This window comes from Microbulbifer maximicatervae (SeqCode), from assembly GCF_052467385.1.
Genome location: NZ_CP174311.1, coordinates 1,267,501 through 1,325,171 on the forward strand (window position 1 = coordinate 1,267,501; position 57,671 = coordinate 1,325,171).

The 57,671-nt window shown below is 49.3% G+C and carries 44 protein-coding genes, 1 tRNA gene, 2 rRNA genes and 1 riboswitch (2 of these 48 only partly in view); of the genes, 24 read left to right on the forward strand and 23 right to left on the reverse strand.

All coding sequences use genetic code 11. The features are described from left to right. Positions 1 to 2,444, forward strand: a 23S ribosomal RNA gene (locus tag ACJJIR_RS05575); it begins 438 nt to the left of the window's first position. A 203-nt stretch (positions 2,445 to 2,647) separates the two neighbouring features. After that, a 5S ribosomal RNA gene (gene rrf, locus ACJJIR_RS05580) occupies positions 2,648 to 2,763 on the forward strand. A gap of 862 nt (positions 2,764 to 3,625) precedes the next feature. On the opposite strand, the gene ACJJIR_RS05585 is transcribed toward rrf, so the two are convergent. Continuing rightward, positions 3,626 to 4,741 carry a DUF3419 family protein gene (locus ACJJIR_RS05585; protein WP_444907597.1) on the reverse strand — a complete coding sequence of 372 codons (1,116 nt, stop codon included), beginning with the start codon at positions 4,739 to 4,741 and terminating at the stop codon, positions 3,626 to 3,628. A gap of 26 nt (positions 4,742 to 4,767) precedes the next feature. Continuing rightward, a complete protein-coding gene (locus ACJJIR_RS05590) occupies positions 4,768 to 5,910 on the reverse strand; it encodes an SDR family oxidoreductase (RefSeq protein WP_444907598.1) in 1,143 nt (380 codons plus the stop codon). A gap of 775 nt (positions 5,911 to 6,685) precedes the next feature. Here ACJJIR_RS05590 and ACJJIR_RS05595 point away from each other — a divergent pair. Then, positions 6,686 to 8,230 carry a thioredoxin domain-containing protein gene (locus tag ACJJIR_RS05595; protein WP_444907599.1) on the forward strand — a complete coding sequence of 515 codons (1,545 nt, stop codon included), beginning with the start codon at positions 6,686 to 6,688 and terminating at the stop codon, positions 8,228 to 8,230. 61 nt (positions 8,231 to 8,291) lie between these two features. Here the strand turns inward: ACJJIR_RS05595 and ACJJIR_RS05600 are convergent, their stop codons facing one another. Continuing rightward, a complete protein-coding gene (locus ACJJIR_RS05600; protein WP_444907600.1) occupies positions 8,292 to 9,218 on the reverse strand; it encodes an SGNH/GDSL hydrolase family protein in 927 nt (308 codons plus the stop codon). A 262-nt stretch (positions 9,219 to 9,480) separates the two neighbouring features. Then, positions 9,481 to 9,579: riboswitch (TPP riboswitch) on the forward strand. An 85-nt stretch (positions 9,580 to 9,664) separates the two neighbouring features. On the opposite strand from ACJJIR_RS05600, the gene thiC reads away from it, so the two are divergent. The 7 genes from thiC to ACJJIR_RS05635 all read left to right on the forward strand — a co-directional run bounded on the left by thiC (position 9,665) and on the right by ACJJIR_RS05635 (position 16,804). Further along, entirely contained in the window at positions 9,665 to 11,575 is a 1,911-nt protein-coding gene (thiC, locus tag ACJJIR_RS05605) for a phosphomethylpyrimidine synthase ThiC (protein ID WP_444907601.1), read from the forward strand. 111 nt (positions 11,576 to 11,686) lie between these two features. After that, the gene (gene thiO / locus ACJJIR_RS05610) at positions 11,687 to 12,769 is read left to right on the forward strand and encodes a glycine oxidase ThiO (RefSeq protein WP_444907602.1); all 1,083 of its coding nucleotides are present in this window, start codon (positions 11,687 to 11,689) and stop codon (positions 12,767 to 12,769) included. Continuing rightward, positions 12,769 to 12,969, forward strand: coding sequence for a sulfur carrier protein ThiS (gene thiS / locus ACJJIR_RS05615; protein WP_444907603.1), 201 nt, complete (start codon positions 12,769 to 12,771; stop codon positions 12,967 to 12,969). The genes thiO and thiS overlap by 1 nt, the downstream gene beginning before the upstream one ends. A 2-nt stretch (positions 12,970 to 12,971) precedes the next feature. Beyond that, positions 12,972 to 13,778, forward strand: a complete 807-nt coding sequence (locus ACJJIR_RS05620) for a thiazole synthase (RefSeq protein ID WP_108734076.1) — start codon at positions 12,972 to 12,974, stop codon at positions 13,776 to 13,778. 7 nt (positions 13,779 to 13,785) lie between these two features. Further along, positions 13,786 to 15,339, forward strand: a complete 1,554-nt coding sequence (gene thiE / locus ACJJIR_RS05625) for a thiamine phosphate synthase (protein WP_444907604.1) — start codon at positions 13,786 to 13,788, stop codon at positions 15,337 to 15,339. Continuing rightward, positions 15,333 to 16,082 carry a HesA/MoeB/ThiF family protein gene (locus tag ACJJIR_RS05630; protein ID WP_444896494.1) on the forward strand — a complete coding sequence of 250 codons (750 nt, stop codon included), beginning with the start codon at positions 15,333 to 15,335 and terminating at the stop codon, positions 16,080 to 16,082. The genes thiE and ACJJIR_RS05630 overlap by 7 nt, the downstream gene beginning before the upstream one ends. 248 nt (positions 16,083 to 16,330) lie before the next feature. Further along, positions 16,331 to 16,804 (forward strand): Dps family protein, encoded by a 474-nt coding sequence (locus ACJJIR_RS05635; protein ID WP_108734073.1) that lies wholly within the window; start codon positions 16,331 to 16,333, stop codon positions 16,802 to 16,804. A gap of 33 nt (positions 16,805 to 16,837) precedes the next feature. Here ACJJIR_RS05635 and ACJJIR_RS05640 read toward each other — a convergent pair whose 3' ends face one another. Next, positions 16,838 to 17,716 (reverse strand): LysR family transcriptional regulator, encoded by an 879-nt coding sequence (locus ACJJIR_RS05640; RefSeq protein WP_444907605.1) that lies wholly within the window; start codon positions 17,714 to 17,716, stop codon positions 16,838 to 16,840. 166 nt (positions 17,717 to 17,882) lie between these two features. Between ACJJIR_RS05640 and ACJJIR_RS05645 the strand changes: the two genes are divergently transcribed. The 4 genes from ACJJIR_RS05645 (at position 17,883) to ACJJIR_RS05660 (ending at position 26,473) form a co-directional block, all read left to right on the forward strand. Beyond that, positions 17,883 to 19,862 carry an acetoacetate--CoA ligase gene (locus tag ACJJIR_RS05645; protein ID WP_444907606.1) on the forward strand — a complete coding sequence of 660 codons (1,980 nt, stop codon included), beginning with the start codon at positions 17,883 to 17,885 and terminating at the stop codon, positions 19,860 to 19,862. A gap of 279 nt (positions 19,863 to 20,141) precedes the next feature. After that, positions 20,142 to 20,516, forward strand: a complete 375-nt coding sequence (locus tag ACJJIR_RS05650; RefSeq protein WP_108734070.1) for a hypothetical protein — start codon at positions 20,142 to 20,144, stop codon at positions 20,514 to 20,516. A gap of 150 nt (positions 20,517 to 20,666) precedes the next feature. Further along, positions 20,667 to 22,466, forward strand: coding sequence for an autotransporter assembly complex protein TamA (locus ACJJIR_RS05655; protein ID WP_444907607.1), 1,800 nt, complete (start codon positions 20,667 to 20,669; stop codon positions 22,464 to 22,466). Continuing rightward, positions 22,466 to 26,473, forward strand: a complete 4,008-nt coding sequence (locus tag ACJJIR_RS05660; RefSeq protein WP_444907608.1) for a translocation/assembly module TamB domain-containing protein — start codon at positions 22,466 to 22,468, stop codon at positions 26,471 to 26,473. Before ACJJIR_RS05655 ends, ACJJIR_RS05660 begins: the two co-directional genes overlap by 1 nt. A 40-nt stretch (positions 26,474 to 26,513) precedes the next feature. Here ACJJIR_RS05660 and ACJJIR_RS05665 read toward each other — a convergent pair whose 3' ends face one another. The 8 genes from ACJJIR_RS05665 to ACJJIR_RS05700 form a co-directional block, all read right to left on the reverse strand. Beyond that, complete coding sequence (locus ACJJIR_RS05665; protein WP_444907609.1) at positions 26,514 to 27,170, reverse strand: hypothetical protein; 657 nt, start codon at positions 27,168 to 27,170, stop codon at positions 26,514 to 26,516. A 283-nt stretch (positions 27,171 to 27,453) separates the two neighbouring features. Then, positions 27,454 to 27,927: a hypothetical protein gene (locus ACJJIR_RS05670; protein ID WP_444896500.1), complete on the reverse strand. Its 474-nt coding sequence runs from the start codon at positions 27,925 to 27,927 to the stop codon at positions 27,454 to 27,456. Between the two features lie 88 nt (positions 27,928 to 28,015). Beyond that, on the reverse strand, positions 28,016 to 29,095 hold the full coding sequence (locus ACJJIR_RS05675; RefSeq protein WP_413662865.1) for an acetyltransferase domain-containing protein: 1,080 nt from the start codon (positions 29,093 to 29,095) through the stop codon (positions 28,016 to 28,018). Between the two features lie 525 nt (positions 29,096 to 29,620). After that, positions 29,621 to 29,950, reverse strand: coding sequence for a YceK/YidQ family lipoprotein (locus ACJJIR_RS05680; protein WP_413662864.1), 330 nt, complete (start codon positions 29,948 to 29,950; stop codon positions 29,621 to 29,623). Positions 29,951 to 30,210: 260 nt separating this feature from the next. After that, the gene (locus ACJJIR_RS05685; RefSeq protein ID WP_444896502.1) at positions 30,211 to 30,696 is read right to left on the reverse strand and encodes a DUF6892 domain-containing protein; all 486 of its coding nucleotides are present in this window, start codon (positions 30,694 to 30,696) and stop codon (positions 30,211 to 30,213) included. A 141-nt stretch (positions 30,697 to 30,837) separates the two neighbouring features. Then, the gene (locus ACJJIR_RS05690; protein WP_413662862.1) at positions 30,838 to 31,566 is read right to left on the reverse strand and encodes a thiaminase II/PqqC family protein; all 729 of its coding nucleotides are present in this window, start codon (positions 31,564 to 31,566) and stop codon (positions 30,838 to 30,840) included. Between the two features lie 102 nt (positions 31,567 to 31,668). Further along, complete coding sequence (locus ACJJIR_RS05695) at positions 31,669 to 32,517, reverse strand: M90 family metallopeptidase (protein WP_413662861.1); 849 nt, start codon at positions 32,515 to 32,517, stop codon at positions 31,669 to 31,671. Further along, a complete protein-coding gene (locus tag ACJJIR_RS05700; protein ID WP_444907610.1) occupies positions 32,514 to 32,936 on the reverse strand; it encodes a nuclear transport factor 2 family protein in 423 nt (140 codons plus the stop codon). The genes ACJJIR_RS05695 and ACJJIR_RS05700 overlap by 4 nt, the downstream gene beginning before the upstream one ends. 184 nt (positions 32,937 to 33,120) lie before the next feature. Here ACJJIR_RS05700 and ACJJIR_RS05705 point away from each other — a divergent pair, with 184 nt between their 5' ends. Then, entirely contained in the window at positions 33,121 to 33,879 is a 759-nt protein-coding gene (locus tag ACJJIR_RS05705) for a substrate-binding periplasmic protein (protein WP_444907611.1), read from the forward strand. Between the two features lie 179 nt (positions 33,880 to 34,058). Here the strand turns inward: ACJJIR_RS05705 and ACJJIR_RS05710 are convergent, their stop codons facing one another. Continuing rightward, positions 34,059 to 34,961, reverse strand: a complete 903-nt coding sequence (locus ACJJIR_RS05710; protein ID WP_444907612.1) for a LysR family transcriptional regulator — start codon at positions 34,959 to 34,961, stop codon at positions 34,059 to 34,061. 152 nt (positions 34,962 to 35,113) lie between these two features. On the opposite strand from ACJJIR_RS05710, the gene ACJJIR_RS05715 reads away from it, so the two are divergent. Genes ACJJIR_RS05715 through ACJJIR_RS05730 form a run of 4 tightly spaced genes read left to right on the forward strand, consistent with a single transcriptional unit; the run spans position 35,114 to position 38,551 of the window. After that, positions 35,114 to 36,091: a DUF1852 domain-containing protein gene (locus ACJJIR_RS05715; protein ID WP_444907613.1), complete on the forward strand. Its 978-nt coding sequence runs from the start codon at positions 35,114 to 35,116 to the stop codon at positions 36,089 to 36,091. Positions 36,092 to 36,119: 28 nt separating this feature from the next. After that, on the forward strand, positions 36,120 to 37,148 hold the full coding sequence (locus tag ACJJIR_RS05720; RefSeq protein ID WP_444907614.1) for a methionine synthase: 1,029 nt from the start codon (positions 36,120 to 36,122) through the stop codon (positions 37,146 to 37,148). Positions 37,149 to 37,173: 25 nt separating this feature from the next. After that, complete coding sequence (locus ACJJIR_RS05725; RefSeq protein ID WP_444907615.1) at positions 37,174 to 37,686, forward strand: flavin reductase family protein; 513 nt, start codon at positions 37,174 to 37,176, stop codon at positions 37,684 to 37,686. 25 nt (positions 37,687 to 37,711) lie between these two features. Continuing rightward, complete coding sequence (locus ACJJIR_RS05730) at positions 37,712 to 38,551, forward strand: sulfite exporter TauE/SafE family protein (RefSeq protein ID WP_444907616.1); 840 nt, start codon at positions 37,712 to 37,714, stop codon at positions 38,549 to 38,551. A gap of 446 nt (positions 38,552 to 38,997) precedes the next feature. On the opposite strand, the gene ACJJIR_RS05735 is transcribed toward ACJJIR_RS05730, so the two are convergent. Then, positions 38,998 to 39,074: transfer RNA gene (locus ACJJIR_RS05735), tRNA-Arg, on the reverse strand. A 365-nt stretch (positions 39,075 to 39,439) separates the two neighbouring features. On the opposite strand from ACJJIR_RS05735, the gene ftsH reads away from it, so the two are divergent. The 3 genes from ftsH (at position 39,440) to ACJJIR_RS05750 (ending at position 45,481) form a co-directional block, all read left to right on the forward strand. Next, positions 39,440 to 41,413, forward strand: coding sequence for an ATP-dependent zinc metalloprotease FtsH (gene ftsH / locus ACJJIR_RS05740; RefSeq protein WP_444907617.1), 1,974 nt, complete (start codon positions 39,440 to 39,442; stop codon positions 41,411 to 41,413). A gap of 588 nt (positions 41,414 to 42,001) precedes the next feature. Continuing rightward, complete coding sequence (locus ACJJIR_RS05745; protein ID WP_444907618.1) at positions 42,002 to 44,299, forward strand: TonB-dependent receptor; 2,298 nt, start codon at positions 42,002 to 42,004, stop codon at positions 44,297 to 44,299. A 204-nt stretch (positions 44,300 to 44,503) separates the two neighbouring features. Continuing rightward, positions 44,504 to 45,481 (forward strand): NAD(P)H-quinone oxidoreductase, encoded by a 978-nt coding sequence (locus ACJJIR_RS05750; protein WP_444907619.1) that lies wholly within the window; start codon positions 44,504 to 44,506, stop codon positions 45,479 to 45,481. A gap of 14 nt (positions 45,482 to 45,495) precedes the next feature. Here ACJJIR_RS05750 and ACJJIR_RS05755 read toward each other — a convergent pair whose 3' ends face one another. Continuing rightward, positions 45,496 to 47,796, reverse strand: coding sequence for a transporter substrate-binding domain-containing protein (locus ACJJIR_RS05755; protein ID WP_444907620.1), 2,301 nt, complete (start codon positions 47,794 to 47,796; stop codon positions 45,496 to 45,498). Between the two features lie 73 nt (positions 47,797 to 47,869). After that, positions 47,870 to 49,222, reverse strand: coding sequence for an exodeoxyribonuclease VII large subunit (gene xseA, locus ACJJIR_RS05760; protein ID WP_444907621.1), 1,353 nt, complete (start codon positions 49,220 to 49,222; stop codon positions 47,870 to 47,872). 174 nt (positions 49,223 to 49,396) lie between these two features. Here xseA and guaB point away from each other — a divergent pair, with 174 nt between their 5' ends. Next, on the forward strand, positions 49,397 to 50,884 hold the full coding sequence (gene guaB / locus ACJJIR_RS05765) for an IMP dehydrogenase (protein ID WP_108734048.1): 1,488 nt from the start codon (positions 49,397 to 49,399) through the stop codon (positions 50,882 to 50,884). A 100-nt stretch (positions 50,885 to 50,984) separates the two neighbouring features. Beyond that, entirely contained in the window at positions 50,985 to 52,562 is a 1,578-nt protein-coding gene (gene guaA, locus ACJJIR_RS05770; protein ID WP_444907622.1) for a glutamine-hydrolyzing GMP synthase, read from the forward strand. A 357-nt stretch (positions 52,563 to 52,919) separates the two neighbouring features. On the opposite strand, the gene rlmB is transcribed toward guaA, so the two are convergent. The 7 genes from rlmB to ACJJIR_RS05805 form a co-directional block, all read right to left on the reverse strand. Next, positions 52,920 to 53,702 carry a 23S rRNA (guanosine(2251)-2'-O)-methyltransferase RlmB gene (gene rlmB, locus ACJJIR_RS05775; RefSeq protein ID WP_444907623.1) on the reverse strand — a complete coding sequence of 261 codons (783 nt, stop codon included), beginning with the start codon at positions 53,700 to 53,702 and terminating at the stop codon, positions 52,920 to 52,922. After that, positions 53,699 to 54,568 carry a Rossmann-like and DUF2520 domain-containing protein gene (locus ACJJIR_RS05780; protein WP_444907624.1) on the reverse strand — a complete coding sequence of 290 codons (870 nt, stop codon included), beginning with the start codon at positions 54,566 to 54,568 and terminating at the stop codon, positions 53,699 to 53,701. Before ACJJIR_RS05780 ends, rlmB begins: the two co-directional genes overlap by 4 nt. Continuing rightward, positions 54,568 to 55,326, reverse strand: a complete 759-nt coding sequence (locus ACJJIR_RS05785; RefSeq protein WP_444907625.1) for a pyridoxine 5'-phosphate synthase — start codon at positions 55,324 to 55,326, stop codon at positions 54,568 to 54,570. The genes ACJJIR_RS05780 and ACJJIR_RS05785 overlap by 1 nt, the downstream gene beginning before the upstream one ends. A 3-nt stretch (positions 55,327 to 55,329) precedes the next feature. Beyond that, positions 55,330 to 55,923: a peptidylprolyl isomerase gene (locus ACJJIR_RS05790; RefSeq protein WP_444907626.1), complete on the reverse strand. Its 594-nt coding sequence runs from the start codon at positions 55,921 to 55,923 to the stop codon at positions 55,330 to 55,332. Positions 55,924 to 56,077: 154 nt separating this feature from the next. After that, entirely contained in the window at positions 56,078 to 56,758 is a 681-nt protein-coding gene (locus tag ACJJIR_RS05795) for a TIGR04211 family SH3 domain-containing protein (protein ID WP_282933705.1), read from the reverse strand. A gap of 30 nt (positions 56,759 to 56,788) precedes the next feature. Beyond that, positions 56,789 to 57,088, reverse strand: a complete 300-nt coding sequence (locus ACJJIR_RS05800; RefSeq protein ID WP_108734042.1) for a YciI family protein — start codon at positions 57,086 to 57,088, stop codon at positions 56,789 to 56,791. A gap of 34 nt (positions 57,089 to 57,122) precedes the next feature. Then, positions 57,123 to 57,671, reverse strand: the 3' portion of a protein-coding gene (locus ACJJIR_RS05805; protein ID WP_282933704.1) for a VC0807 family protein. The gene runs 171 nt beyond the window's last position; the window shows 549 of its 720 coding nt (coding positions 172-720); the start codon falls outside the window, past its right edge — the gene reads right to left on this strand; the stop codon is at positions 57,123 to 57,125.

Consider the following 57,671-nt stretch of genomic DNA (forward strand, 5'->3'; position numbering starts at 1 on the left):
TGAACCAGTACCGTGAGGGAAAGGCGAAAAGAACCCCGGAGAGGGGAGTGAAATAGAACCTGAAACCGTATACGTACAAGCAGTAGGAGCCCTTCGGGGTGACTGCGTACCTTTTGTATAATGGGTCAGCGACTTATTGTCTGTAGCAAGGTTAACCGCTTAGGGGAGCCGTAGAGAAATCGAGTCTTAATAGGGCGTTTAGTTGCAGGCAATAGACCCGAAACCCGGCGATCTATCCATGGGCAGGTTGAAGGTTGAGTAACATCAACTGGAGGACCGAACCCACTAATGTTGAAAAATTAGGGGATGACCTGTGGATCGGAGTGAAAGGCTAATCAAGCCGGGAGATAGCTGGTTCTCCTCGAAAGCTATTTAGGTAGCGCCTCGCGTCTCACCCTCGGGGGTAGAGCACTGTTTGGGCTAGGGGGTCATCCCGACTTACCAACCCCATGCAAACTCCGAATACCGAGGAGTGCAATCGCGGGAGACACACGGCGGGTGCTAACGTCCGTCGTGGAAAGGGAAACAACCCAGACCGCCAGCTAAGGTCCCAAATATCAGTTAAGTGGGAAACGATGTGGGAAGGCCCAGACAGCTAGGAGGTTGGCTTAGAAGCAGCCATCCTTTAAAGAAAGCGTAATAGCTCACTAGTCGAGTCGGCCTGCGCGGAAGATATACCGGGGCTCAAACTGATAACCGAAGCTGCGGATGCTCTTAGGAGCATGGTAGAGGAGCGTTGTGTAAGCCGTTGAAGGTGGATCGGGAGGTCTGCTGGAGGTATCACAAGTGCGAATGCTGACATGAGTAACGATAAGGGAGGTGAAAAACCTCCCCGCCGGAAGACCAAGGGTTCCTGTCCAACGCTAATCGGGACAGGGTTAGTCGACCCCTAAGGCGAGGGCGAAAGCCGTAGTCGATGGGAAACAGGTTAATATTCCTGTACTCGCTATTACTGCGACGGAGTGACGGAGAAGGCTAGGCCAGCATGGCGATTGGTTGTCCATGTTTAAGGTTGTAGGCTGGGGACTTAGGCAAATCCGGGTCCCTAAGGCTGAGAACTGATGACGAAGCCCACTTAGTGGGTGAAGTGGTTGATGCCCTGCTTCCAGGAAAAACTTCTAAGCTTCAGGTAATAGTGAATCGTACTCTAAACCGACACAGGTGGTCAGGTAGAGAATACCAAGGCGCTTGAGAGAACTCTGGTGAAGGAACTAGGCAAAATGGTACCGTAACTTCGGGAGAAGGTACGCCGGTTTTGGTGATGGGACTTGCTCCCTAAGCTGAGGCCGGTCGAAGTGACCAGGTGGCTGCGACTGTTTATTAAAAACATAGCACTCTGCAAACTCGTAAGAGGACGTATAGGGTGTGACGCCTGCCCGGTGCCGGAAGGTTAATTGATGGGGTTAGCTTCGGCGAAGCTCTTGATCGAAGCCCCGGTAAACGGCGGCCGTAACTATAACGGTCCTAAGGTAGCGAAATTCCTTGTCGGGTAAGTTCCGACCTGCACGAATGGCGTAACGATGGCCACGCTGTCTCCACCAGAGACTCAGTGAAATTGAAATCGCTGTTAAGATGCAGTGTACCCGCGGCTAGACGGAAAGACCCCGTGAACCTTTACTACAGCTTTGCACTGAACTTTGAGCCTATTTGTGTAGGATAGGTGGGAGGCTTTGAAGCAGCGACGCTAGTTGTTGTGGAGCCGTCCTTGAAATACCACCCTGGTATGTTTGAGGTTCTAACTCTGGTCCGTTATCCGGATCGAGGACAGTGTATGGTGGGTAGTTTGACTGGGGCGGTCTCCTCCCAAAGAGTAACGGAGGAGTACGAAGGTGCACTCAGCATGGTCGGAAATCATGCAATGAGCATAATGGTATAAGTGCGCTTGACTGCGAGACAGACATGTCGAGCAGGTACGAAAGTAGGTCATAGTGATCCGGTGGTTCTGTATGGAAGGGCCATCGCTCAACGGATAAAAGGTACTCCGGGGATAACAGGCTGATACCGCCCAAGAGTTCACATCGACGGCGGTGTTTGGCACCTCGATGTCGGCTCATCACATCCTGGGGCTGAAGCCGGTCCCAAGGGTATGGCTGTTCGCCATTTAAAGTGGTACGCGAGCTGGGTTTAGAACGTCGTGAGACAGTTCGGTCCCTATCTGCCGTGGGCGTTGGAGATTTGAGAAGAGTTGCTCCTAGTACGAGAGGACCGGAGTGAACGAACCTCTGGTGTTCCGGTTGTCACGCCAGTGGCATTGCCGGGTAGCTATGTTCGGACGGGATAACCGCTGAAAGCATCTAAGCGGGAAGCCTCCTTCAAGATAAGATCTCCCTGAGGCCTTGAGCCTCCTGAAGGGCCGTGGAAGACTACCACGTTGATAGGCTGGGTGTGGAAGCGTTGTGAGGCGTTGAGCTAACCAGTACTAATTGCCCGTGCGGCTTGACCATACAACAGAGATGGTTACTAACGACTAGCTAAGCTAGCGGATTGTGAGTTAGAGACATACGATCGCTTGCGGTGTATTACTACAGATTGTTTTACCGACTTATTTGGGGTTATCGCCGGTCAATAATATGACCGAGGCAAACAGCGATAACGCGGCAGGCCAAGCACTTTGCTTATAAGACCAACGCCAACCCAAGCCAGTTTGCCTGACGACAATAGAGTTGTGGAACCACCTGATCCCTTGCCGAACTCAGAAGTGAAACGCAACATCGCCGATGGTAGTGTGGGGCTTCCCCATGTGAGAGTAGGTCATCGTCAGGCTTCTAATCCGAAAAGGGCCACCCAATAGGGTGGCCCTTTTTTTTATAGCTGAAAAAATATTTAAAAAAACAAAAATAAAAACAAAAAATAGGAATGAGAAAGCAGAAAATACTTAGTAGAAATTAAATAGAAAAAATAAAAATAGCTCTGAAAAATTTTAATGCTCAACTTTCTATTTAAAAAATCAGTCAGTAATTAAAAAAAGAAAAACCTAAAACTACCTGAGCACCTTAAACAGACGCTCTCCTAAAAAGCCTATAAAAATGGGTCTTTACCGATCTTCTCTCCAAATGCCTTTACACTCACTCAAAAAATAATCCAACAAAAATAACTCGCGTAAAACTCAGAAAAGTACCCATACCACTCCCGCCAAAAATTAAATTTAGCCGGTAAAAATATCGGTGATTTTTTAGTCTCTGCAGTAATCCCCTGTAACCACGGGGCCTGCAGCCCGTTTATTAAAGTTATGCACAACTCTATCCAGACTTTCTGTTAGTAACTCCAGACTGTGGAAATCCGCGTAAAACAAAACCCCTGCAAGTTTCCCTGTTGTTTGGATAGGGTGAAATACTTTTACTACCGGGCAGCACCTGCGCTGCCATGTGAGTCGTGCGCGATCCCGGAGCCGTGCCAGCTTGGAACACTGGAGGCGCCCATAGGGTAGTGTGGGACAGCCCTACCGGTGGTCTAAACCGGTATAGTGGTTTATCAGGCTTCTAATTCGAAAAAGGGCAGTCTAATAGGGCGGCCCTTTTTAGTGCCTGGGCTTGTACTCTAGCTTAGCTGGCGAGTCTTCTATTAGGAATTCCTAAAGGTAGCTGTCATTTAAATTACTGTAACAGCTATACATTGGTGAGGTAATTTAGTGTCCTCTTTTCACTCCAACATTAAAGCTATAAACAAACGATATATCGCTATTATTGAGCTCTTCCTCAAGAACTGGGTTAAAAGAAAATTTATTTTTTATAGAGTCAGGAATTATTCTTTTGGTAATAAAATGGCGCATGCAGAGGATGCTGTTTTCGCTAGCTGCTGAGTATATTGCGTTTAGTAGGGAAACAAAGCTCTTTTCATCAAGATAAGCTGAGACGTCAGAAATGGAGAATTTATCAATTTTATTTTCACAGTTGTATAAATATTGTTCTATCGGTGAGGTTACTATTTCTATGGCTGTTTTATCTAGTGCTCCCTTAATTACTGGGTAGTTATTTTTTTCCAAATATAAAGGCATTCCATATTCGGGGTTGTATTTTCCAGTTAGCAGGAATGTCATAAAGAAATTGTCGAGAACCAGGTGGTTCATTAGAGAGTGGTCCATTCTGCCTAATAAATACTCAGAGATTGACACTTCTTGTGGGATGTGTTCGTAGAACCCAGGATCTTTAAGGAAAGTTCTGAAGAAATATTTATTGGTAAGGAAATGCAAAAATGTTTTCCAGGTTGGGGTATTCCATTTGTTTTTAACAAACTCACGCTGTTCTTCAATGCTTTTTAGGTGAGTTAGAGTTTTTATTTTGCTGGGTCGAATAACTTTAATGATCATACTGATTAACTTGAAGTGCTTTTCGAAAGCGCCTTCATAAATAAACCCTTTTTCAATGATATTTATGTTGTTTGACCAAAATAACTCCGCCTTTTTTGATAAAGAGGATTTTATGTTGTCATAGATGTTTAATCTCTTTTTGCATGGGAGTATTCCTGAGAACCTTAAAAATTCCTCATAATTTAATTTCTGGATGCCAATTTTTTTTAGTTCCAAGAGATAGTTTTGGCTGGGATTCAAGTCAATGGCGGTTATTTTTTTGGGATTACCCAGTAGAAGGCTTAATACGCGATCTCCACCGCCAGTAACACATAAAATACTATCATTTTCATTGATATTTAGAGCTTTAAGCTCTGATCTTGAATCTTCATTTGGCCCTGAGTAACTGATTCTGTTTGCATAATGGGAAAGTGATATGTCACTAGGTTTGTTCATGGCATACCTGATCGGGCTGAATTTAGTTACGCTTGATTTAAAAAATAGTCCACCACTTTGGTCAGATAACTCTTGCTATTACGCCATTGATTCTGAACAGGGTGACCTAAGACTCTTTGGCTATTTGCGCTGCAAAACCTGAAGTCACTGTTTAAAAATGGTCCATTTTGCATTCTATTAATAATCTTAAGTATCCGCCTTTCTTTTTCTGGTAGGCTACTTAACAATACGTGGCTGTCTTGAATTTGCCTTAAATCTAGCTCAAAGTAATCGCGATTAAACTTAACGAATTCGTCGATTGTCATTGGGTTAGAGTCGGCAATATTAAAGTATTGGTTTTTTGTGAGTTCATGGTTGTTTGAAATCTTTAATATTGCATCACAGCAAGTGTCAACCGGAATGACATTGATAAGGCAGTTTGGAAGATATTTTAGGTGAATGGGGGTCTGTACATTCTGTTCTTTTAGTCTATTTAGCAGTTTTACATATTCATAGTAACCGAACTGAGAGTTTGTGTAGCCAGTCACCGAGTCTCCTAGGACAATAGTTGGCCTATAGATGGTGTATTCCAGGTTTTTGGACTTTGCGATTAAGTTCTCTGCTGCATTTTTGGTGTAATCATAAGCATTAAAAAATTCTTTAGGTTGATAGAGTTTTTCCTTTATGGTTACTCCGCTGGCATGATCTTTACCGGCAATAAAACTGGTTGATATTTGGTTGAACCGACATTTTGCTGCTACAGCAACCTCTATTAATCGTTCCACACCGATAACATTTGTATTAATGCTTTGTTGTAGGTTGCTATAGCTATAGCGCATGTCAGCTGCACAATTCCAAATTGAACCAATGTGTAGAGAGAGTAGTTGTCTGTAAGACCTAGAACTTAAGCTGAGCTTTGGCCTGTTCAAGTCTCCTGAAATGATTATAAGTCGGTCGAAATCATTTTTCGAAAGTTTGTAAATAGGATTGGCAAAACTATTTCTTTGTTTTAGTTGCTCGAATCGATCATGAATATCATTTCGCGCAATTAAAACTACTTTAAAACCTTTTCGTAATAATCCCCATGTTAAGTACTGGCCTATAAAGCCAAGACCACCAACAACCAGTTGTATTCTTTTCAGGTCTTGTATTTCTGAAAATTTTTCAAAGGTATGCTGGCTTTCTTTCATTGATCCATACGAACCAGTCATAGTGGTGAATTAGATGTGTGTTTCTTTAGCCCAAAAGAATTATTCTCCTTGAGAGTTACTTTTACTTTTTTACTGTGGAATATAAAAATTTGGTCTGGTGTCGGGTGTATCTTGAGGGTGCTTATGATTAACACAACTAAGCTATCCATCTATTTAACAAGGTCTATAGGCTCGCTGTGAAGTCAAACGATGGTAATAAGTGGTAGTCGTATCATGGTGATGTTATCCATTGCGAAAGTTGTACCAATAACTCGAGCTATGAATTTTCAGTAGAGTACCGTTGAGTAATTGTAGTACATCTGAGTATTTGGCCGTAGATTGACTGTAGATTCTCTATTTTTACTGTCCCCGTCATAAACGGATCTGGCATCACTGTAGGAGACTTGAATTTATTCTTCCGCTAAAGCGTCTTCTTATAGACGATTTGGAGTTTCCTGCAATCGATACTTTTGGCTATAGCTCTTATTGGATACTTCGATATGATCTATTGCTTGTTTTGGTTTCAAGATTTTCCCATGTAGTTTTAAAAGCGATTTCATATGGGGGGCAGTGATCTAAGGATCGAATAGGCTCGCGAAATTACTCAGGGTTAGTTTGTTGGATATTCCCTCTACTGGAGAGACGTTAGCTTAGATGCCAAAAAGCTTGCCTGGTTCTCATTTTTTGAACACGTTCTGAATAAAGCTTGCTGTAAGCGGCTGAAATGAGAATTGGTGAGTAAGATTGGTCAAAACCGGTAAAAGGAGAATTACCAGTGAATCGACTAAGGAATGTTATAGCAAAGTTAATGGCGTTGGGTATTTTGAGCCTAATGGGGGGGTGTTCAAAGGATGCGGAAATAACAGTAGGAACTAAAGTACTTGATCAACAACATATAGCTGCACGGATTGATGGCCAGGAGGTCAGCGTGGAGGCCTTGGATAAGGAGCTCCAGCTTGTGTTGTATGATATTGCTGAAATGGAGCATAAATTACGTCTCAACAAGCTGCATGAAATGATTGCCAAAACAGCAAAAGATGGTCAAGAAATAGAAGTTATGCTTCCCGTTCCAGAGCCACCACGGATAGATCTTGATTATGGCGGGCGCGCCGCTCGAGGAAATCCCGAAGCGCCTATAACAATTGCTGTGTTCTGCTCCTTTCAATCTCCCCACTGTAAATCCTTTCAGCCAACCTTGAGGCGTTTGTTGAGTGACTATTCTGGTTGGGTTCGCCAGGTAAATTTTGATTTTCCCCTTAAGTTCCATCGGGAGGGTATCAAAGCTGCTATTTCGGCTAAGTGCGCTGGTGAGCACAATATTTTTTGGGAATATCACGACGCCTTATACGCAAAAACTCCAAACCTTGGTGAGAAATCTTACTCCCAGACCGCAAGCAGTTTACTGATCGATGACAAGCAATTTAAAACCTGTATTGGAGATATGAATTATAAAGAAGTTGTTCTTGGGGATCAGGAAATTGCTTTAGGGCTTGGCCTTACAAATGTGCCGGTTGTTTTTATAAACGGTTTGTATCTAAAGGGCGCACGATCATTTGAGCAATATTCTTACTGGATAGAAAAGGAACTAATCAGGCTTGATATAGATCCTCAGCAAAAATATACATGGAAACAACAAAAAGATACTGAAAATCAATTACCTGTTACGGATCTACCTCTTGCCCTGGTAGGAGTTAGTGAATCGAGTATAGAGAATAAGTCCAAAGCTTTAATAGAAGTAAATGGGCAGAAGGCACAGAATTTTTCACTGGGGCAGTCTGTTCTTAAAGATGTCTTTCTGAAGCGTTTGAAAGGGCACTATGCCGTTATTGATAATCAGGGCTCCCTGGAGCGTCTGCTATTGCAAGGTGAAGAAGGTAATATTATCCCTTTAACTTTGTCCCATCAGCACGATGAGGATCTGCGCAAACGTATTGAACAGCCTCAGGGAGAAAACGGTAAAAAACTAATCGAGCCGGCTGGTGTCTTGACTCTTGGGCAAGAGTGGTTGGCGAAGCAACTCGAACAACGAGAATTCTTGGAGGCTAAATTTATTGAGGCGGAGCTGGAAGTTGAGGGCCACCATTTGATGCGCTTGGAGGGTGTGGCTAACAATGAGTTCTTTACTGCACTTGGGTTCGAGGAAAACGATGTGCTGTTGAGAGTCAATGACAGTTGGGTCCACAGTGGTCAGAATGAGCTGTGGAATGCTCTTACCAGTGGAAAAGTAATTGATGTCGCCTTTATGAGAAAAGGTTTGCCGCATAGATTGCAGTATGTGGTTGAAGAGAATGGTTACTTTGATGAGGATTTAGGTAAGTGAATTGATTAGGGCCCGCAGTATATTATTGCGGGCCCTGAATTTACCGAGCAGTAAAAGTTACTTATTTATCCGGATTTCCTTGCCACAGTAGATCAGCAACAATATTTTGTCCTTGAATGCTTGGGTGGAAACAGTCCCCACCATCAATATCATCTTTATTAAACTGAAAAGTCCCGGCATTTAACTCATCCTCACCGGTATATTCAGCAACAACTTCTACCCCATTCATACCGTTGTAACTTTCTGCTTCCTCAACAAGGATTTCATTATAACGTTGTTGGGCTGCGGCTATTCCGTTATAACGAGTAGCAAAGCTCTCTCCATTCATCGAGCCGCCATTTGTTGCAATTCGGCAAATTCCGAAAGTCGACCAGACACTCTCGCAATCTACGCGGGAATTACCGCTTTGCTTATCCAGACCAGCTGCCCGGAGATCGTGTACTCGTGGTACTGAGCCGAGTACTATCGTTGATCCGTTAGGGAGTCCATCGACTAATTTGTCCAGTCCAGCTTGAACTGCCGAGCGCCACTCGCTATCGGTGTAGAGTGGATCGTTACAGTTGGCTGGATCGACGCAATCCCGGTTACAGATGTCATTACCGCCCAATACTACCTCGACATGATCAGGTAAATTACTTTGGGATAGAATCCGATCGGCTTGAGTGGAGAAATTGTCGCCTCCACTACGCATCTCAGCACCGGATTCTGCTGCGCTTTTATTGGCAGCCATATTGGGGTAGTTAACTTTATATTTATCGTGAACACTCTCCACTGAATTGTCGTCACCATCAAACCAGGAATGCTCGGGTTGGTCCCCGCCGAGAAGACAAAATAGGTCCCAGAAATACTTATTGCGGGTACAGTCTGCACCGAATGCCATGGTAATACTGTCACCCGCAGCAACAGACTTGGAGGGGGCTGCCATTGCTGGCTGTATCGATAAGATGCTCAAACAGAGCGTTACTAGAACTCCATATTTATTCAACATTGTATTTTCTCCCACACCGACTTTCGCCGTAAGTTGTTATCGTTTTATTCACTGCTCCGGTAAACGAGAAGGAGTGTAGGACGCACTCAGATATTGTGAGTGGTGAATGCTTGAGACCCTTTGGTCAGTTATCAATAAATTGAAGTCTGTTGGAGTTTTGTCGCCGAGAGCATTGATTACTTTATTGGCGTTTCAAAGCTTTAGTTTTTCTGGAGCAGTTTTATGCCATCTGTTCTTCTTCTGGTGCTTCCACTATACTGCGCTCTACTTGTCGGAGTGCCTGTGGGCTGAGATCGCTGTTGCGAGATCCGTTGAACCTGATCGGGGTAACCCCCGCGTAGGGAACAAGATCTGAAGTCGCCTGTTTTGTTACAGTTTGGCGTCTTTTCTCTTTGTATGTGCCCTGGATGCTGCGACCTTTAAATTCCCAAGTTTTAAGGTTACGCATGTCTGAGATCATTGAACAATCCGGTAAAGCCGGAAAGTCCTCCCGCGCTGCCAGTCGCGATTCCGCTAAAGAATTTCTTGAGAATCTCACGGTTCAGTCTTTCCCTAACTCGAGCAAGGTGTATTTGCCCGGTGAAACTGCCGACATCCAGGTTGGTGCTCGTCAGATCTGTCTGGGAGATAGTTTGGTAGGGGGGGATGCAGAGAATCCGGTGTTTGAACCCAATGAGCCCCTCACCATTTACGACACTTCGGGCCCCTATTCCGAGCCCAAATTTAAAGTGGATGTACGGGAAGGGCTGCCCAAATTGCGCCAGGGCTGGATAGAGGCCCGTAGAGATACTGAACTGCTGGATTCTCGCCAGGCGGCCTACAGCCAGAAGCGTATGGCGGACCAGGGGCTGGATCATATCCGCTTTGAAAACCTTCCCAGCCCTCGCCGGGCCAAACCGGGACAGAATGTATCTCAGATGCACTATGCCCGCCGCGGCATTATTACCCCAGAGATGGAATTTATCGCTGTGCGCGAAAATATGGGGCGAGCCAAGTTGGCAGCGGAAATGAGTGAAAGTGAATACCAGAAGGCACGTGATGGTATTTACATCCCCGAGCAAATCACGCCGGAATTTGTGCGCCGGGAAGTTGCAGAAGGGCGGGCAATTATCCCGGCGAATATTAATCACCCGGAAGTGGAGCCGATGATTATCGGGCGCAACTTCCTGTGCAAGGTGAATGCAAATATTGGTAATTCAGCTGTGACTTCTTCCATTGAAGAGGAAGTGGAGAAACTGGTTTGGTCTACCAAGTGGGGCGCGGACACGGTGATGGATCTGTCTACCGGTGCCAATATCCACGAAACCCGCGAGTGGATTCTGCGCAACTCGCCAGTGCCCATCGGTACTGTGCCGATTTACCAGGCGCTGGAGAAAGTAAACGGAATTGCTGAAGATCTTAACTGGGATGTGTTCCGCGACACCTTGATTGAGCAGGCGGAGCAGGGGGTGGATTACTTCACTATTCATGCTGGCGTGCTTTTGCGCTATGTGCCGCTCACTGCCAAACGTATGACCGGGATTGTCTCTCGCGGTGGTTCCATTATGGCCAAATGGTGTCTCGCCCATCACCAAGAGAATTTCCTCTACACCCACTTCGAGGAAATCTGTGAGATTATGAAGGCTTACGATGTGAGCTTTAGTCTCGGTGATGGCCTGCGCCCGGGCTCCATTGCGGATGCTAACGATGAAGCCCAGTTTGGCGAGCTGCACACGCTTGGCGAGCTGACTGAAATTGCCTGGAAGCACGATGTTCAGACGATGATCGAAGGCCCCGGTCATGTGGCTATCCATAAGATCAAAGAAAATATGGATGAGCAGCTGAAGCACTGCCACGGCGCACCTTTCTACACTCTAGGTCCATTGACCACCGATATTGCTCCCGGCTACGACCACATTACTTCCGGCATCGGCGCTGCACTTATCGGCACTTACGGTTGCGCCATGCTCTGCTATGTGACCCCCAAAGAGCACCTGGGCCTACCCAATAAAGAGGATGTTAAAGAGGGCCTTATGGCCTATAAGATTGCGGCTCATGCCGCAGACTTGGCCAAAGGGCATCCGCGGGCACAGAAGCGCGATGACGCCCTGTCAAAAGCCCGCTTTGAATTCCGTTGGGAAGACCAGTTCAATCTCGGCTTGGACCCGGAGCGGGCACGCACCTATCACGATGAAACCTTGCCAAAGGAATCCGGCAAGGTAGCTCACTTCTGCTCCATGTGCGGCCCGAAATTCTGCTCCATGAAAATTACCCAGGATGTGCGCGATTATGCGGCCAAGCAGGAAGCGGCACAGGGCATGGAGGAAATGTCGATTAAATTTAAGGACATGGGTAGCGAGATTTATCACAAAGGCTGATGAGTATTTTGGGGGAGAGTCCTCTCCCCCAAGAATCGGATAGCAAAAGTACGGCGAGTGCGTAGAGCATATTGCTGAGTGTCGATTTGGATTTGCGAAGATAGGTGGTCTGTGACAAGCGAAACCAAAGCCAAAGCCAAAGTAGCTATTGCCGGTGGTGGCCTGTTAGGTCGCTTGCTCGCCTGGCGGCTCTGCCAACGGGAACTGGATATTACCCTGTTTGAAGCGGGTGATCTGTCGGCGCCAGTCGGGGGAGCCTGCTGGACGGCAGCGGGAATGATCTCACCACTATCGGAATTGGTGCACAGCGATAAACAGATTTACAACCTGGGGCTGAAAAGCCTTGAGCTTTGGTCTGAGTGGGCCCGGCAGCTGGAGGAGCGGAGTGGGCAGGACGTGGAATACCGCAGGGCGGGCTCAGTGCTGGTTGCTCACGGCAAGGATAAAAGTGAGCTGCTGCAATTCCTGCGGGAGTTACAGGGCAAGTTGGGTGAATCTGCCAGGAAGCAGGTGCAGCCACTCGATAGTAATACTTTAGCGAAATTAGAGCCCTCCTTACACGGCTTTGAACAGGGGCTTTACCTGCGGGGTGAGGCGGATATCAATAATCACCGCTTATTGCCTGCGTTACTCAGAGTATTGCGCCGAGGAGCTGTCACTCTGCGAGAGCACAGCAAGGTAAATTGCGAAGTCGGGTATATCTCTGTGAACTCGGAGCGCGAACAATTTGATTGCGTGATCGACTGCCGTGGTCTCGGTGCCAAGGGGCAGATTGAAGGCTTACGCGGTGTCCGTGGTGAGGTGATGGTGGTGGAATCCCGGGAAGTGGTTTTGCAGCGTCCAGTGCGTCTGCTCCACCCGCGCTATAAGCTCTATGCTGTACCACGCAGCGATGGACGCACAGTAATTGGCGCCACGGAAATTGAGAGTGAAGACCAGTCGCCCATTTCCGTGCGCTCCAGTATGGAATTGTCTTCCGCGCTTTACTCCCTCAACCCGGCTTTTGCCGAGGCTCGTATTGTTGAGACCCGCGTAAATTGTCGCCCCGCCACTATGGATAATATGCCTTATATCCACAGCGAGGACGGGCTGATTAGGGTGAATGGCCTTTACCGTCACGGTTATCTTTTAGCGCCGGCAGTAGTGGAGCAAGTGGAGAATCAAGTGGCACAACAACTGTTACAGGTGGTTTGATGCAGGTACTAATTAATGGGGAAACACAGAGCCTTGAATCCCCGCTAAAACTCTCTGCGCTTTTACAGCAGCTCGGCTATCGCGGAGAAACGTTTGCCGTTGCGGTCAACGGTGGATTTATTCCCCGTACGGAATATAGCAATACTGAGATAAATAACGACGATAGCCTGGATATTGTTGCTCCGGTAGTGGGGGGGTAAAGGTGAGCGATCTATTAACACTTTACGGAAAAACATTTAACAGCCGGCTTTTGGTGGGCACCGCCCTGTATCCCTCCCCAGCGATTATGCGCGAATCCGTGCAAGCCTCAGCTTCGGAAATTATTACTTTGTCTCTACGCCGGCAAAATCCGGCACAGCAGCAAGACAATCGATTTTGGGATTATATTCGCGAGTCCGGTTGTCAGTTGTTGCCCAATACCGCCGGTTGTAAATCGCCGCGAGAAGCGGTGGAGCTGGCAAAAATGTCCCAGGAAATTTTCCAGACCGATTGGCTCAAGCTGGAAGTGATTGGTGATGATTACAATTTGCAGCCAGACCCCTTTGGTCTGGTAGAAGCTGCACGGGAATTAATTCAGTTAGGCTTCAAGGTTTTGCCTTATTGCACAGATGACCTGGTGCTGTGTCGAAAACTTTTGGATGTGGGCTGCGAGGTATTAATGCCCTGGGGGGCTCCCATCGGTACCGGACAGGGGCTGCTCAATAAATATAACCTACAAACACTGCGCGAGCGTCTGAGTGATGTACCGCTTATTATTGACGCCGGAATCGGTGCGCCATCACAGGCGGCAGAAGCACTGGAGATGGGCTTTGATGCGGTGTTATTGAATACCGCGATTGCAAAAGCCCAGGATCCGGTACTGATGGCTAATGCTTTTAAACTGGCTGTGGAATCCGGGCGCGCCGCCTTTAATGCCGGCTTGATGCTCAGGCGTCAAACTGCCAGCCCCAGCACCCCCACCCTGGATATGCCTTTCTGGCAGCAGGCAGAGAGCATATTGCAGGATTAGTATTTTTATGCGCGATCAACTCCAATTGAAAAAGCCAATTGTCTGGACCATTGCCGGCAGTGACTCCGGCGGTGGCGCCGGCATTCAGGCGGACCTGCTGACTTTTGCCGACCTCGGCTGCCATGGTTGTAGTGCTATCACGGCCAATACTGCACAGAATACGGTGGAAGTTACTGCAATTAATGCAGTTTCCCTAGAGGTCTTGGGTTCTCAGTTACAGGCTTTACAGCGGGATCTATTTCCTGCCGCAATTAAAATCGGTCTGCTAGCGAATGCTGAACAAGTTGTTGCGGTGGCAGATTTCCTGCGCCAGCTGAAAGCGGTGCAACCGGTTCCGGTTATTTACGACCCGGTTGCTGTTGCTACCAACGGAGCCGGGCTCACCGAAGGGAATATTACCGCAACGGTGTTGGCTCAGTTGATGCCACAGTGTGATCTGGTTACTCCCAATTTACATGAATTGGAATGGCTTACCGGAGCCAGTGTCACGGGTGCGGAATCTATTGTGCAAGCTGCGCGTCAGTTGCACGCCCACGGCGGTACTGCAATTTTAGTTACCGGCGGCCATACGCAATTGCGTGCGGGAGAAGTTTCCGACTTACTGTGGGATGGTGAAAAGGCCGATTGGTTTATTGGTCGGGAAGTGTCCAGTGCAGGCACACATGGCACTGGCTGCACTCTGTCCTCCGCTATTACCGCTTGTCGCGCTTTGGGCTACCCGTTGCGAGATGCCTGCGTTGTGGGTAAAGCCTATGTACAGCGGGGCTTGCGCCGGGGAAATAATGCACATATCGGCGCTGGTGCTGGACCTGTAGGCCACTGTGGCTGGCCCCTGGATTTAATCGACTTCCCGGAGATTTTAGTGCCGGGAGAAGAGCGTGCGCTGGATTATGGTTTTGGTGCGGCCCAGCCTCTTGTTCAAGGGTTTGCCCAAACAGACTCTCAAGCATTGGGTTTATATCCGGTAGTGGGTACAGTGGAGTGGTTGCAGCGCCTGGCTGAGCTGGGGGTGCGTACTTTACAACTGCGAATAAAGAATCCGGGTGGGGACCTGCGCGCACAGATTGAGCGTGCAGTGGCTATTGGCAGGACGTATAACCTGCGCCTGTTTATCAATGACTACTGGCAGTTGGCGATTGAGTGCGGTGCCTACGGCGTGCATTTGGGCCAGGAGGATTTGCAGTCTGCTGATCTCAGAGCAATTCAAGCGGCAGGATTGAAGCTGGGTATCAGTACCCACGGCTTCTATGAATTACTATTGGCCTACCGTTATCGCCCCAGCTACTTGGCGATTGGTGCAATTTATGCGACCAACACCAAGGATATGTCGGATCAGTTGCAGGGCGTGCAGAAACTTGCACGAATGGCGGCACTATTGCCCGATTATCCACTCGTGGCAATTGGTGGTATTAATATGCAGCGGGCCAGTGAGGTTGTCGCTAGTGGCGTTGGCAGTATCGCCGTGGTCAGCGCTATTACTAAAGCAAAAGATTACAAGCAGGCGGTTGCCGATTTTAATGTCCTGTTGAAAGGTAAGCATGCGGAAGTAGAGCCATGTTAAGTAGTAAGGAATTACAGCGTTACAGTCGCCAAATAATGTTGCCCCAGGTGGGTGAAGAAGGGCAGAAAAAACTGTCTTCTGCTCGAATTATGATTGTTGGTTTAGGTGGGCTCGGCAGCCCGGCAGCGATGTATCTGGCCGCAGCCGGTATTGGAGAGCTGCACCTGGTGGATGGTGATCATATCGATCTCTCCAATTTACAGCGCCAGGTTTTGTATAAAACCAATCACCAGGGAAAATCCAAAGCCATGGTGGCTGCACAACAATTGGCTGCAGCCAATCCAACTATTCGCATTCACCCCCACAGCCAAATGGCGAATGAATCCTGGCTGCGCGAGCAGGTAAAACAGGTGGATCTGGTGTTGGACTGCACCGATAACCTGGAAATCCGCCATACGATCAACCGGGTTTGTTATCAGGCCGGGTGTCCGGTGGTAATGGCATCGGTGCAGGGTTTTTCCGGCCAGCTGATTAGTTTTGATTTTTCTGAAGGAAAAGGTCCCTGTTATGCCTGCCTGTTTCCGCCCCAGGAGCAGGCTGAAGTCCAGAACTGCTCTACAGCAGGTGTGATCGGCCCTGCGCTGGGGGTAGTTGGTAGCATGCAGGCTCTGGAGGCCATGAAATACCTGATGGATTTGCCGGTATCGAGCTTGAATAAATTGCACTTAATCGAGACGGAAACCTTAGCTCTGCAAACTTTGCAGCTGCCGAGCCATAGTAATTGCCCGGTTTGTAGTGCCTGACTTCTTGTGTTTTCAGCGGGGGTCTCGATAAATAGTTTTATTTGGATAGTCCCTTATTGGCAATGTCTTGTCGCAAAATTTTCTTCCAATAGCCGGGTTAAAATTCACGCCATTTTTGTACCTTATAAATCTTACTTGTCTATATAAATAAGCTATTGGCTCGATAGCTTGTGAGAAGTGAATAAAGGTACCAAAATGGCCTTATAACCATTTCGGTGACAACAGTTTTTGGAAGAGGGATTTGTATTATGAAAAAAATCGATATTGGTATCAGTGAAAAGGATCGGGAAAAGATTGCTGCCGGTTTGAAACATTTGTTGGCAGATAGCTACACCCTTTACCTGCAAACCCACAACTTCCACTGGAATGTTACTGGGCCTCTGTTCCGCGAATTACACCTGATGTTTGAAGAGCATTACACCGAGCTGGCCACTGCAGTAGATGATATTGCCGAGCGCATTCGTACCCTCGGGGTTTCCGCTCCCGGTACTTACCAGGCTTTTGCTCAACTCAGCTCCATCAAAGAAGTTGTTGAGGTACCACCGGCGGAAGAAATGGTAAAAATTCTCACTAAAGGGCATGAGCAAGTGATCAAAACTTGTCGTGAAGTTTTAAAAGATGCCCAGGCGGGAGAAGATGAATCTACAGTTGCCCTGGTATCTGATCGTATGAGAGTTCACGAGAAAACGGCTTGGATGCTGCGCGCAACCAGCAGTCACTAGTCGCTCAAATAAGTAGAGGTGCTTTGATAGACCTCAACCAGTAATCGCGGATAAAAACGCGGTTGCTGGTGCCGACAAGGTGCCACGGCTCTTTAATAACACCCCCACCTCCTGACTCACTACTGGCGCCGATAGCGGCAGGCATTCCAGTCCATATTCCCGAACCTGTGTTTCACACAAGCTCGGTACTGCACTAATCCCCATTCCCGCACGTATTAACTGGCCGATTGTGCTTAATTGATTAGCTTCGCAGATATAGTGAACGCCTTTGCCACTTTGCCCGAAGGCCTCATCGGTCCAGCGCCTCACCGCTGAGCCGCGGTTCATAGCAATAAAAGGAAAACTGGCCAGGTCACTCCAGCGCACTTTTCCTTTTTCGCTGAGGGGGTGCTGGGGTGGTATGACTGCGATAAAACGATCCCGGTGTAGGGGCACAAACTCAAGCCCACCTAAATCCTCGGGGTGAAAACTGATGCCCAGCTCTGCCCGGCCATCCTGCACCGCTTGGGTTACTCGTTCCATCACCACATCTTCCAACAGGATATTGATTTGTGGGTATTGGCGGTGAAACTTGGCTAATAATTGGGGGAGTTGGTTGAGCGCATAGGCGGGAATTACTGCCAAGCGCAACTGCCCACGCTCCAGGCGAAAGGCCTGCTGTACCGCATCCAGGGATTGATCCCAGTTGTGCAGTAGTTGTTCGGCGCGAGAGAGAAATTCCTCACCCTCTGGGGTGAGAGTGAGTTGGCGGGCTTCTCGACTGAAAAGCGGACCGCCAGTCGCATCCTCCAGATTGCGGATGGCAATGGACAGGGCTGGCTGGGAAGTGTGCAATTGAGCGCTGGCCTGGGCCAAGCTGCGGCTGCGGGCCACTGTGACAAAGGCGCGTAGTTGTTTGATTGTGGCACTCACGGCGGCAGATCCCTGGGGAGTTGATAGATTTGGTTATGTTAACTTTTATTTAATAAATCTAAAAAAGATTAAAATAGTTTTAAGTGGTGGGGCAGGGCATGATTGCTCCCCTTGTGCCCGAGAGGGCGATTCGAAAACACAATAATGAGCCACAAGGTCTGTTGAAATGAAGGACAACTCCCAACCGCTCTGGCAACCCAGCGCAGAGGCTATTGCCGCCACCCAGATGGATGAGTTTCGTCGCAGGGTCAACCAGCAATACCAGCTGGATCTCAATGATTACGAGGCCTTATATCAGTGGTCAGTAGATAATCGCGAAGCTTTCTGGCGGGAGTTGTGGGATTACACCGGAGTTATTGCTGCAGATAAGGGTGATGAGACACTCAGTAACGATTCCATGCCCGGTGCGCAGTGGTTTCCACAGGCACGCCTGAACTTTGCTGAGAACCTGCTGCGTTTTCGCGATGACAAGGCTGCCCTGGTCGAGCGCCTGGAGAGCGGTAGCCGCCGTGAGCTGAGCTACAAGGAGCTGTACGATCGGGTGGAGCGCCTGTCAGCGGCCCTCGTTGCCCAGGGCGTTGTTGAGGGGGATCGGGTAGCGGGCTTTATGCCCAATGTGATTGATACCGTAGTGGCCATGTTGGCCACCACCAGCCTCGGTGCTATCTGGACCTCCTGCTCACCAGACTTTGGTATCAATGGAGTATTTGACCGCTTTGGCCAGGTGCAGCCGAAAGTACTATTTGCTTGTGAAGGATACTTCTATAACGGCAAGGTTATTGATTCACTGCCGCGTCTGCGTGAGATCATGCAGCGAATCGAATCCATAGAAACTTTGGTAGTGGTACCGGTTGCGCGCTCAGAAGAGGAAACTGCTCAGGTACTAGCGGCAGAGCCGCTGGGTAAGTCGGTACTACTGCAAGCTTTTGAAGCAGCGGCGCCCGCTCGCGCACTCTCCTTTGTACAAACCGAATTTAATCACCCCCTGTACATCATGTACTCCTCAGGTACTACTGGTGTACCCAAGTGCATCGTCCACGGAGTGGGGGGCACTTTGCTCCAACATCTGAAGGAGCATCGCTTGCACGGCGATCTGCGCCGTGAGGATACACTTTTCTACTTCACCACCTGTGGCTGGATGATGTGGAACTGGCTGGTGAGTGGCCTGGCTTGTGGGGCGACTCTAGTACTGTTTGATGGCTCACCTTTCTACCCTTCATCCCAAAGTCTATGGGATATGACCGATGAAGAGGGAATCAGTGTGTTTGGCACCAGTGCCAAATATATTGCTGCGCTGGAGAAGAGTGGCTGCAAACCCCGGGAGACCCACAAACTGGAGAAATTGCGTGCGGTGCTCTCCACAGGCTCTCCGCTGGCCCACGAAGGCTTCCGTTACGTCTACAGAGATATAAAAGCAGATCTCTGCTTATCCTCTATTTCCGGCGGCACCGATATTGTGTCTTGCTTTGCCCTTGGCAACCCAACTTTACCGGTCTATGCCGGTGAATTGCAGTGTCGCGGCTTGGGTATGGCGGTGGAAGTCTGGAATGATACGGGCAGTCCAGTGGTTGAAGAGAAAGGGGAGCTGGTTTGCTCCAAATCCTTCCCCTGTATGCCGATTGGCTTCTGGAATGATCCAGATGGAGCCAAGTACCGCAGTGCTTACTTTGAAAATTGGCCTGGTGTATGGGCGCATGGGGACTATGCCGAGATTACGGCACACGGTGGTGTTGTAATCTATGGCCGCTCCGATGCAGTACTTAATCCCGGCGGTGTGCGTATCGGAACCGCAGAGATTTACCGCCAGGTGGAGAAAGTCGAGGAGGTGCTAGATAGTATCTGTATCGGCCAGCCCTGGCACGACGATGTACGGGTAGTGCTGTTTGTGGTTTTGCGAGAGGGTGTTGTACTGGACGAGGATCTGACCCAGAAAATCCGCTCCACGATTCGCGCCAATACCACGCCTCGCCATGTACCGGCCAAGGTGATCCAGGTGGCGGATATTCCTAAAACTATCAGCGGTAAGATTGTGGAACTGGCTGTGCGCAATGTGGTGGAGGGTAAACCGGTTAAAAATAAAGAGGCCCTGGCCAACCCTGAAGCCTTATCGCTATTTGAAAAGCTGCCGGAGTTGGCAGAGGAGTAAGTTAGGGAGCCTCTGAACAACTCCGTGATACCTCTGCATGCCCCGAAGGGCGGGCCTTGAAGGCCACAGCTGCTGCGTTGCAGCTCTTGCAAAGGGCTACGGCCATTCGCGGCGAGCTGCGCCTAACATCTGCAACCTTCAAGGCCCGCAGAGGCATTACGGAGTTATTCAGAGGCTCCTTAGGAGTAAGGGAGCGTAACCCGGCGCCATTTAGTTTGCTGCGGTTCTGCGCTACCCTTCACTTTATAAACACCAATAATTCACGGTAGAAAAACAGTCATGGTTACTTATTTGTACTGGGCAGCGGTGATTGCCCTGGTTATTGCTTCTCTTTTTATCGGCAGTCGCCTGGGCAGCCTTAAGATCGGCGCAATCGTGGCTGCGGTTTTCTTTGTTGGCGGCTGGCTTGCCTACTACTTTCACTATGAGCAGGTTTTCGTGAAGCGCTTTGGCGGGGTCATGCGTATCTCTGTGCCCGATGGGTACCGCCATATCGGCGCCACCTGGAAGGAAGATAATTTGTGGATCGAGAATTATAACCCCAAAACTAACCAGTGTATTTTCACGGAGTATTCCAAAGGAAATATTCTGGAAGGGCGGGTGATTATCCAGGATTGTAATCCCTTAATGCCCAGCCAAGGCACACAGCCATAGAAGTCCCAAACGCCGAATCGGCTTATTGGCTGCTCAATAAGTCGATTTAATTATCCCAGCTGTTGTCATCAGCTGGATATTCCAGCCTACGGAGGGAACGGATACCCGGATTTTTTGCGGAGTAGCCGCTACTGACATTGGATAAAGATCTTGCGAATTCTCTTTGTCTCCCTACTTGTTGCCCTTCTAGCGCTGCCAATGCAGCTGGCAGCAGCCATCCCATTTTTTGATCGCTTGCCGGGTTTTACCCTGCTGGTGCAGGGCGATCCCCAGCTGCAGGAAAAATTGACCTCCGAACTCAACGAGTTGCGCAAGAACAGTAGTGCGCTGGAAAACTACGAAGATCCGGCAGATATTGCGCACTATGAGCGGGGTAACCTGGAAAAATTACTGCGTGCGCAGGGATATTATGATGCCACTGTGTATGAGTCTGTTTCTGGCAACCAAATTTTCTATAGTGTCACTCCCGGCCCCCAGTACCATATCAAGAGCCTGGATATTATTATGCCGGCCGGTTTGCGGGCAGGCTTTAGTGGTTTGCCTATCCATGTTGGAGATCCCCTGATTGCCAGCAAGGTACTTGAGGGCGTAGAAAAAATTACCAAGTACCTCAATGAAAATGCCTGTCTGTTGAATGTGGATGTCAGCTACCAGGCAACGGTGATTCACCGGGAAGCTGCTGCGAGACTGGAATATCGGGTGGCCCCCAGTCCCGAAGTCCATGTTGGCCAAGTCCGCATTGAAGGAGTCACCTCTATCGAAGAGGACTACCTGTTGGATAAGGTCAAGATTAAATCCGGGGATTGCTTCAGCCGCAGTAAACTGGATGCTGCGCAGTTGCGTCTGCTGCGCACCAACTTAATTGCCAATGTAAATACTGAAGTTTCTGAACCCTACGATGGGTTGGTGGATGTTACTTTTGTTATTCAGGAGCGCAATCACCGCACCATAACCTTGGGGGTGGGGTACACCTCCGATGAGGGAGCCGGTATTTCAGCAGCCTGGGAACATCGCAATGTTTTCCATCGTGGGGAAAAAATTGAAGTCGAAAGTAAGCTGAACGAGGTAAAGCAAACCCTGGAAGGCAAGCTCACTATTCCCCGTTTCTTCCATGACAAGCAACGCTTGACCGCCAGTATTGCTTTGGAAGGAGAGGATGTTGATTCCTACCGTTCAGAGTCCCTGACATTCAGTGCACTGGTATCGAGAAAAATCAGTAAGCATCGCACGCTGAGTGGGGGCGCCGAGCTGAAATTCAGTGAAGTGGACGAGAAGGTGGAAGGGGCAGTTGAAGCAGATGATCCCGATGAAAACTACACACTGTTAGCTTTCCCCCTGGGCTTTAAATTAAACACGACAGACAAACCCCTGGATGCCCGCCGTGGCGCCACTTCTGCGCTGGAAGTAAAACCCTATATCGATCTTAGAAATACCAATACCACCTTTGTTAAAAATACCCTACAGCTCACAGCGTATAAAACAGCCGATGACTGGCGTTATAAGCCCACCTTGGCAATAAGGTTGAAAGCTGGGGCAATTACAGGAGAGTCGAACCTTGAGCTGCCTGCGGATGAGCGCTTTTATGCCGGTGGTGGTGGCTCCGTGCGGGGTTATGGTTACCAGGAGTTGGGTCCGCGACTTATTGAGATTAATGATGAGGGTGAGGAAACCCTCTCCGATGCTATTGGTGGTCGGGGACTCAGCGAGATTTCTTTTGAGGGCCGTTTTCGTTTTACGGATACCTGGGGAGGTGTGATTTTTCTCGATGGCGGCAATGCCTATGAGGACGCAGCGCCCAAGTTTTCCGACCTGTTTTGGGGAACGGGTTTTGGCGTGCGCTATATCACCTCCTTTGCCCCCATCCGCATGGACATCGCCTTTCCCCTCGATCGCCGTGAGGGCATCGATGATCGCTATCAGGTGTATGTGAGCTTGGGGCAGGCATTCTGATGCGCTGGTTGGGCCTGTTTGCGCTGGGCGCTGCCCACTGGGTGGGTGCTTTCCTGCGTGGGCTCTGGCGCTCTCTGGGTGCTGGGGGTTCCCTGGTAACAGGCATTTGTCTGTTCCTCCTGATGTCCGCTATCTATTTCCTCAGCACGGAACCGGGGCGCGTCGGCCTTACTCGTGGGGCTTTTTACGCTGCCGAGCAATTGGTGGACGACCTCGAAATTGAGGCAGAGGGAATTCGCAGTGAAAAATTAGGATTTTGGTTTTTCGAGCGACTGAGAATTGACTATCGAGCTAATACGCTTGCCGAAGCCCAGGACCTGGAAGTTAATCTCAACAGCTTGTCCCGAAATCCCATCGATATCGAGCGAGTGGGGGCCAAAGATTTACTGCTCAACCTGAATATCCTCAATGAACTTCTCTCTGCGCTGGCAGATTCCGGCGAAGAGGAGGTTGAAGTTGTCAGTGAGGAGCAGCCATCGACTACTTGGGAGTTGCTAGTTCCTGGGTTTCGTTTGGCGCAGCTGGATATAGCTCGCCTGCAATTGGTGGACAGCCGGTTGACGGCTATTCCCCCTGTTGCTATTCAGGCTAACGCCCTATATCGATGGCAGGATAAGCCGGCGCAGCTATTTATCGAAGTGAGTGAGCTGAATGGTTCCGAGTTTAATCTCACTGTAAATGGCCGGATGCAGCGCGAGCGCTTTGTAATCGATTTCTCTACCAGTGAGGTGGGCCAGGGGTTTGTCAGCCGACAGCTGCATCTGCCGGAAAATCAGGTATTGGATGCTCGCGGCGAATTATCCCTGCGTAAGCAGGGTGAAAAACTGCTGCTGGATATTAATTCGATCGCAGCTCCTCTAGCAGAACATCAACTGGATCTGACAGGAAGTATCGAAGCCGATATCAATCCCTGGCGCTTATCTTCAACGGGGATTTGGCTGCGAGTGGATGAGCGGCGCAGTACGATTAAAGGCAACATTAGCGCGGACGGTGTCAATGGGACAGTTAACCTCAATCAAATCCCGCTAACACTTTCCCGCCCTTGGCAGGATATCCTGGACAGTGGTTGGCTCAGCGCAGATTTTTCGGTGCAGGGCTCCCTGCAACAGCCGAATATTAATGGCAGCTTACAAGTGGAAAGCAGCTACCGGCAGCAGCCCCTGCAATTGGAGGGCCGGGTCGATACCCAGGCAGGTGTGATTGACTTGCAGGCCTTGTCTTTGCACTTTGCCGGTGCACGGATCGAAGTGCTCGGTAGTGTAGATACGAATTTGAAAGCACTGGATTTGGTAGGAGAGATTGATGAGTTGGGTGTTGAAGAAATTCGCCGGCTTGCAGCTTCGCTACCCCGGGCTGATAGGGTAGATATCCCCACTGCTTTATCCGGCACCTTGCATCAGTTGCGTGTGGAGGCAATCGGCTCATGGAAAAACCCAAACCTCAATTTGTTTCTGAGTGCAGTGAGTGCTTACCACGACTTACAGGGTGAGTTGACGGCGGCGATAAGTGGAAACCTGCACGCGCTGACCATTGATGAAATGGTGTTTACCGGAGAGAAGCTCAATCTGGAAGTGATCGGTCAGCTTGATATTGAACAGAAGCAGTTGGATTTACACGGGCAGATCGATGGCAAAAATATTAGCTTGCGCGATGACCTTGGAGTTGCCGCAGCAGAGGGGGTAAGCCTAGGGGGATCTTCCGAAGTAACGGTCCAGGGGGAGTGGAGTAATCCCCAGGTAAGTATTTTACTGGATTCCAATGGCGTCGCGCAGGATTACCCCTTTAACTTAAAAGGGGAAGCCAGTGGCGATATGGACCTGATAGAGGTCAGTGACTTGCGATTGGAGTTATTTACCAACGGTAATGGCAACCAGTTTGGTTCATCCTCGAGTAGAGGCCCTCAGTCCCCCGTGATTGCCTCAGGTTTTGATAAAGGGGAGCCGGAGCCCCTACAGAGCCAGAGCCGTCTGACAGCTCTCGCTGAAGATGCCCAGCAGTTGGGTCGGGTGGGGGTGGCATTGTTGCAGGCCGATGGCTCCATCGAACCTAGGCAAGACCGATTACAAATTGATATGGGCGCGCGCAATCTACCGCTGTTCCTGGTAGATCTCGTCGGTCTCTCTCTCCCTAACTCGCTTGAAGGGGAGTTGAGCTTGGATGGCAGGATTGATGGGGCTATTTCAAACCCGCAGATTAAAACCAACCTGATCGCCCAGGGAGAGTTTCATCTGGAGCCCTGGCATTTACAGGGTACTTTGGACTATGCAGACAGGAGTCTGGTAACTGATGGTATCGAGCTGCTCTGGGCGGGTCGCAACCAATTATCAATACTGGGTAGCTTGAATGCAGAGCGACTGGATTTAGAGTTGCGCGGCCAGGGTGATCTATCGGATTTGGCGAATAGTTTTTCCAGCGGTAGGGCGGGTAATGGTGATGTCAGCCTTTATGCCAGTATTGGTGGAAGTCCCAAGCAGCCTGAATTCCAAGGGGAGTTGCGCGCTACTGGAGAAGCCCTGGGGCGAGGGCAGCGCGGAATCCAGGTTCAACCGCTTTCGATAGTATTGGATTGGCAGACAGAGAATGGAGAGCTGGATGCATCCCTGATTGCCCAACACGGCGGTAGCAACGCGGTAAATAGCCAAGTAAGTGTCTTGATTGCGCCGATCTTCGAGCAACTATTTGCTGAGAATAATCAAACTGGTGGCCTGCGAAATGTGCCCTTTCAATTGCAGGGGCGCGGTACGGCCGATTTGTCAGTGATTGCGGAATATATTGATCCCCGTGTCCACCGTATGCGCGGTTTGCTCAGTTTCAATGTTGACGGTACCGGAAATTGGCAGCGTCCTCTATTAACCGGCGATATCGAATTGAGTAATGGTCGCTATGAGCACCGACCGAGCCATACTCGCATTGCGGATATTAACTTCTACGCGCAGCTGTCTCCTGAGGAGTGGCGGATTGTACGAGGAAGCGCTACCGATGGTGATGGTGGGCGGATAAATCTGGGAGGGGCGGTCTTTTTACTTCCGGATAGCTCGCCCAGTTTTGATATCGTATTAAGCCTCAGTCGGGCCCACTTGCTGAACTCACCGGGAGTACGCGGTGCAATATCCGGTGATGCCCGTTTGTCGGGCTCAACCCAGGATGCAGAAATTACCGGGCGATTCACTTTGAAGCCGCTGGCTGTACAGATTGAGCAATGGATCGGCAGCAGTGTTCCAGAAATCCAGGTGGTGGAAGTTCAGGTCGATGGCCCACAGGTGCAGCGATCTTCTCCCTTGTTTAGCAAAATTGGATTGGATGTAGAGATTGTTTTGGACCAACAATCCTATGTGCGCGGACTTGGCTTAAATTCCCAATTGCGCGGCGTGGTGGATATTCGAGGCACCGCAGATAAGCCAAAAGCCTCCGGCGAATTAACAATTGTTCGCGGCAGCTTTGATTTATTCGGTAAGAAATTTGATCTGGAAGATGGAGAAATTCGCTTCGAGAATAATGAGGTCGCTATCCTGGTTGAAGGTGTCTATGAATATAGCGATGGAGAAATAACCGCGCAGATATCAGGCACTGCTGCGGACTTGGATATTACATTTACCTCTGACCCCTCGGCCTCTCAGGATGAAATTCTGGCGCAGTTGCTTTTTGGGAAGTCATTATCAGATATTTCACCTTTACAAGCTGTTCGTTTAGTTAGTGTCGTACGCAGTTTGCAGTCGGGTCGAGCGGTATTGGATCCTATCGCCAAGACACGCGAGCTGTTGCACCTGGATACACTCAATATTGAGCAGGAGGAGGGAGACGAAGGTGATGAGTACGCATTGAGCTTGGGCAAATATATTACCAATCGAATTTATGTGGAATTACAGAGAAGTACCGATCCTCTCAGTCCATGGCAGGCGGAGATGCAAATAGAACTTCGGGATAACCTCAACCTGGAGTTTAAAAGTGCCGATGACGGTGACAGCGGTTCCGGTAGTGTAGAGTTACAGTGGAAAAAAGATTATTAGGGTTTTCGCCACTAACCCCCTATCGTTGTAAGAAGCATCGTTAATATTTGGTGATTAGCATATCCGTTATTTTTAACGTGCAACCTGGCTGGGGTGGATTGTTGACGCCCCAGTTGTCGATCACGATCATCATGGATTCATCAAAAATTGCAGGCCCCTTTTCCCGGTAGGCATGCCAAAGCTGATTTGAATGATCGCACTTGGACGCAGATGCTTCACACACTCTTATATCCCATTGATAGGTTCCACTAGCTTCACCCGATATGATTTTCCTGGATGTAAAAGTTATATGCTGTAGGGCACCACTCTTCACCTGTAGGGGACCTGTTTGGCTTGTCCACGCCGCCTGTTTGGGAAGCCCTCCCCAATTGGAAGCGAAACCTCCCGGATCATTGGAGCCTGTTGTTTCTACAAAATCGACTTCCCGCTGCCCCCCGGCCCAACATCCACCGGGTTGTTCACACCAGGGAAACATATAAACGGCAATCCACTCTTTAGCGCCGCACTTACCTGGAGGCACGTCAACCTTAAAGTCAATTGCAGAAATATCTTTCATTCTAATCTCGGTATTCCCGCATAGAACCGCAGATGTATAAGCGCAGGAGCCTTTGGTGTCCTCATCCATAATAATAACAGCAGATCCTTCCGTATTACTTGGTTGAAAGCTGATTTTGGTGCAGCGATTGTTTTTGGCCACTTTGTCATCTTGGTGATTGAATATGGGCTTACATGTTGTTGCTGATGCCAGATTTAAGGTGGATAGGGCAGCAAAAATCAGGAAGAGTCGGGTTGCTTGTAGCATGGTGTGGAGCTTGCAAATTATAAAACTTAATAAATTATAGTTTGTGTCTTGATGATCAGGCTTTAGTAGAAATGTTTAGCCTGTCAATAAGATCAATTTTGGCTGGTAGCACAAAGGTCACTTTCACTTATCCAGAAGGTAACCTTTTTATAGATGAAGTCCAATGATCATTGAGTACTTACAAATGATTCTGAATGTAACTTAAAACATCTGTTGGAGTGCAATTGTCCATAAATCTATCTTGCAGGCTGTAGGCCATTTTTTCCAGAGGTGCACCGTTGTAGCCGTAGGTCTGCATTTCACTGATATAACGTTTGATAAATGACTCTGCTCCCAAGAGAGACCATTGGTGGACATGGACTAACTCATGGAAATGGAGGGAAATGTCCGCAGCAAAAGGTGTTTTGACAAAGTAGGTATCTTTGTAAGTGATACCGGCTACTTCCATGTCGACAAAGTCACCCAGGCCAGCCTGGTAGAGCTCGGGAAACCTCGGTTTTGGAATATTATCAACCACTACAAAGTAGCTTTTGCTAAGAAATTCTTCCGTATAATACCCTGAAAACTTCTCTGTGAACCTTGCGCAAGATTGTCTCTCTTCTTTGAAGTCTATCAGTATTTGATCAATCCATTGGTCTATTTTTTGCAACATCTATATCGTCCTGATTGGGAGGTAACTCTGGGGCTTTGCTCACCCCAGAGTAGAATTTTTAATATGCGAAATAAAGTTGTGCCGAGAGTTATACGTAGGAGTATATCACCGATCCACTTTCTTTTTTCTTTTGAAGATATTTCTTGCAGGGATAGTAAAGTATCGCTATCAGAGCAATCCAGTAAGTATAGGTTCTCAGTAAGTTAGGTGTGTAGCCCTCAGGCCATACTTTGGGGCCGTTGAAGAAATTGGTTGCTACTCCAAACTCTAAGTAGCTCCATAGATGTGCGGACAGATTGATCACTGGGACATGGAGTAAATAGAAGAACAATGAGGCCTGCCCAAAGAGGAGCAATACATCCAGTATTCGGTTTTGCCGATTTTCAACGATAGCCATGATCAAGAAAACTATACTCATTGTCATAAGGATATAGCTGAACGACATTGGGTATTTGGCGGTGTTGATAAAGCCCGGAAGCCCCTGCTGTGAATTCCAATCATTGGGGTCGCCAAAGCCTATTAGTCTAACTGCAATAAATATAATCGATAGCGCAGTTGCTGTTGTTATTAGTAGACGCACTCGTTGCTTGTTTGCCATCTCGTAAAGAGGCCCAAATACATAGCCAAGGTACATAAGAGCAAAGAGGGGAATAATATTGTAAGCAGCAAAAATACCGGTGTTGAACTCGAAAAGTCTAAAACTAGTGCGTACATGCGCAAGAATCCAAAGCCATTCATAGCCACCTAATAGCTGGCGCATGAAGTCATCATTCAGGTATCCATGTAAGGATATTACGGCCAGGCAAACGATGGTGGTCCATATCATTGGCAAATAGATTAAGCCCGCCAGTATGATCATGGATACGCCCAGGGCCCAGATTACCTGTACAAAAGCGTAATTATAAGCAAACTGCCAAGAGAGGTTTACCAAGGTTAGTTCGAGGATAACTAGTACTAACCCTCGAAGTATTAAGAATTTTGCCAACTCCGGCTTGGAGTTAAGTTTTTTACCGTGAAAGTAGGCACTCAATCCTGTAAGAAATATAAATCCAGGGGCACATATATGCGTGATCCAACGAGTTAAAAACAAAGCGATGGAGGATTGGGATAGGTCCAATGGGTCAAACTGAGTCGAAGTCCAATAATCTCGAGTATGATCGAGGGCCATAATAATTACTAATATACCTCTAGTGATGTCTATTGCTGGATATCGCAATTTGTTATCTCCAAAGTTAGTGAGTTCTATAGCGTTTTCTCTCTAAGGGTTCTTGTTACTTTGAGGTTGGAACATAAGACAGTTAAAGAGAGCTATAAATGATGTCTCTTGGTCTTTGTTTGTTGTTGTTTGGAGGCAGGTGGGAGCTGTCTGCCTTTCATATTGTACATATATTCTTCAGGCAACCAATTGCTTTTTAATTGTGTGATATGTAGGTGGAGGGACGATAGTGCAGGCATTTTGGTTCTGGCAAGTCCAAGAAATTTTGTCCACCTAATAATCAATATTATTTAATTTGTTTAGTTTTGCTTTTAGCCTAGGGGCAGCTAGAGGCCGGATCATGGATTTGAAAGTAAGACAAAATCAGTGATCGCGGCCTGTTCCCAATAAAAATATTTTTCTGTGGTTAAAAGAGAGACTTTTCAGTTGGGCTTATTAATAACTACTTTAAAATTGTTAATCTACAGGTGGAGCATATCAGTTTACTTCGATATTACCATGCTTCGCCTGAGTCACTACGGTATACGGCAAAACAACGGTATCAGCGGCTACAGAAAAAACAGCATCTATAGCTACCAGTGGAACACGGTTGATAGTTGATCCAGTATTTACAGTCTGACTGGGTTCGCTATTTAGCAAGCAAAAGGAGTAAGAGGTTCCGCTATAAACTCTTGGAATACTTTCGCAATAGCTTTTGTGGCCTCTATGAGTGATATCTACCTGATTATTCTTAGGGTTAACTGTCTTCACTGTGGCACATGATACACAAACTAGAGAGGCTGATACTAAAGAAATAATACGTTTCACAAACTAATCCTTGCTGATGTGATCTTTTGCGGGGCTATAGAGTAGTGTTTTCTAAATTAGTTCCAGATTTTGCGTGTACTATAAGTAATATCTGTACTCAATTGGAAGTGAGGAAAGTCAAAATTTTCACATCTGAGGTTTACTTTGTCGCTGCTTGGCGGTATCTCAAACTCAGAACATTAGTTTCAAGTAAAGGGCGGACTGATATACGATATTGGTTAGAATTTAAATATTTTTTGCCTGATAGTAATTTTTTAGAGTTATACCCATTTGGCCTCTATGCCTTTTCTTTTGAAATCTTCTAAAATTTCTGGATTTTCTTCATTGTAGAAAAGTATGAGCTTTTTCAGGTTTGGTAGGAGGTTTGTGTCTTCGGTGGAATGGATATCAAAGTCGTCAGTAGTTCCACACCAGAAGGGAATGATTTGTAACCAGATATGGCCACCCCCATCCTGATGAAGGTCAGTAATATCGTTTAGCCATTCTTTCTTAATTGGAATGGACCGGAAGTGGTCGAGAGCTTCGGGGATAGGCTCGTACCCTTCTTCTTCTATATCTATATTTCTTTTGGTGTAACTATCGGCAAACTGAAAAATATCGAATTCAGGCTGTATTATCTTATAATGGTACATCAACTTATCCAAGACTAATAACCTGAAGTTTTCATCTTTGAATTCTGCATATTCGCTCATTTTTAAGTCCGCCTTTTCTTCCCATATAAGTATTGTGAAATCCATTTTTTTCATTGTCTACAATATATTTCGTAATAGGGGAAGTTCTTTCGGCTTGAACGAATAAAAGTAGTTTTTACTAGGTTGGTCAAGAATTTTAGGTATTTCTTTGGCGGTTAAGTAATGTCGGAAAGTTGGAGGATTTGAGTTATCGTACTAATTGCGAATGTTGCTTGTTTCAAATGCCCGCCAAAACTCCCGCTCATAGGCTTGGATTAACCGCACGCGAATGGCAATATCATTTTCTCGAACACCTGAAGCTAGTCCCCTTGCAATTATATCGATAGCCTGTTCCCTGAACCCTTCTGGAAGTTGGCTAAAAGTCATTAAGAAACTGAGCTGTTCATTAGTAAAGCGTTTATTTTGTTTGAGAGCTTTTGCAACGCGCTCAGCATTTTTGCCAAAACTCTGAAAGTTTATTAACAGGGCAGCGGCAATTTCGGCGGGTGTAGCGTAGTTGGCTAGCCAGGTAGTATAGGCTGGATAGGCTTGGGCACCTGCGAGTGGTTGGTACTGGGCGATCTGCTCGGGTGAGATGCCCAATGCTTGAATCAGATTGGGTAGCAGGGTATTAGCTTGAATTTCTGCTGTCGTAATTCGAGTAAAAAATGCTCTGGTACTATGTCCCGGTAAGCCACCAAAACGATGCAGAGATAGTGCATTACTTCTCAAGTCCGATAAGTTAATAAGGCGTTGCTCCATTGCAAAAGCCTGTAACTTAGCGTCCGGTAGAGTATTTTTTTCCAGCTGTAGAACAAAGACAGGAGTAGGGCCCTTGAGATACAGTTTTTCAAGGCGCTCTATCAGAGCTTTTGCATCCTGTTGGTTTGTGGCGATATCTGCTGTGGCCGGTTGAGTCATGGCCAAAAGAACAACCAGTCCCACAAGAGCGAATCTTAAACAATGCGTATTGGCCACTATTCCAACTCCGCTGGTGCACGAAATAAGCATAGCAGGAAGACAGAAACCGGACTGGTAGCGTATTTGTCAGGCCACAGTACTTTTTCCGCGTATTAATTCGGCGGGATCAATTCGATAGAAATGACTTAACTCCTTATAGAGTTCCGGGTGTAAGGCGTGCATAGCCGTTGGGATCGTATAGAAACTTTCTGTTGCTACAGCAAAGAACTCAGCGGGAGACTGGGCGCCGTATAAATCGAGCACAGAGGGTGTATCACCAGGAAACTCACCGAATTCAGCTCTTTGTCTCAAACGGTGGAATTCCCGGCTCATAACCTCAGCCCAGGTGGCCCCTTCATCACTGCTTTCAAATAGAGGGCGGCCATCAAAGTAACCATCCTCTTCATCGACTTTGTGGGCGAACTCGTGCAGGGCGACATTGTGGCCCCGTTCAGGCGATTGTAAATCTTTCTCCAGGTCACCCCAGGAGAGGACTACGGGTCCACGATAATGTGCCTCCCCTTCACGGGCACTGTGCCTGGCTGTTTCTATATAGCCTTCCCGACGTGTTTCGTGAGCGACATAGGTGTCCGGGTAGAGCAACAGGCTGTAAAGGTTGGGGTAGCATTCATTCTTGCGGCCCAATAGGAGTAGGCAGGCATGGGCAGCGATGGCCACCTTCATGCGTTCATTGACCTGAAGCCCCTCGCAACCGACAAACTCTTTGCCGTGGAGAAATAGGGCGATATTACTGCATAACTCTTGCTGTTGATTGGAGTTAAGGTAGTGATAGAGAGGAAGATTTTCCCTAATGAGTTGTAGCTGTTCCCGTGTTAAGGGTTGTGAGCGGAGGTAAAAAATGCGCCACTGTCGGTAGAAGTGGGGAACCAGCCATATCGCCAGGGCCAGCAGGATAATTGCGATAAAAGCACTCACAGCTTAAACGCCGGTTGTTTGCGTGAGATATTATCTTCCAGCTTAAATTCTTGGCAGGGAGTCCCCTGGTGAAATTTCATTTGCCACTGCCCTTTACTTCTAACCCAAATAGATGATCGCTTACAAAACCCCTTGTACTCCCCTTGCTGGCCTCGCCGTGCAGATTTATACAACAGCATAATGACTGTGTCAGAGAGAGGAATGCATTCATAGTTTTGGCTGTGAATTTCCCAGCCCGTATTTTCCTCCTGTTGCATTGATCGCACTATTGCCTTGAAATCAAAGGTCCGCCCGGATTTCCCTACCTCTATAAAATCAGGGCTTAGTAGCTTGCATATGACTTCAGGGTCTTTGCGTATCTTGAACTGATGCAGCTTTGTTTCATTCTCAATCAGAATATCGGCAATCTCATGTATCACTGTTTTACCCGGTATGCCCCAGTTGCGACAAATTACTATTTGCCTGGTTTTAGAATGGGGAGTTTACTGCCGAATTCAAGGTTTCGGGTGGATAGAGTAATCCGGAAGCGAAGCTTGATAAATGGGGGATGTCTGCCAACACTTAGAGCGTCTGGGTGATTTTCCTGTCACTGTGGAGAAGCTTATGCGTTCGCTATTGGCCTTTCTTGTCTTGATGTTTGGAGTCTGCATCCAGGTGCTGGCCCAGTCCGGCGAAACTCCGTTAAAAGTAGCGATCGCGGGGGATGCACCGCCCTATGTGATTGACGGTGCGACCAGTGGTTTGGAAATAGATATCGTTCGGCAAGCTCTCCCTGGCTATAAGTTGGAGTTCGTACAGATGGGGTTTGCGGAGACGGCCCCGGCACTTGAGCAGGGTATGGTTCAGGCAGCGGTGAATGTACTCAAGAAGAATGATGGCCTATTTTACTCGAACAATATGATCAGCTTTGCCAATTACGCTATTGCTAAAGCCAGCGCAGAAATGAAGATTGGCAGTATTGCAGATCTCGCGGGCAAGAAAGTGATCACTTGGCAGGGAGCTCCTATGGATCTTGGGCCCGAATTTGAAAAAATGTTTGGGCCCAATGGCACCCAGAAACAAAATGTTATGCAGGCGCCAACAGCTCGTGACTTGGTTGCCCAATTCTGGAAAATGCCAGATGCGGTCGCCGTGGTGGATATGGAGCTATTTAAGTACTACAGCAATAAAATGGGCCATACCATGGCTCAGGTTGACCTATTCCAGATATTCCCGATGATGACAGACTTTCGAGTCGGTTTCCGCGATGAAAAAGTGCGAGATGACTTTAATCGCGGGCTGGCAGAGCTGTGCAGCAGTGGCCGCTACAAGGCCCTATTGCAGAAATACGATGTGGTGCAAAAGCAGGATATTTGTAAGTAGATAGCCTGAAACTGCGGAACAATTAATCGAGAAAGAAGGGGCCAGAATCTTGTGATTTAGGCCTTTCTTGATTGGTGTAGTGGGGCGGGTTCGGATCTACTGCACCTAGTTCGTTGCCGGCAAATAGAGACTTGCTGCTTAATGAATTCTTGCGGGGTTATCGATAAATCTTATCGGTATTAGGTCCCAGTTTCTGAGTGCTCATAACCTCTGGCCAGTTTGATAAAAGCGCTCAGGTATTCAACCTCGCTGTCGTCTTCACGAGTTCCTAAGAAAATCTGTTTGGCAATACCTTGTTGTCCGAGGCGCACCACCGAAAGTGCCAGCTTGGTAGAGTACTCCTCTGCAAGCCAGCGAGGCAGGGCTGCGACCCCGCGGCCGCTGGCCACCATCTGTAGCATGATGTCGGTAGTTTCACTGGTCTTGTGGCGCAGTGGCACCACGCCCACAGGGTTGAGAAACTGGGTATAGATATCCAGGCGGTCCGGCGGCACGGGGTAAGTTAACAACACCTGATCCCGTAGGTCTTCTGCTGTCAGGTACTTTCGCTTTGCCATTGGGTGATCTCGAGGGACGACCAGCACCTGCTCGTAGTCAAATACGGGATCGAAGCGCAGTCCGGCTTTATAGAAAGGGTCAGGGGTAACTAGCAGGTCGATTTCGTAACCCAGTAAAGCGCCGAGACCTCCAAACTGAAATTTCTGCTTAACATCCACATCCACGTCCGGCCAATCTTCCAGAAATGGCGACACTACTTTCAGTAACCACTGATAGCAGGGGTGGCATTCCATACCGATACGCAGGGTACCGCGCTCACCTTGAGCCATTTGCTTTAGCTTGCTCTCAGCATGTTCCAGTTGTGGCAGGACACGGTTGGCCAATCCAAGTAGATATTCACCAGCCTGGGTCAAGCGCAAGCTGCGGCCCTCACGCAACCAGATAGGGGCCCCGAGGTTCTGTTCCAGTTTGCGTACCGTGTGGCTCAGCGCCGACTGGGTTAGGCAGAGGTGCTTGGCCGCTGCGGTTAGCGAACCGTGATGGTCTACGGCCTGGATTATTGTTAAGTGCGTGCGCTCTAGCATAGCTGTACCCGAGCAATCCATGAATAAATTTAATGGATAGTTGAAAATATACCATTTTTGTTCATTTATAAAGAGCCTTATCCTGCCTGGCAATGTCAATCACCAAGCCACGAACTCAGTTTTTGTCTTAGGAATCAGGATACCAGGCCGCAATGAATAAAGAGTTTGCATTCAGCATCAAGAATTTACGCTTTGATGAAAACTATCGTCCAGCGGATAGCACGCGGATCACCACCAATTTTGCGAACTTGGCGAGAGGGGAGAGCCGTCGGGATAACTTGCTCAACACCTTGAGAATGATTGATCGTCGTTTCAATGCCTTGGCGCATTGGGACAACCCTAGTGCAGATCGTTACTCTGTAGAGCTGGATATTATTTCCGTTGATATTGATATTGAAGGCAACGGAGAAGCCTTTCCTACCATTGAAGTATTGAAGACGAATATTGTTGATCATAAAAACAATCAACGGATTGAGGGCATAGTAGGAAACAACTTTTCTTCATATGTGCGGGATTATGATTTTAGCGTGTTGTTGTTGGAGTATAACAAGAAGCAAGACAAGTTTAGCCTTCCTGAGGGCTATGGTGATCTTCACGGGAAAATTTTTCAATCGTTCCTGAATTCAAATGCCTACAAGGATAATTTCAGCAAGCCCCCTGTTATTTGTCTGAGTGTATCAAGCAGTAAAACTTATCATCGAACTGAAAACCGGCACCCCGTGCTGGGTGTTGAGTATCGGCAGGACGAATACTCTTTAACTGATGAGTATTTCGAGAAAATGGGTTTGCAGGTTCGCTATTTTATGCCGCCGGATAGTGTTGCCCCTTTGGCTTTTTACTTCCAAGGTGATTTGCTTGGTGATTATACGAATCTTGAGCTTATTGGCACTATCAGCACGATGGAGACCTTTCAAAAGATATATCGACCTGAAATATACAATGCAAATTCTGTAGCGGGGACCTGCTATCAGCCCAGCTTGAAGCACCAGGATTATTCACTGACTAAAATTGTTTATGACCGGGAAGAGCGTAGCCAGCTGGCTATAAAGCAAGGGAAGTTTACTGAAGAACAATTTATCAAGCCATACAGAAGTATCCTTGATCAGTGGGCCGCTAATTACGCGCTTTAATTAACAAATATAGATAAGATTATTTTTCATGAATCGCCTATTGCCAACTTCAAGCGCTGGAAGCTTGCCCAAACCATCCTGGCTCGCAGAGTCTGAGAAACTTTGGTCTCCCTGGAAATTACAGGGCGATCAATTACATGAGGGTAAGCAGGATGCCTTGCGCCTGACCTTACAAGAGCAACAACAAGCCGGTATCGATATCGTTAGTGACGGGGAGCAAACCCGCCAGCATTTTGTGACCACATTTATCGAGCACCTCAACGGCGTTGACTTCGAGAAGCGGGAAACCGTTAAAATCCGCAATCGCTATGAAGCGAGTGTACCGACAGTTGTTGGCGAAGTATCTCGTCAACAACCAGTGTTTGTTCAAGATGCCAAGTTTCTACGCAAGCAAACCAGTCAAGCTATCAAGTGGGCATTACCTGGCCCCATGACAATGATTGATACTCTCTACGATAGCCACTACAAAAGCCGCGAAAAGCTCGCCTGGGAATTTGCCAAAATTCTCAATCAGGAAGCGCGTGAGTTAGAGGCTGCTGGTGTTGATATTATTCAATTTGATGAGCCCGCATTTAATGTGTTTTTTGATGAGGTGAATGACTGGGGGATTGCCACTTTAGAAAAAGCCATTGAGGGGCTGAAATGCCAAACTGCCGTACATATTTGCTACGGCTACGGCATCAAAGCCAATACAGACTGGAAGAAAACTCTGGGGTCAGAGTGGAGGCAATATGAAGAAGCGTTTCCAAAACTGCAAAAATCCAATATCGATCTGATTTCGCTCGAGTGCCACAACTCCCATGTCCCAATGGATCTCCTTGAGCTTATTCGTGGTAAAAAAGTGATGGTGGGCGCTATTGATGTGGCAAGCAACACGATTGAAACACCGGAGGAAGTAGCCGATACCATACGAAAAGCACTCAAGTATGTGGATGCTAAGGATCTCTATCCCTGTACGAACTGTGGTATGGCGCCTCTATCCCGCCAAGTTGCAAACGGTAAGCTCAATGCGTTAAGTGCAGGTGCAGAAATTGTTCGAAGAGAGCTCTCGGTTTAGCTGTCTACAATATTTAGGTGTCCCCATGTCACTTTCCAGTACAGCTATAGAACCATTGCGCTTTCGCGAAGCGCTGGGGCATTACGCCTCCGGTATTACGGTGATCGCATCGCACTGTGAAGGTGAGCCGATAGGCTTCACCTGCCAGTCGTTTTATAGCGTATCGACGAACCCGCCATTAGTGTCATTCAGCGTTATGTCGAGTTCGTACAGCTACCCCAAAATTCGTCAGGCAGGCCGATTTTCAGTCAATATCCTGTCGGATGATCAGGTCAAGATTTCCAACCAGTTTGCTCGTCAAGGCGCGGACAAATGGAGCGAAGTTGAATGGCAGGAATCGCCGCTGGGGAATCCCATTATCGCCGGCAGCCTGCATTGGCTTGACTGTGAAATTCATGCTGAACACGCTGCGGGAGATCACCTGATTGTGATTGGTGAGGTGAAGGCGTTAAACCTACAAAAAGCTGCTGCAAGGCAGCCACTTCTGTATTTCAAGGGTCAATATCGCAACCTTACTGCGGTGTCCCCAGTCGGGTAATACATGTGAGCAACGGGTTGCGGACATGCGGCCCCATCGCCTGCTCCCAGAAGAAACCCGCATCAATCAATTCGAGGAATTTATGGAATTTCTACTCTACCTGCTGCTAGGGGCTGTGGCCGGGGTGTTGGCCGGTTTGTTTGGCGTCGGTGGTGGCATCATCATTGTACCTGTGCTGGTGTTCAGTTTTACAGCTCAGGGTATCGATCCGCATGTACTGACTCACCTGGCTGTGGGCACTTCGCTAGCGACTATTGTGTTTACTTCGATTAACTCGGTTCTGGAGCATCAGCGCAAAGGCGCGGTGCTATGGCCGACGTTTGCCTGGATGAGCCTGGGTATTCTTCTCGGTGCAAGTCTCGGCTCCTTTACTGCGGCAGCTATTCAGGGGCCGATGCTACAAAAGATTATTGGTGTATTTGCTATCACCATTGCCATTCAAATGGCACTGGAGCTTAAGCCCAAGGCCAGTCGCGCTGTTCCCGGCAAGCTGGGGCTGACAGCGGCCGGCGGGGTAACAGGCTGGGCCTCTGCCATCTTTGGCATCGGCGGCGGCACACTGACAGTACCCTTTCTAACCTGGCGCAGCGTGCCGATGCAGCAAGCAGTGGCAACTTCCTCAGCCTGTGGTCTGCCGATTGCTGCCGTCGGCGCTCTGAGTTTTGTGGCTATTGGTTGGCAGCAACCTGAACTGCCGCAGTGGAGTTTTGGTTTTATCTACCTGCCAGCCATGGTCGGCATCGCTATCACCAGCATGTCCTTCGCCCGTTTTGGAGCGCGACTGGCCCACAAGTTATCTCCGCGATTGCTTAAGCGTTTGTTTGCCCTGCTGTTGCTCTGCGTGGGTGGGAGTTTTCTTCTCTGAGGCATCAATGAATTGCAGTCTATCGATTGCTATCTCGGTGTAGGCGCGGCTGCAAAGGTGGGAGGGGGCTTCAATCCTCTTCCAGGTGCGATCGGGCCCAAGTTAGGAGTATTAACTCCTTACTTTCTTTTGTGTGTCGAAATCTCTGGTCGAGCACAGGACCCTAGTGAGATGAAAATGGATTAACGTATCTGGAGGTTGGACAGTTGGTGCAATTGCTCCCGCTGACTGATGTGCGCATATCTATCCGCTGTATGGAGCGAATGAAAAAGATTGTTTTTAACCCTGTTGGGTCATTCAAGTTGTTTGTGATTGCTTGAAGTGAAGGGGGGTTGCTGGGGTAGGGCGAGGCCGCGAAGAATAAATTGTGCAAAGAGCAGTTTGGCACTAGCTGTTCTACAACAAAAAAGGGCTTACGTCGTGAAACGTAAGCCCTTTTCTTTGTATGGCGCGCTCGGGAGGATTCGAACCTCCGACCGCCTGGTTCGTAGCCAGGTACTCTATCCAGCTGAGCTACGAGCGCGTCGTTATGGGTGCGAACTATAGAGAGTTGATTCGTTGCCGTCAACCTCTTTTTGAAAAAAATCCTTAAAAATCCGCAACTTATCGAGTTTCTGGGGCCCTCTGGGAGCGGTCGACCAGTCTCGACAGGGCGCGAATTCTGCCGTGCCTTTCCTCAATTTGCAAGTCTTACTTTGAAAAATATGCCTTGAGTACCGATTGCGCCAGTGATCCAGGGGCGAGGCATTAAATTCTTCGGTGTGATTGGCGGCGAACTATACTCATTACTCTACCGGGATTCCGATGATTCGCACCTTTTCCATTGCCCATTGCCAGGTCCGGCCTATCTTCCGGCGGCAGGCTTCTCCAGAGATATAGTGAGAATATATGGCGGACGAGCAGGACCAAGAGCGAAAGCTGCCGCAGGGGGAGTCTCCTTCACCGCCATCGGGAAAGCCGGTTCCGCAAGGGCCGCTGAATTGGCTTCAGTACTTCCTGTGGATTTTCCTTTTAATACTGACTGTACAGTACTGCACTAACGGACAGCTTTCTGGCAAGCGGACTGAGTTAGCTTACAGTGACTTTAAGAAAGAGGTCGCCGAAGGCAAAGTTGCCAGCGTGGTTATCGAGGGGGATAGAGTCAGCGGCACTTTTAAGCCGGAGGCGGGCAAGCTGCCGGCGTCAAGCACTGGCGAGAAAGAAAAAAAGGCTCCACCGCCGGAGCACTTCACAACCATTTTACCTTCCGTTCAAGACCCCGAACTGCTACCCCTTCTGGAAAAGGAGAAGGTGGAAATCCTGGCAGAGTCTCCGGGAGGGGGCTTTATGCAGCGGATGTTGATTCTGCTTCTGCCCTGGATACTGATTATTGGGCTCCTGGTTTGGATGGGGCGGCGAATGCAGGAAAAGATGGCCAGTGGAGCTCCCGGCAGTCCCTTCGGTTTTGCTCGATCACCAGCAAAGCGGTTTGAGCGCAGTGAGTCTCAAGTGACTTTCGATGATGTGGCCGGGTTGGCAAATGCGAAGAAGGACCTGCAAGAAGTGGCGGGGTACCTTAAGAACCCGGAGCACTATCGCAAGCTCGGAGCGAAGATCCCCCGGGGCATTTTATTGATGGGCCCTCCCGGCACTGGCAAAACCCTGATGGCGAAAGCGCTGGCCGGTGAGAGTGAAGCGCCATTTTTCAGTATTAGTGGCTCTGAGTTTATTGAGATGTTTGTAGGAGTGGGTGCTTCCCGTGTGCGGGATATGTTTGCCGAAGCCAAGAAAGATGCTCCTTCAATTATCTTTATCGATGAGATTGACTCCGTCGGCCGGGCGCGGGGAACGGGTGTTGGTGGCGGACACGATGAGCGGGAGCAGACGCTCAATCAGATCCTTGGTGAGATGGATGGCTTTGATCCCCAGGAGGCGGTGGTGGTGGTTGCGGCAACCAACAGGCCCGACGTTCTCGATGCGGCACTGCTAAGACCGGGGCGCTTTGACCGAAAAATTACTCTGGACCTTCCAGATAAGGCCGCACGCAAGGAAATTCTTGAGATTCATTCCCGCGATGTCCCATTGCACGGCAAGGTGGATCTGGAGCGGCTCGCGGCTCTGACTGCAGGTTTTGCCGGCGCAGATCTGGAAAATCTGATAAATGAGGCTGCGCTGTTGGCGGGGCGAGAAGATAAGTCTGCGGTGGATATGGATTGTTTATTGAGGGCGAGGGATAAAGTGGTTCTCGGTGGCGAGCGCGAAATGGTTATCAGTGAGGAGGACAAGCGGATTATCGCCTACCACGAAGCGGGACATGCGCTGGTAGCAACGCTATTGCCGAATGCAGACCCCTTGGAGAAGGCGACTATTATTCCCAGGGGGCACAGTCTCGGCGCTACCGAGCAGATTCCCACGGAAGAACATCACAGTATGCAGGTCAGTTATCTCCGCGATCGTATCGGCGTAATGCTTGGGGGGAGGGTTGCTGAGCGGGTGGTGTTCAAGGAGGTGAGCACTGGTGCTGAGGCAGATTTAAAGCAGGCGACGCGACTGGCCCGTCACATGGTGACGCACTGGGGGATGAGTGAAAAATTAGGCCCCGTTGCTTTCCGCCGGGGAGAGGAGCATATATTCCTGGGGCGCGAGATGGCCCAGCAGAAGGACTTCAGCGAACACACCTCAGAGATTATTGATGACGAAATTATTGCTTTGATCAGCGGTATTGAGATGAAAGTAGATCAGTTGCTGACAAAAAATCGCAAGAAATTGGATGCATTGGCTGGGGCTCTTTTGGAAAAAGAAACCCTCGATGCAGCGGAAATAAATGAAATACTTTCCCATGTGGCTGCGGGTGGTGATGACACATCTATTGCGCCGAAATAGCTCCTGGCTTTAATGGAAATTTATTTTTCAGGCGGACCCACTGGTCAAATTTAATGTATTTAAAAGTACCAGGTTAATTGAGTTTATTAGTTTTGAATTGCCGATAACCTGAAATATCGAAGGGCACTTTCAGGTTGATCTAAAAGAGCTGAGGGCGCATCAATTTAAAATAGACAAAAAGTTTTGTGTTTTTGGGGTGGTTTAGATACATATTGTCATTGGCTTTTTTGAAAATAATCAATTTTCTATGTAAAAGGGCAACTTAGGGTATCGCCCTTAAACAGTGCATAATTTTATTTTTTCCATTCCCTTTAATTTTTTTCTTCAAGTTGAAAGAACTTTCCAGACTAATTGAGTTATTTTTACAGACATTTACGTTAAATAGACTTCCACACACGGTTGTGAGCCTGTAACCTGTCCATGTCACAGATTCACTACGAAATCTGTGCCTCTTTATCAGCGCGGTCTTGAATCGGAGCTTCACTTAGTCGGAGCCTCTTTATAGAGGTAGAGCGGTGGAGCCAGGCAGTACCGATTGCGATAAGTCCGTTGTTGTACATAAAAAAAATAAAACAATGGAGAGAAAACATGGGAAGTCCGTCAAAACCCAAGCAGCACTCTGCTCTGCTTTCCGCCTGTTCCGTAGCAACTCTTTGGTTAGCCAGTGGTATTAGCCCCAGTTATGCCGCAGAGGGAGCAGTCGGCACCCTTATGGAAGAAGTGCAGGTAACAGCCCGTAAGCGTGCAGACGCAGAATTACTTCAGGATGTTCCGGTAGCGGCAACCGCCTATTCCGGTGACCAACTGGAGGCTCTGCAAACCAGGGATTTACAAAGCCTTTCTTTCAAAATGCCCAACGTCCAGCTGGAGGATGTGGGTACCGTAAAAAATACGGCAAACTTCACTGTGCGCGGTCTTGGAGTGAATAGCTCTATTCCATCAATTGATCCCACAGTAGGGGTCTTTGTCGATGGTATGTACCTCGGTGTGAATGCGGGTGTTGTTACCGATGTGTTTGACCTGGAGGGTATCGAAGTTCTCCGTGGTCCGCAGGGCCTGCTATTTGGTCGTAATGTTACCGGTGGTGCTGTCGTAGTTAAAACAGCGCGCCCAACTGATGAATTCTCTGCTCGCGTCAAAGTGTCCACAACGGATAATCTGGATGTGGTGACTGCGGGTTCAATTAATGGTGCCATCTCTGACGATGTTAACGGCCGTCTGACCGTTTACTACAACGATGACCGTGGCTGGTTCGAAAATGTTGCCACCGGCAATGATAATGCCGGTGCCTCTGACAGCTGGTTTATTCGCCCAAGCTTTAGTGTTCAACTCAATGAAACGGCAGAGCTGCTTGTGCGGATGGAGCACGGCCGCATGGACTCCGATGGAGTGGTTGCGCAAAACCGTGGTAATGAACCTTATATAGTTACCACTGATGACGGTTTTGTTGCCTACCCGAGTGCAACCCAGATTGCTGAGGCTTTCGGTATTCCTGATTGGGACAACAGTGAAGATTCTTTTGAGGTGGCCCAGGACGAAGAGGGTTATCAAAAAGACGAGTGGTCCCAGATCATTACTGAGTTCAATAAAGATGTTGAGTTCGGTGATGGCACTATCACAAATATCCTGGCTTGGCGTGAATATGAGGCTCGGGGCTTAGGGGATATTGATTCCCTGCCTTTTGTTGGTTTCCATGCGGACTCAAGCGTGGATCAGAGCCAGTTGAGTAACGAGTTGCGCTATGCCGGCCGTTTCGGCCGCACGGCCATCACTGCCGGTGCCTATTGGTTCTCTCAGGATGTAACCTACCTGGAAAATCGTTTGCTGGCCGACGGTGAGGGCGGCATTATCGATTGGACCGGTGGTGGTGTGCAGGATCACAGCACTTATGGATTCTTTACCCAGGCTGATATCGATCTGAACGAGGCCTGGGTGTTGACCCTGGGTGGACGCTACTCGAGTGAGGAGAAAGACGCGAAGATTGCCTCTATTCCCCTGAATCTCTGCACACTGGACGGCTGTGCTGCCTACGACTTTGAAGATAGCGAAAGCTGGAATGCCTTCACTCCCAAAGTTGGCTTGCAGTGGACTGTTTCAGACGAGACGCAGCTCTATACATTCTGGACCAAGGGTTTCCGCAGTGGAGGGTACAACTTCCGCAACGCAGGTATAGATCCGACCACAGCAATGCCTTATACCCCGCAGGCAACGGACCAGGAAGAGCAAAGCAGCTTCGAAATTGGGGCCAAGGTAGACTGGCTCGATGGCCGTGTTCGTACCAATATGGCGGTATTCCACAACACGATTGATGATATGCAGCGGGAGGAGAATCTCGCTGACGCAGTGACCGGTGTGGCGCAAATCATTCGAAACACCGCAGATGCGACAATTCGTGGTGCTGAACTGGAGACCATGGCTGCGCTCAGTGAAAACCTGCTGTTTACCTTCAACGTGGGCTATGTAGATGGCGATTACGATAAGGTACTCGGTGACCTGAATGGTGACGGCCTTGTGGATGATGAAGACCTGGGTCTCGAGATCCCACGCCTGGCGCCATGGACTTATGGTATAGGGTTAGTGCACGATTTGTCTCTGGGTTCCTACGGAACAATCACCTCCCGCATTAACTACAATCATCGCGATGAAGCACCGTATACGGATGACAACAGAGGCATGCTGTCTGAAGTGGAAATGGTGGACTTTAGTATTGGTTATACTGCGGATAGCGGCCAATATACAGTTTCTGTATTCGGTAAAAATATGCTTGATGAAGTTACTGAGGGTAATGACACACAGCTACCAGTTACCCTTGGTGGTATCGGTGCCAGCTTTACCCCGCTGAATAAAGGTCGTGTTATGGGGGTTGAGTTTATTTACGAACTCTAATCCCGGCTGAGAACTTGCTGCTTAGAGAAAGTAATTTTTAAGCCAGCAGACTTCGAAACGGCCAGTTCCTTTTCACAATTAAAAGTTGTGATGGGGCTGGCCGTTTTTTATTGGGTTGCGTGTTGAATAAAAACTGCTTGATGATTTTTGATACTCTTGTTTTGTTAGCGTGGCAATAAAAGTGAACCTATAAAGGGGAAAAATATGCGGTTTATTGATCTGCCTACATTTGGTGGGCCTGAAGTTATGCAATTGCAGGAGATGAATAAGCCTGCTCCCGGAGCAGACGAAGTCCTTATCCGTGTAGCCGCAGCTGGGGTTAATCGCCCTGATATTGTGCAGCGCCAAGGGCATTATCCGGCACCTCCCGGGGCATCGCCGGTATTGGGATTGGAAGTGGCTGGTGAGGTTGTTGAAGTCGGGGAAAAAGTTGTGCGCTGGCAGGTGGGAGATAAAGTTTGTGCCCTGACCAATGGTGGAGGCTACGCAGAGTTTGCAGTAGCTCCAGAAGGGCAATGCCTCCCGGTTCCCGCAGGCCTTAGTCTTATTGAGGCAGCTGCATTGCCGGAAACTTTTTTCACCGTATGGACTAATGTATTTGACCGCGCTGGTTTAAAGCCGGGCGAGGTGATTTTAATCCATGGTGGTTCCTCTGGCATTGGTACCACGGCGATCCAGCTGGCCCATCAATTGGGAGCCCGGGTTTTCACTACTGCGGGAACAGAAGATAAATGCGCAGCCTGTGTGGCTTTGGGAGCGGAGAAGGCGATTAACTATCGGGATGAAGATTTTGTCTCCGTTGTGCGCGAGATGACAGATGATCACGGAGCTGATGTTATCTTGGATATGGTGGGCGGTAGCTATATCAATAGCAATATTCGTGTGGCCGCTAACGACGGCAGAATTGTGAATATTGCCTACCTGGCTGGCGCTAAAGTAGAGGTAAATATGATGCCGGTGATGTTGAAACGACTTACATTGACTGGCTCAACTTTGAGGGCACGCTCGCCAGAAGTGAAAGCCGGTATTGCGGAATCGCTGGAACAGAAGGTTTGGCCGCTAATTGAAGCGGGTAAAGTATGGCCGCAACTAGCCGCTGAGTTTCCTCTGCAGCAGGCGGTTGAGGCCCATAACTTACTGGAGTCTGGCACTATCACCGGAAAAATTGTTTTAACCTTGTGATGGCTTGTGGCTGCCTAGGGCGAGGAGTAAGTGGGCATCCGCTGAATAACGCCCTCAGGCACATCCCCGGGTTCACAATAGATTTTGCCGGGCAGGCGCTGTAGAGGTGGGCGGACTGTCACATCATCGCTCATCATTTCCACATAGGCTTTGTATAGATTGCTGATATTGCGTACATACTGCACGGGCTCGGAGCCTCTCACATAGCCGTATCTAGCCCGTTTAAAGTACTGGGGCTGGGCTAGTTTCAGCATGGCGACTTCCACATTGTCGAACCACACATTGGGATCCAGTCCCAGTTCTTTAGCCAGCCGCTGGGCATCGAGTAAGTGGCCGTATCCTGCATTGTAGGAAGCGAGAGTAAACCAGAGTTTATTTACGGTTGGCAAAGCGGGATTAAAGCGATCGCGCACCCAATCCATATATTTTACCCCCGCTTTAATACCTCTTTCAGGTTCGAACAGCGGCGGAGGAAATCCCATTTCCTCGGCTGTGGCAGGCATTACCTGCATCAATCCCTGCGCGCCAACTGGAGATACGGCTTTAGGGTTGAAATTGCTTTCCTGCCACATCTGCGCGACGATCATGCGCCAATCAAAATCGTATTTAAAGGCGGATTCCTTCACCAACTCATCGTAAGGAGAGAGGTTTTCTCCCGGTATTACCCGGGAACTTACTCGCTGGGTAAATCGTTTGTTCGGCTCAAAATAAGCCTGGTATTGTTTTTGATATTGGCTCGTTTTTCTGTAATTTTTCAAAAACTTATTCAAGTTCTGTAGCAGGTGCCAATTTTGTCTTAATACCATCCAGCCCTGTGGACGCGGGTCACCGATAAGGGTTCCGAGTACCAGTTGTGGCTGAACGGATGCCTCAATCTTGGCTCGACCGGAGTGGGATATGGTCGCATCTACCAGTCCGTCGGCGATTAGTGAGAAGATTTGTGACTGGGAAATATCTGGCGGCGCCACACGAATATCGACATCAATACCTGCTTCTTTCAGTGTTTCAGCGGTTTCAATAAATGACGAGTAGGCGCGCAGGGTTAACTTGCGACCATTCAGATCCTGAATCTGGGTGATGGGAGGGCTGCCTTTACCACTGACAATCTGGTCTGTGGATTCGACATAGGGCTTGGTGAAGACCATGCCCTGGTCTTCACGGGCACTGGTAATATTGAGTTCGGCCCCGGCAAAGTCACCGCGGCCTGCCCTCAGCCAGTCGGCAAGGTCTTCTTCGTAGGGGACAACAATAACCTGGAGTTGGAGTTTGTGCTTATTGGCAAAAGCCTGGGCCAGGTCGTAGTCAAACCCCATTAATACCCCTTTCCATAAGAAATAGGTTGTCGGCCCGTTATAAGTGAGTAGCCTGATTACTCCCGATTTTTTAATACCCTTCCAATCGGTAATGCGTTCTTCCTGGGATTTAACCAGGTTGCGGGTCAAAAAATTATCGAGAGTGGTATGTAGGCGTTTGGAATCTTTGCGTACGCCCCAGGCAATATTTTGTACTTCAGATACGTCTGCACCAATCCGCATGTCATCGCGGTAATTGCGCAAATCCTGGGCTGAAAAATCTTCCAAAATAGCAACACGGTTCTTTTGGCCATTAATGATATCCAACAGCGTATCTCGGTTACCATTAATATCAATTTCTCGAATAGTTAGGTTTGAGTTTGGATTTTCGGCAACAAGTTGCTCTGCAGTTTCTTTAATAGAGGAGCCGGCGGGGATAATAAATTCCAGGTCCTTTAATTTGCTCGCATCTGAAATATCTGGACCCTCAGGACCAGTGACGAGTACTAACCGCGAATGGCGAAGAGGAACCGTGAAGTCAATAATTTCTTCACGGGCGTCAGTGACAGTCAGGTTATAGGCGATTACATCTGCCTGGCCATCGATCAGCATTTGCACCGCATCATCGGGCGTTTCAGCTTTTATCCACTTGGGTTCCAGCTTTAACTGTTTGGCCAGTTTGTTGGCAAGTTCGAAGTGACGGAGACTCACCACATCGTCACGAGGTAGCAGGTCCTCGGAAGCGCCGGTTAAATTAACGAACCGAATTGTGCCGTGTTTTCTTATGTCCCTAAGGTCACCGGTTTCGATGTAGTTGACTTGCTGTTCTTTAGCGGGGGTTACTTCAGGCAGTTGCCCTGATCGCTTGTCGGCATCCTGCGCTTCGGCAGCTGACATGGTGACTGATTCGGCTACTCCAGAATCACGCTCTGGTTCCGTGCAGGCTGCAAGGGCAAGCAGTAGTACTGAAAGTAGTATCAAGGTCCACTGGTTGAGGTGGATAGCAGTAGATTCACTATCCATATATTGCTCCGAAGGCACTCTACCTCAACCATTATAGTGTCGCTTGATTTGCGCTCTTTAATTGTTAAAGAAATCAGTTTTCGATGGTATTAACTTTTGCAGTGAAGTTCCCTTTGGCCAGCTTAATATGGACTTGCTGGTCGGTATCCAGTTCTGAACTATCACGAATTGCGCGATTTTCTGAATCCAGAACAATGGCATAGCCTCGCTGCAATACTGCCAGAGGACTGATGTTTTGTAGTAATTGGGCCCCGTGGGAAAGTTTGTCGCTGCCGCGCTGTAATATCAGTTGTATCGCACGCTCTAGGTTTCCCTTGAGTTGGATTAACTGCTTTCGACTGTTGTCGAGTCGGCGTGTCGGTAGGTTGTGGGCAAAAGCTCTGGAGGCGGAATCCAATTGGGATTTGCGACTTTGGATTTGTTGTTGGCAAGCTGCTACCAGGCGCATCTCCAAATGATCCAGACGTTGGGCTTGGTTGAGGAGCTGTTCCTTGGGGTGGCGCAAACGGTTGCGTCGCAATTGAACCTGTTGAGATAAATGCTTCAGTTGGTTGTCCATGGCGCGGTGCAATCTGCGCTGGACCTGGTCAAGCCGCTGTAAAATTTCTGCAGCATTGGCACTGGCTATTTCCGCCGCGGCAGAAGGGGTGGGTGCGCGCAGGTCTGCGGCTAAATCTGCAATAGTCGTATCGGTTTCGTGGCCGACTGCAGAAATAGTGGGAATAGGGCTTGCGGCCAGTGCGCGGGCGACTATTTCTTCGTTAAAAGACCATAGGTCCTCCAGGGAGCCTCCGCCGCGACCGACAATTAATAAATCGTGGCGACCACTGCGGCCCGCTTTTTCAATCGCTGCCGCGATTTGCTGAGCGGCACCCTGACCTTGAACGGCTACGGGCCAGATTTCAATTTGTGCAGAAGGGTGTCTCCTGCCCAATACGTGAATCATATCCCGTATTGCCGCGCCTGTCGGCGAAGTGATAATGCCGATATTGGTTGGCAAAAACGGAAGAGAGCGTTTTCTGCTTGTTTCGAACAGGCCTTCGGCATGCAGTTTTGCTTTGAGCTGTTCCAGCTGGCGCATCAGGGCGCCAAAGCCGGCCTCCTCCATATGCTCAACGATTAGCTGAAATTCTCCGCGCCCTTCGTACAGGCTCACCCTGGCCCGGATTAAAACCTCGCGACCATTTTGCGGCCGAAAGGCGACACTGCGATTGCGACCGCGAAACATGGCGCAGCGCACCTGGGCCCGCGCATCTTTAAGGCTAAAATACCAGTGCCCGGAACTGGGTATGGAAAAATTGGAAATCTCCCCACTGATCCATAGAAGGGGCACACTGCTTTCCAGAAGATGTTTAACTTCCCGATTCAGGTCACTTACCGACAGCACGCTGCGCTTGGCATTTTGACTAGGGGGAATTGTCTGCATCGGTGAATCTCGTCGGGCGTATTGGGCGGAGCAATATTGCAGTATCGCCCTTATAGGTAAAGAGCTTTACTGTACAAATCCGTTTTTCTGCAAATTGATGTTTGCGCTTTGGGCGCGTAGAGGTATAATCGCGCCGATACCCAATCCCGCCTATTCGAGGTTTGAGTGTCAACAATGTCTGAATCCAATCTGCGCATCGCGCGCGAAGCCCTCACTTTTGACGACGTCCTACTTGTGCCCGGATATTCCGAGGTCACGGCCAAGGATGTGAGTTTAAAAACCCAACTCTCCCGCAACATTACCCTGAACATCCCCATTGTGTCCGCTGCTATGGATACGGTGACGGAAGCTCGCCTGGCCATTGCATTGGCCCAGGAAGGGGGTATCGGCATTATTCACAAGAGTATGTCGATAGAAGAGCAAGCTCTTGCCGTTCGCGCGGTGAAGAAGTTTGAAGCCGGTGTTGTAAAAGACCCTATTACTATTGAGTCCGATGCCACTGTGCGCGAGTTGATCGCGTTGACTAGTCACCACAATATTTCCGGTGTACCGGTAATGGATCGTGGCGATTTGGTAGGTATCGTTACCAGCCGCGACGTTCGCTTCTTAACTGATCTCGATGTCAGTGTCGCCAGCATCATGACGCCGAAAGAGCGTCTGGTGACGGCCCACGAAGATGCGAGCTCCGACGAAGTCCGCGAACTACTGCATAAGCACCGTATCGAAAAGGTACTGGTGGTTAACGACAACTTTGAGTTGCGCGGCCTGATTACTGTTAAAGACTTTAACAAAGCAGAGCAGTACCCGAACTCCTGTAAGGATTCCGACGGTCGCCTGCGTGTGGGCGCGTCTGTGGGCACCAGCCCGGACACCGATGATCGCGTAGCTGCATTGGTAGAAGCCGGCGTTGATGTGCTGGTAGTAGATACCGCCCACGGTCACTCCCGCAACGTGATCGAGCGCGTGCGCCGCATTAAGGAAATGCACCCCCAGGTGGACGTGATCGGTGGCAACATTGCTACGGCTGATGCAGCGCGTGCACTGGTTGAGGCCGGTGCGGATGCGGTTAAAGTGGGTATTGGCCCGGGTTCTATCTGTACCACCCGTATCGTAACGGGTATCGGCGTACCCCAGGTGACGGCAATTGCAGAGGTTGCCACAGCCCTTAAAGAATTTGGTGTGCCCATGATTGCCGACGGTGGTATCCGTTACTCCGGCGATATCTCCAAGGCAATTGTTGCCGGCGCCTCATCAGTTATGATGGGTTCCATGTTCGCCGGTACCGAAGAGGCGCCGGGCGAAGTTGAGCTCTATCAGGGCCGTACTTACAAGTCCTATCGTGGGATGGGTTCTCTCGGTGCTATGTCTCGCACCCAGGGTTCTTCCGATCGCTATTTCCAGGATGCGAGCAAGGGCGCTGAAAAACTGGTGCCGGAAGGTATCGAAGGTCGAGTGCCTTATAAAGGCCCGCTGTCAGCCATTGTTCACCAGATGATGGGTGGTTTGCGTTCAGCCATGGGTTACACCGGCAGTGTTGATATTGAGACCATGCGCACTCGTCCTGAGTTTGTGCGGGTCACGGCAGCCGGTATGGGTGAGTCCCATGTCCACGACGTTCAAATTACCAAAGAAGCCCCCAACTACCCGGTGGGCCGACGCTAAGCCTTCGACCTTCTCCAGGTGAAAAAATTTAGACGGAACAAGCAGCAAACGGACCTTTAAGGTCCGTTTGCCGTTATTTAATCCAGTTATCGAGTAAGTCATGAGCCAAGATATCCATTCCAGCCGAATACTCATTCTCGACTTCGGGTCCCAGTACACACAATTGATTGCCCGCCGTGTCCGCGAGCTGGGCGTATTTTCTGAAATTCGCGCTTTCGATATGACCGAAGAGGAAATTCGTGAGTATCAGCCCAAGGGCATTATTCTCGCCGGTGGCCCCGAGTCGGTACCGGAAGAGGGCTCCCCGCGCGCGCCGGAAGCGGTTTATAACCTGGGCGTGCCAGTACTGGGCATTTGCTATGGCATGCAGACCATGGCTCATCAGCTTGGAGGCACCGTACAGGGCAGCGATATTCGCGAATTTGGCTATGCCCAGGTAAAAGTTGAAGGCCAATCCAACCTGTTGAGCGATATCAAAGATCATATCGCTGATGATGGCAGTTCCCTACTGGATGTTTGGATGAGTCACGGCGACAAGGTAGTGGCGATGCCAGAGGGCTTCGAGCTGCTGGCTTCCACCGATTCCTGCCCAATTGCCGGTATGTACAACGCTGAGAAGAATTTCTTCGGTGTACAGTTCCACCCGGAAGTGACTCATACCCTGCAAGGCATGCGTATTTATGAGCACTTTGTGATTGATATTTGCGGGTGTGAGAAACTCTGGACTCCCGCGAACATTATTGAAGACTCTATTGCTAAAGTCCGCGATCAGGTGGGCGAGGGCAAGGTGCTGCTCGGTTTATCCGGTGGTGTCGACAGCTCTGTGGTAGCCGCTTTGCTGCACAAGGCTATTGGCGATCAGCTGACCTGCGTATTTGTAGATAATGGTCTCCTGCGTAAAAACGAAGGCGACCAGGTAATGCAGATGTTCGCCGACAATATGGGCGTCCGCGTTATCCGTTCTGATGCGGAAGAGGATTTCCTTGGGCGCCTCCAAGGTGAAAAAGACCCTGAGGCCAAGCGCAAAATCATTGGTAATACCTTTATTGAGATTTTTGATCGCGAAGCTTCCAAGTTGCAGAACGTGAAATTCCTGGCTCAGGGCACTATTTACCCAGACGTTATTGAGTCTGCCGCCGCAAAAACCGGCAAGGCCCATGTGATTAAGTCTCACCACAATGTGGGCGGTTTACCAGAGGATATGCAGTTTGAGCTGGTAGAGCCCCTGCGTGAACTGTTTAAAGACGAGGTTCGTAAGATCGGTCTGGAGCTGGGCCTGCCTTACGACATGGTTTACCGTCACCCCTTCCCGGGACCGGGTCTGGGCGTGCGGATTCTCGGTGAGGTAAAGCGGGAATATGCCGATATTCTGAGAGAGGCGGATGCGATCTTTATCGAGGAGCTGCACAACGCCGATTGGTATCACAAAACCAGCCAGGCCTTTGCCGTATTCCTTCCGGTAAAATCTGTGGGTGTTGTCGGTGATGGCCGTCGATATGAATACGTGGTTGCTCTTCGCGCGGTAGAGACTGTGGACTTTATGACAGCGCGCTGGGCGCACCTCCCCTATGAGCTGATTGAGAAGGTTTCGAACCGCATTATCAATGAGATAGAGCACATCTCTCGTGTGGTCTACGACGTTTCCAGCAAGCCTCCCGCGACAATTGAGTGGGAGTAACTGCAGAATCAAGAGGGGGGTGCTTAGCACCCCTTTCTTTTTTTGTTTTGGGCTTCGCGTCTCATTTTCCACAGCGGCCCCTTCTCTCTATTCGATCTTTAATTGGTACGGATTGTCGCTAAACGCTCAGCTAAGACTTCGCTAACTCGTTGATTTTTTGAGCGTTTCCCGGGTTGTTTATTTTTTCTTCATATTGTCACAAAGACCAAATGGCGGGCCTTTGCGGCATACTACTCTAAGTTAGTCACAGAGATATCCACAGAATCTGTGGGTAGTGGATAATCCTGATTAGATTGGGGTTGAACTCGTGGGATAAGTTGAGGGAGTGGGAGGCGGGCACCTCCCACAGGGGCAGAGTTAGATTTCTCGACGGAAGCTAATTAGTGCGGCCGTGACCGCCACATTCAAGCTTTCCACATCGTTTTGCATGGGGATACGCACCAGTTCATTGCACTGAGCTGCGACGGCATCGCTAACACCGTGGGTTTCATTGCCCAGCACAAAAATTGTGGAGACGTTACTGGAGACCTCTTTCAGGGTCGTCCGGGCGTGGGATGACAGCCCGCAAACCTGAGCCCCCGCTTCGCGGAACTCCCCCAGGGTGGCTGCCAATTTGTCACAGCGCAAAACCCGGGTTTTAAACAGGGTGCCTGTGCTGGCTTTGATAACGAGGGGGTCTATCTGTGCACAGCCTTTCTTTGGCAGGATGATTCCATCAATGCCGCCGGCACAGGCTGAGCGAATAATCATGCCCAGGTTTTGAGGGTTGGTTATGCCATCCAGGGCCAGAAGTTCATAGGTGTTTTTGTGCTCTGGGGCTGCAACCTTCTGTAAAAAGTCCTCCGCTCTGCCGTAGTGCGGCAGGGCCAGGTCGAGGGCTACACCTTGGTCCTGACGGGAATTCTTCGAAATCCGGGACAGGCCCTTGCGATCCCAGTAAGCAATTTCAATCTGACGCTCTTCGGCCAGGGTTTCCATTCGCTGGATTAGCTGGTCGCGCCGGTTGCTGCTGGCCAGATGTAATTTATGGACGGGTACAGATAAATCCTCGAGAGCCTCGAGTACAGGCTTGCGCCCATAAATTGTAAGGAGGCTATCGAAGAAGGCTTTTTTTTCCAGGTATTCGGAGGAGTCTTTCACCGCGTTGGCTCACTCAGCAGTTCGATCAATCTGGCTGCGCTCTCAGGTGAGAGCGAGCCGCGCCGCGCCAACTCTACACAGGCGAGGCCCAGATGGCGATAGCAAAGTGCCAGTTGGCTATCTACTGAAGCTAGGCTTTCCACCTGGGCGCCAACGGTTTCCACATCCCCCCTGGCAATGGGACCTGTCAGCGACCTCTCTGGTCCCAGCTCCAAATTGTTTTGCAGAGTCTGTGAAACAATCGGCGCCAACAGGCGAAGGGCACTGTCCCGCTCTATGCCGGCGGCTGAAAAGCTTTGTAAACTCAGGTCCATTAGGGTGGTGAGGTAGTTGGAGGCGATCACTGACCCAGCGTGGTACAGAGACTTGTTAAGGGGATCAATAGCCAGTGTTTCACAGCCAATGGCTGCAAAAGCCACAGAAATAACCTCTACTGCATGGCTATCCCCTTCGACAGCGACACTGGTTTTGGCAAATGTTTGCAGCGAGGTTTCCGGTTCGGCAAAACTGTGAACCGGGTGAGCGCTGGCAATCAGGGCGGGTCTCAAGGGGGCTAGTTCTTTAGAGCTGAGAGCGCCACTGCAGTGGAATATAATAGTGCGCTCGTCGACCAGCCCGCTATCGGCAAGTTTCTGCGCAAATATAGCGATTTCACTATCGATACAGCCAATCAGCCATAGGTCTGCTGAAGGCATTGCCGAGAGGGAATCGACAGCATTGCCTGCACCGATAAATCGACAGGCACTTTGTCCACTTTCGAGGCTGCGGTTATAAATTGACTGTATCCCAAATACACCGCTCTCCTGCCACAGCCGCCCCAGGGTTTTTCCAAGGCGGCCCGCGCCAATAATATTGAGGCTTTGCATCAGCTACCAGCGAGGCAGTCGACGTAGGCGTTAACGGCATTCTCCAGGCCCATGCTGATAGCATCGACAGTAAAGGCGTGGCCTATGGAGACTTCCTGCAAGCCCGGTAATGTGCGATAGCGCGGTAGGTTAACCAGGTTGAGGTCATGGCCGGCATTAATCCCCAGTCCCAGCTGATGTGCGTGCTCAGCGGCGGCACAGTGGGCAGAGAAAATTGTTTCCAGCTCTGGGCTCTGTTTGGTTACGGCTTCGGCATAGGGGCCGGTGTAGAGCTCAATACGGTCAGCCCCGACCTGTTTGGCCAGGCTGATTTGGTCCAGGTCTGGATCCATAAACAGGCTGACACGTATTCCGGCATTTTTAAGTTGATCAATTATCGGAACTAATCGATCTCCATCTTGTTTGAGGTCAAAGCCGTGATCAGACGTGAGCTGATCACTGGTGTCGGGAACCAAAGTGCATTGGTCTGGTTTGGTTTCCAAAACCAGTGGTATTAGGCCGGGGTAGTCCCCCAGGGGAGCGGCGAAGGGGTTGCCTTCAACGTTGAACTCTATGTTTTTGCGGCTGGCGCAGAGTTCTGCCAGGTCGCGCACGTCGCCGGGGCGAATATGTCGTTGGTCTGGACGGGGGTGTACGGTCAAACCTTGGGCCCCGGCGTCGAGGCAAGTGCGCCCGTGGGCGATTACGTCGGGAAAGTTGCCCTCGCGGGAGTTGCGGATTAAGGCAATTTTATTGAGGTTTACGCTGAGAGCGATCAATGCTTATTCTCCCTTGCTGTGTTCAGCGACTGTGTTGTCGCTGGCTGTAATTCGTTTTGCGGAAAGAATCCGAATCGGAGTATTGGGAGCCTCTGGGTGCCTGCGATAAAGGCCTCGGGGTTCCCGCTCAATTTTTTCTATGATATCCATTCCCTCGATAACCTTGCCAAAAACTGCGTAGCCAGGCTTATCCTCGCTGGCATCCAGGCGGGTGTTATCGACCAAGTTAATAAAAAACTGGGACGTGGCACTATCGGGATCATTTGTGCGTGCCATGGAGAGAGTGCCACGCAGGTTTTGGAGTCCGTTAGCTGACTCGTTGGCGATAGCCTCGCGAGTTTCTTTTCTTTGGAAATCAAAAGTGAAACCACCGGCTTGGACGACAAATCCAGGCACAACACGGTGAAAGATAATTCCATCGTAGAAGCCGCTATCGGTATAAGCGAGGAAGTTCTCTACGGTGACTGGTGCTTGCTTGGCATATAGCTCGATACGAATAACCCCAAGATCAGTTTCTAGTTTCACCTGAGGGTTTTGGGCAAATAGCGGAAGGCTGAATAGAGTACAGAAAAGAAAAATAACTAATTTACGCATCATCCGTGTCCTTTGAGTGTCCGGGGGTAATCGGTTTACTACTGTGCCAGCGAATGGTTATAGGTAGAGAGAAAGTATTTGAATATCGCTGCCTGAGGGATGCTTTTCAGCATTCCCACAGGCGTATAGTAAGCGATTTTGGTTGTAGCGAGGGAGATCAGTTGGCCCATTCGGAATTGCGTTTGCGCGGGCGCACATGGGGGGCAATCATCGCCAGAATAGCGCCTAATACAACGGATAGGGCACCGTACACTTGCCACTTGCGGGCATCGCTACCGGACAGGCGCTGAATTTCCGCCTCCGCCATGCTTTTTTCCTGTTTCAGCAACTCGTACTGATGCAGGAGCTTTTGGTGGCGATCGTTGAGCGAAATTGCGTCGGCAGAAAGGGACTTCAGGCTCTTGAGTTCGGCGGCCAATTCCTGGCTCTGCTGCTGGGCAGAAGTCAGGGCGCTATTCAATTCGCCGTTTTCTGTCTCCAACCGGCGAACTTCTCCCCCCAGGTTGCCTTCCATTTTTTCAAAGCGGGCCAAGTTGGCTTCTGCGGTTGCCAGCTTTAGTTTTGCCACGGGCTCACTGACAAGGTATTGGCGTCTGATCCAGCCCTCAGTGCCGTTGGGGGTGCGCACTTTTGCCCAGCCGTCCGAGGCGGCATCTTCGAGCAGGGCCAGTTCGGTACCGCTGGCCAGGCCGCGGTGCAGAATCCGGAATTCATTGCCTTTGCCGGAGCGCATGGGCACGTGAAGTTGGTCGGTAATATAGCGGGTCTCCGCTGCAAGTGCCGCTGGTGCTGAGTTCAACAGCGCTACAGCGAGCACACCGGACAGTAATTTCTTCATTGTGATGCAGCTTGTTAGTTAGAGTTTTTATCAGGGCAGTACAAGCTTGTAGGGCTTGACTGTAACCGATGCATAGACGCCTGCTTCGATATAGGGGTCACTGTCAGCCCAGGCTTTGGCCTCTTCCAAAGAGGGGAACTCAGCAATTACCAGGCTACCGGTAAAGCCGGCTTCACCGGGCTCTTCACTGTCGATGCTGGGATTTGGGCCGGCGGCCAGGAGACGGCCTTCATCTTTTAGAAGGTTGAGTCGGGCCAAATGACCGGCGCGGGCTTTTTTGCGTAAAGGGAGACTATCGCTAACATCTTCACTGATGATTGCGTACCACATTGTTTTTAATGCTCTTGTTAGTTTTTTTAAGGTGTTATTGCGCAACCATCACTTCTTCCAGTTTCAACCCGGTCAGCTTGCCGATACGGGAGAACAGGAAAAAGAGTGCACCCATCAGAATCAGGGTTGATGGGATCGCAATAACCAGATATCCATAGGCGGTCATTTCGCCAAGTTCGGTGTTATAGGCCTCGGTGCCCGGCGGGCTGGTGACGATCATTTTGGCGAGAATGTAATTCAGTGCCGAGGAGAAAAAGAATGACCCGGCAACGATCCATGAAGTCTGGCGCAAGGTGCGGTCGAAGGCTGGCTGGTTACCATTGGCCTGTAATGACTCGGCGATCTTTGTCGTATTCAGGATTTGATCGTTGTAAAGCAGGGTTTTGACCAGCGGCCAGCGGGTATAAACGGATAGTGCCGTTGCAACACCCAGTAGGCCAGGGATTGCAGCTTCCTTAATCGCAATATACTGCGGGTCCAGCTTGAGCAAGCTGATGCCGCCAGTGAGCAGGATGCCAATAAACCCGAGGGCTGAGAAGAAATTGACCTTGCCTAGGCGCAGCAGGTCGCGAAGGCCATAACC

Coding starts and splice junctions, on each gene's coding strand:
- ACJJIR_RS05585 (WP_444907597.1), bottom strand. CDS start 4,741: ATGAACAAACCTAGTGACATATCACTTTCCCATTATGCAAACAGAATC.
- ACJJIR_RS05590 (WP_444907598.1), bottom strand. CDS start 5,910: ATGAAAGAAAGCCAGCATACCTTTGAAAAATTTTCAGAAATACAAGAC.
- ACJJIR_RS05600 (WP_444907600.1), bottom strand. CDS start 9,218: ATGTTGAATAAATATGGAGTTCTAGTAACGCTCTGTTTGAGCATCTTA.
- thiC (WP_444907601.1), top strand. CDS start 9,665: ATGTCTGAGATCATTGAACAATCCGGTAAAGCCGGAAAGTCCTCCCGC.
- thiS (WP_444907603.1), top strand. CDS start 12,769: ATGCAGGTACTAATTAATGGGGAAACACAGAGCCTTGAATCCCCGCTA.
- thiE (WP_444907604.1), top strand. CDS start 13,786: ATGCGCGATCAACTCCAATTGAAAAAGCCAATTGTCTGGACCATTGCC.
- ACJJIR_RS05630 (WP_444896494.1), top strand. CDS start 15,333: ATGTTAAGTAGTAAGGAATTACAGCGTTACAGTCGCCAAATAATGTTG.
- ACJJIR_RS05635 (WP_108734073.1), top strand. CDS start 16,331: ATGAAAAAAATCGATATTGGTATCAGTGAAAAGGATCGGGAAAAGATT.
- ACJJIR_RS05645 (WP_444907606.1), top strand. CDS start 17,883: ATGAAGGACAACTCCCAACCGCTCTGGCAACCCAGCGCAGAGGCTATT.
- ACJJIR_RS05650 (WP_108734070.1), top strand. CDS start 20,142: ATGGTTACTTATTTGTACTGGGCAGCGGTGATTGCCCTGGTTATTGCT.
- ACJJIR_RS05660 (WP_444907608.1), top strand. CDS start 22,466: ATGCGCTGGTTGGGCCTGTTTGCGCTGGGCGCTGCCCACTGGGTGGGT.
- ACJJIR_RS05670 (WP_444896500.1), bottom strand. CDS start 27,927: ATGTTGCAAAAAATAGACCAATGGATTGATCAAATACTGATAGACTTC.
- ACJJIR_RS05675 (WP_413662865.1), bottom strand. CDS start 29,095: ATGGCCCTCGATCATACTCGAGATTATTGGACTTCGACTCAGTTTGAC.
- ACJJIR_RS05685 (WP_444896502.1), bottom strand. CDS start 30,696: ATGAAAAAAATGGATTTCACAATACTTATATGGGAAGAAAAGGCGGAC.
- ACJJIR_RS05705 (WP_444907611.1), top strand. CDS start 33,121: ATGCGTTCGCTATTGGCCTTTCTTGTCTTGATGTTTGGAGTCTGCATC.
- ACJJIR_RS05710 (WP_444907612.1), bottom strand. CDS start 34,961: ATGCTAGAGCGCACGCACTTAACAATAATCCAGGCCGTAGACCATCAC.
- ACJJIR_RS05715 (WP_444907613.1), top strand. CDS start 35,114: ATGAATAAAGAGTTTGCATTCAGCATCAAGAATTTACGCTTTGATGAA.
- ACJJIR_RS05720 (WP_444907614.1), top strand. CDS start 36,120: ATGAATCGCCTATTGCCAACTTCAAGCGCTGGAAGCTTGCCCAAACCA.
- ACJJIR_RS05725 (WP_444907615.1), top strand. CDS start 37,174: ATGTCACTTTCCAGTACAGCTATAGAACCATTGCGCTTTCGCGAAGCG.
- ACJJIR_RS05730 (WP_444907616.1), top strand. CDS start 37,712: ATGCGGCCCCATCGCCTGCTCCCAGAAGAAACCCGCATCAATCAATTC.
- ftsH (WP_444907617.1), top strand. CDS start 39,440: ATGGCGGACGAGCAGGACCAAGAGCGAAAGCTGCCGCAGGGGGAGTCT.
- ACJJIR_RS05745 (WP_444907618.1), top strand. CDS start 42,002: ATGGGAAGTCCGTCAAAACCCAAGCAGCACTCTGCTCTGCTTTCCGCC.
- ACJJIR_RS05750 (WP_444907619.1), top strand. CDS start 44,504: ATGCGGTTTATTGATCTGCCTACATTTGGTGGGCCTGAAGTTATGCAA.
- ACJJIR_RS05755 (WP_444907620.1), bottom strand. CDS start 47,796: ATGGATAGTGAATCTACTGCTATCCACCTCAACCAGTGGACCTTGATA.
- xseA (WP_444907621.1), bottom strand. CDS start 49,222: ATGCAGACAATTCCCCCTAGTCAAAATGCCAAGCGCAGCGTGCTGTCG.
- guaB (WP_108734048.1), top strand. CDS start 49,397: ATGTCTGAATCCAATCTGCGCATCGCGCGCGAAGCCCTCACTTTTGAC.
- guaA (WP_444907622.1), top strand. CDS start 50,985: ATGAGCCAAGATATCCATTCCAGCCGAATACTCATTCTCGACTTCGGG.
- ACJJIR_RS05780 (WP_444907624.1), bottom strand. CDS start 54,568: ATGCAAAGCCTCAATATTATTGGCGCGGGCCGCCTTGGAAAAACCCTG.
- ACJJIR_RS05790 (WP_444907626.1), bottom strand. CDS start 55,923: ATGATGCGTAAATTAGTTATTTTTCTTTTCTGTACTCTATTCAGCCTT.
- ACJJIR_RS05795 (WP_282933705.1), bottom strand. CDS start 56,758: ATGAAGAAATTACTGTCCGGTGTGCTCGCTGTAGCGCTGTTGAACTCA.
- ACJJIR_RS05800 (WP_108734042.1), bottom strand. CDS start 57,088: ATGTGGTACGCAATCATCAGTGAAGATGTTAGCGATAGTCTCCCTTTA.